The organism is Mesorhizobium sp. M0208 (assembly GCF_040322015.1).
Classification (GTDB): Bacteria; Pseudomonadota; Alphaproteobacteria; order Rhizobiales; family Rhizobiaceae; genus Mesorhizobium.
This window is the reverse complement of the sequence record NZ_JAMYSP010000043.1, coordinates 1-51420: the sequence shown is the minus strand read 5'-3', so window position 1 is coordinate 51420 and position 51420 is coordinate 1. Positions and strand designations below refer to the sequence as shown.

Sequence of the window (51420 nt, the reverse complement as noted above, 5' to 3'; positions counted from 1 at the left end):
GCCATCCACATACGGGTATCTGTGGACGACCGGGCGCGTCGCATCTCTTCTCAAAAGCGAGTTGATGATAGGCTACTATGTCTACAACCGAACGTCGCACAGTATGAGCAGCAAATCAAAGCCAAACACTCCCGATAAATGGGTCCGAATCCGGGTCATGGAGCCCATTGTAACGGTTCAAGTATTCCGGAGGGCGCAACTCGCAAGGGGAAAGCGCGAATACACCTATACAAAGCCCGAAATGCTCAAGAATCTGAAGCGGCTATTGAAAGAGAAGAAACGACTCAGCCTCACCGTGATCAATGCTTGTCCGTATACTGCGTCAGGACAGTGTTACGTCCGGCTTTTCGGCAGCTTGAAGGCGGTCTATGCGGCGGTCGGCTACGTACCGGATCGGCGGGGAGCTCTGCGAAAGTACTCGAACGAAGAGCTTCTAGACGGATTTCGGCGGCTGCGCGCCGCTCACGGGCACCTCACATTGTCGCTGATTAATGCGGACTCCGCTCTGCCCATATACCGTGTGTTCAAAAAGCGGTTTGGCTCGATGGCCGCGGCCTATACGCTGGCTGGCTTTCCAGGGCTGGAGTCGGAGCTAAAGCTGAGCGCGCTAGCGCGTATACGGCCCAGTGGACCGGAAAGGCTCCGACGCGACGTCTCAAATGCTCAGGGCAAAAAAGGCGCATGATAAGAACAGACCGAAGCTGCGGCTCTTCAATGAGGAGCCCCGACTCTGTTTGTCACGGAGCTGTCCCGCCGCTCCCACCTGATCTCGTCTAGCAGGCTTCTCTGATTGGGGTCATCGAGGTCAAGCTCCTCCTGATAATCGACCGGACCATGTCGCCCCGCGGGTCACGCGCTTCTCTTCGCGGTCGACGTTAGCCCGCCGCATGATGGGGTCAGTAGAGCGAGGCGTCTCAGTTCGTTGAACGTAAGCGCGAATTTCCCTGCACCTGTTGAGTGCTCTGATGCATGAGGTGTCCACCAAAATAGGTGGACACCTTGTGATGGAAGAAGATGAGCAGAAACTGCGGGTGAGGCTTGTCGGTCCGGACGGGCGACGCCAGTCAGCGGTCCGTCCACGAACTGCTGGCGCGAGCGGCATCGAAGCACACTTTGCTGCGGTGATCACTTTTCAGGCCGGCTTCCAACGCGGCAAAGCCACGCTTATAATCGCGGGTATTTATATATTTATCGTCTTGGGCCATAAATTTTCCGAAAGCGTCTTCGTTGTAAACTGTTTGAGAACAATTCAAATACGCGGCTTTCTGATACCCAGTTTCGTAAGCGATCGAACCGGCGTGGACGGTGGTTGAAACGAATGAGGTGATACAAATCGCCATTGCTGCAACGGACACGCTGCCCACGCAAAATGATTTCATGGTTGTTGCCCTCTCCCAAAACGCGAAGAACTTGCCAAAAATCTTGCCCTGAAACAAGACACCCATGGAATCGCCCTCAACGCAGTTCGCACGCGGTAGCCGCGTAGCCTTGGAATCGTCCCAACAGAGCCCGCCGTGCCGAAAGGTGCGGCGGGCTTTTGTTCGCTCCTAGCGGTACGCTCTCTCGGTCTGATTTTGAGCTATGAAATGCACGCTCGGCGACGAACCGGTTGGTTGACGAGATCAGCGACAGGGCTTCGTGAAACGGGCGATCTCGCGAAGGAAATTGCGCGAGGGAAGTGATCCGCGCCCTTCCTGTTTCGCAAAACTCGTGAAACACTATGGCGGCGTTCGTGACCAGCCCTCTCCGTGTGAAAACTTGCCACATCCTGATTGTCCTGATCCCAGCGCGCCTCCTCAGAAAGAAACCAAGCTTTGAGCTGGTGCGTGCGTGGAGCTGCAACATTGGAACGGCTAGGCCTGACACTGTCGAATGCATCACTCCGTCGCTTTTTCGTTTAGGGGCCGCTCATCGACTGGCAAATTAGCGAAACCAAGCGATCGAGCGCATCCTTGTGGAGCGCACCTGTAGGGCGCCACGCAAGGAAATCATCCACGCTCAGGCAGCCGCATTGATGGTAACATTGGTTGCCGCAACGCTCGCCACAGCCGAGGAAAGGAGCCGCCATAATATTCGCGCTCCTATTCGAAGGAATAGGTAAACCCTTGGCCTGAGGCGCCAACAGTGACCTTTGTCATCTTTTCACCAGCGAGCGACCGGTTCAGCACACCGCGGCTCAACTCCGGGAGGAGCGTGTTGGTCAGAATTGCGTCGATCATCCTGCCGCCCGATTCAATTTCCGTGCAGCGGGTCTTGACCAGATCCATGACACCGTCGCCGATTACCAATTCCGCGTCGTTGGTTGCACGCAGCCGGCGAGCAATCTTAGCAAATTGATGACGTGTGATCGCTTCGATCATCGAATCGGAAAGCGGAAAGTAAGGGATGGTCACCACCCGGCCGAGAAAGGCCGCTGGGAAGACCTTCAGCAACGGGCTGCGTAATGCGGTGTCCAGTTCATCGAGCCCTGCCCGTACCGCGCCATTCCTTGTGCGGTCCATGATGACTTCGGAGCCGACATTCGACGTGAGAAGGATCAGCGTGTTCTTGAAATCGATCCGTCTGCCTTCACTGTCGTCCATCATCCCTTTATCAAACACCTGGAAGAAGATTTCGTGCACGTCCGGATGCGCCTTCTCGACTTCGTCGAGAAGGATCACCGAATAGGGCTTGCGCCGCACCGCCTCGGTGAGAATTCCGCCCTTGCCGTAGCCGACATAGCCGGGGGGCGCGCCCTTCAAGGTAGAGACCGTATGCGCCTCCTGGAATTCCGACATGTTGATCGAGATCAGGTTCTGCTCTCCGCCGTAGAGCGTTTCGGCCAGTGCCAAAGCGGTTTCGGTCTTGCCGACGCCCGAGGGGCCGCAAAGCAGGAATACACCCACTGGCTTTTCCGGAGCGCCGAGACCGGCGCGGCTGGTCTGCACGCGCTTGGCGATCATCTCCATCGCATGATCCTGTCCGACAACGCGCTCGGACAGAGTGACCGCGAGCCGCAGCGCCTTCTCCGTCTGACTCGACAGCATCCGGCCCGTCGGGATGCCCGTCCAGTCCTGAACCACGGCCGCCACGGCGTTGCGGTCGACCGATGGCAGGATCAGCGGTGTTTCGCCTTGCGCCTCGGCCAGTTCGCTCATCAGTTCGCGCAGCCGAGCGAGATCGGCAGCCGGATCGGGAGGCGCAGGACCACCTGCCGCCGGAACCTTCGCCTCGGCATTGGACAGTTCGGTCTCAGGCACCTCCCCGCTCTTGGTCTCCGTGGCGGCCTCGTGCCCTTCCACGGCATCGAGCGGCACGCCGTCGCCGCGCAGCCTTGCACGCAATTCGAGTATCTCGGCCACCAGCGCCTTTTCGCGCTCCCAGCGCTGCTGCGCGGCTGCGAGCGTGCGTTCGGTCTCGGCAAGCCCAGCCTCGACCCGTGCCTGCCGCTCGGCCACTTCGATGCCGATTGCAGCCTCGCGGCCGATAATGCCGCGCTCGACCTCCAGCGCCTGGCGGCGGCGCATGATGTCCTCGACCTCGGCTGGCGTGGCGTGCTGCGATACCGCAACACGGGCGCAGGCAGTGTCGAGAAGGCTGACCGCCTTGTCCGGCAGCTGCCGCGCCGGGATGTAGCGATGTGACAGGCCGACCGCCGCGTCGATCGCCTCATCCAATATCTGAACCTTGTGGTGCTGTTCGAGGACGCCGGCCACGCCGCGCAACATGAGGATGGCCACCGATTCCGAAGGCTCGTCAATCTTTACCACCTGGAAGCGGCGGGTCAGTGCCGGGTCTTTCTCGATGTGCTGCTTGTATTCCGCCCAGGTCGTGGCCGCTATCGTGCGAAGCTCGCCGCGTGCCAGCGCCGGCTTGAGCAGATTGGCAGCGTCGCCGGTTCCGGCAGCACCACCGGCGCCGATCAGGGTGTGGGCTTCATCAATGAAGAGGATGACCGGCGATTCAGAGGATTGAACTTCGTCGATTACGGCCTTCAGCCGTTTTTCGAATTCACCCTTTACGCTAGCGCCTGCCTGCATCAATCCGACGTCGAGCATGCGCACGCTCACTCCCTGCAGTGGGGGCGGTACATCGCCTTTGGCGATGCGCAGAGCAAAACCCTCCACGACTGCAGTCTTGCCGACGCCCGCCTCGCCGGTCAGGATCGGATTGTTCTGCCGGCGTCGCATCAATATGTCGACAATCTGCCTGATCTCAGGATCGCGGCCGACGACCGGGTCGATCTTTCCATCGCGGGCGCGCTGGGTCAGGTCGGTGGCGTATTTGGCCAATGCCGAATCCCCGCCCGGAGTCCGCCGCGGGGCCTCTGTCGCGGTGACCGTTGGCGCAGCGCCGGCTTCGAGTGAGCCCTCCGTGACATCGGCGAAGCGCGTCACGACGGCGTCGGCGTCGATCTTGTCGAACTCGCCGCTGATCTTCGACAGCAGGCCTTCCAGCACCGGTGTCTTCAGGCAAGCAAGCAGAACATGTGCGCTGCGGACCTCCTCCACGCCGAATTCCAGTGTTGCCAGATTCCAGGCCTCCTGGATGGCGTGGAAGATATGGTCGGAAAACTCTTCGATCGAGGTTGCGCCATAGGGCAGCTTGTCCACCGCGCGCGTCATATCGGCCGTAAGTCGGCTCGCATCCAGTCCTGCATCGGAAATCATCATTTGCACATCCGAGCGGTCGGAGAGCACCAGCTGCTCGATGAAGTGGACGAGTTCGACGTAAGGATTGCCGCGCAGCTTGGCACTGTCAGCCGCTGCCTTGAAGGCGCGCAACCCTAGAGGGTTGAGCTTGCCGACCAGTTCCTTGCGCTTGAAGCTCTGCGATGACCGGCGCTGTTCCATCGAACGTGCTCCTGCACTCTGCAAGTCGATAACCTGCCACATAAGCAGCCGCTTGACAAAGTGCGGGATGAACAAAGGTTTCGATGCCCCGTTATGCGGGCTCCCATCATTCGTCGAAGATGCCGCATCGCGGCCGCAAACAACCACGAGCCTGACAGCCCAGGTGAGACGCATTCCCGATCCACGGCCCGGCAAACACGCCGGCGGATTCAACAATCAAGACAAGGCTGCATTAGCTTTTGTTAATTTTTTCCGCACTCGCTGAATTGTGGAAAAGCGCAACCGTGTGATAACGTAGGGACAGGTCGGCCTCAGGGCCGGTGACTGGGGGATCGGTGTGATCGACGTCGCACTCTGGCTTGCTCCGCTCGATGGTGAAAATCCGTCGGGAGAGGATTTGCGTAACGATCCAGCGTTTCACGAACTGGAGCGCCTGACAGAGCCTCAGGTCAAGGTTGTCCATGATGGCAACAACAAGCCGGTCTCGCAAAGCACCATTCCCGTCGACTGGCCAGCAGTACTCACCAAGGCCGAGGAATTGCGCGCGCGTGGCCGCGACCTGCGCCTGATTGTAATTGTCACACGCGCACTGGCCAACGAGCAGGGACTGGCCGGGTTGGCGCAGGGTCTGACGCTTATTGGGCGGACATTCGACCAGCATTGGGAAACCATGCACCCGTCGCTGCGGCCCAACACATCGCCTCGCGAAGCCGCCTTGCGCCGCATCAACGCGCTGCTCGATCTTCAAAATAGTCAGGACGGGCTGCTGGCCAACCTGCGGCAAATGACTTTCTTTGCGCCACGCTCGATCGGGCCGATCAGCGGACGCGACCTGGAACAAGCTGCGCTCGACGACCGCGTCATGCTGCAAGAAGCAGCGTCAGGGTTGAATGCGGCCGAAAAGGCAGCGCTTGTCAGTGCACACGGACAACTGTTGAACCGGGTCCGTGCCGGGTGCGCGGCACAGGCGGACCAAGCCAATGAGGAAATGCATTCGCTCATTACCAATGCGCGCGCAGCGGTCGCGGCACTGGAAGCCGTCGAGACAGCCCTCAATGCTCACCTTGAGGGCAGCGGCGGCACCACTATCCCGGAATTAAAACGGTTCCTGCAGCGTTTGCTGACAACCCTCGAGCGCAACTCGGCCGCCGGCGCGATGGCGAATGCAGTAAAGCCGTCCGCTTCGCCTGCAGAACCGGTAATGCCTGTCCGAAACGGTCATGGAGCCGATACTATGGCAAGTGTGGCCAGCTACGCTGACTCGAGCACCGGACTTCCCGACCGGATTACTTCGCGCGACGACGTGGTGAAATGCCTGGACCTCGTCGTCGCCTTTTATGACCGCACCGAACCGTCGAGCCCGATTCCCCACCTCGCCCGCCGTGTGCGCCGGATGGTGCATATGGATTTTGTTGAACTGATGGAAGATCTCGCCCCGTCGGGACTGAAGGAGTTCCGGCTGCTTGCCGGCGTTCCCGATGCCAGGAAGACGGCTCAGAAGGATGAAAGGTAGCAAGCAATGCCAGCCGAAAGCAAAGCCAAGGTCATCGAACGAAATCGCGCGCCGCGGGTGCAGATCGCCTATGACGTGGAAACCTATGGCAGTCCAACGACAATCGAGCTGCCGTTCGTCATGGCCGTCATGGCGGACCTTTCAGGCGCTTCGCAGACCAAGGAAGCGTCGAAGTCGATACTGGACCGCTCCTTTGTCGAGACCGATGCGAACCGTTTCCCGCGTTTCATGGAGGCACTTGGACCACGCGTGAAAGCCCGCGTGAAGAATACGCTGCCCCAGGCCGAAGGCGCCGAGCGGGACGAGGAGCTGGCGCTCGACCTTACCTTCACCAAGATGGGCGACTTCGCGCCGGACAAGATTGCCGAGCAGGTCCCACAGTTGGCCGAAATCCTCAAGATGCGCCGCCAGCTCGAGGAACTTCTCGGCTTCATGGATGGGCGTGTGGATGCCGAAAAGCGCATTGCGCAACTGCTGAACAATGAACCGCTTCTTGGCAAGATCGCCAGCCAGGCGCTGGCGGACGACAAGGCAGGGGAATGACCATGGCCGAACAGCAAAAAACCGCCGCCGTCGCCGAGGCGGAAACCATCGATCTTGGAGAATTCAGCGGGCTCCTCGAGAAGGATTTCAAGGTCAAGAAGGACGACAGCGAAAAGCTGCAGCAATTGGTGCGCAATCTCGCACTCGCAGCGCAGACGCGTTCCGATACAACGACGATCTCGTCGAATGCGATCAAATCGATCAAGTCGCTGATCGCCGGGATCGACAAGATGCTGTCGGAACAGGTCAACGAGATCCTGCACGCTCCGGAAGTGCGCGAAATGGAGGGCACATGGCGTGGCCTGTGGTATCTCGTGAACAATACCGAGACGGATCAGAAGCTGAAGATCCGGGTGATGAATATTTCCAAGGAGCAGCTGGCCGACACGCTTGAGGATTATGAGGGCCAGATGTGGGATCAGAGCCCGATCTTCAAGAAAGTCTACACGGACGAGTATTCGATGCTTGGCGGCGAGCCGATCGGCTGTGTGATCGGTGCCTACGAATTCTCCAACCACCCGCGCGACGTCGGTCTGCTGCGCAACATCTCCGGCATCTGCGCCTCAGCGCACACACCCTTTATCGCAGCTGCCTCGCCGCGCCTGTTCCGCATGGACAGCTGGCAGGAATTGCCGAACCCGCAGGACCTGCAGCAGATCGTCTCCAACCCCGCCTATGCCTCGTGGCAGTCGCTGCGCGAGAGCGAGGATGCACGCTACATCGGCCTGACCATGCCTCGCGTTTTGGCACGGCTGCCGTATGGCACCGATACCGTTCCGGTGAAGGGCTTCACCTTCGAGGAGGAGGTACATGGCGATCATAACAAATATGTTTGGATGAACGCCGCCTTCCCGATGGGCGTGAACATAAACCGCAGCCACAAGCTCTATGGCTGGGGCACGCAGATCCGCGGCGTCGAAAATGGCGGCACGGTCCTCAACCTGCCAGTGCACAGCTTCCCGACCGATGATGGCTCGATAGCGATGAAATGTCCGACGGAGGTTGCCATCGACGACCGGCGCGAGGCGGAGCTGGCCAAGCTCGGCCTGATGCCCATCCTGCATCGAAAGAACACCGATCTCGCCGCCTTTATTGGCGCCCATTCGCTGCAGGACGACGAGACAAGGGCGGGACGGCTGGTCGACCCCGATGCGCAGGCCAACGAGCGGCTGAGTGCCAACCTGCCCTACCTTTTTCCGGTCTCGCGCTTTGCCCACTACCTCAAGGCGATCGCGCGCGACAAGGTCGGTTCGTTCAAGGAGCGCTCCGACATGCAGATCTGGCTGACCGAATGGATCAACCGGTATGTGCTGGCCAACCCGGCCTTTGCCGACGACAAGGCGCGCGCCAAGCGCCCGCTCGCCGCCGCCGAGGTTCAGGTGGACAGCGTGGAAGGGCGCCCCGGCTACTACAATGCGCGCTTCTATCTGCGCCCGCATTATCAGCTGGAGGGTATCAATGCCTCGCTCCGACTGGTTTCGGAACTTCCGTCGGTGAAGACTTGATTTGCAGCAACAACATCTTGGTTTTTGAAAGCGGTGGAGAAAGACAATGCCCACAAATACGAAGATTGATGGCTTTCTAAAGGTTCCGGGCATCAAGGGTCCAAGCACGCGAGATGGCCATGAGGACGAAATCGAAATCCATGGCGTCGATTACAAGATGATCGCGCCCTATGATCCAAATTCGCTCTCGCGCCGCGGTCGTGTGTCTTTGGGTATGATCAAGTTCACCAAGCACTATGACAAGTCTTCGCCCTACCTGAAAAAGGCGCTGTTCGAGAACAAGGCGCTGGACGAAGTCGTGTTTTCGGCACGGCGGACCATTGATGGTGAGACCAAGGATTACCTGGTCGTCACACTCACCGACGCCTCGATCATGGAATACGACATGTCGCAGGCCGAGGATGAGGAAGACCTGATCGAGGAAGAGGTCAGCTTCGCATACAAGAAGATAAAGTTCGTCTACGACGACAACGACGAAATCGAAATGGATGTCTATGTCGGCAAGTGAGGCGCGGCGGCCCGGCGCGGACAAGTCGCTGGGTAGCGGCAGTTCGCGAGCAAAGCGCGAAGCGGTCCAGCCCTCTCTGTGGGACCGCCTCGTAAACGATCTGCCGGGCGTGACCTCCGAGATAGACGGACTGCGCCAGGCACTGCAGGACGAGCTTGGCGCGGAGCGGCTGGACAACCTAGTTGCGGCTAGTGCGCGGCTCATCGACGCCGACACGGAGTTGACGGCCGACCAGAAGCGGCGTCTGCATCGCCTGGCCTTTCAGAGCCAGCACCGCGCTGAAATCGAAAGCCGCGGCGTGGTGGTGTCGGCTCGTGTGCTCAAGGAGGCTGTGCGGCGCGATGTCGAGGCTTTGTTCAACACCGAACGCTTCGAGGCCATTCCGCTGCTTTCCGACCTTGAAACCGAGCAGGCTGCGGACAACCCGCCGTCGCTCGCCGATTTTCCGGAGGTGCGTCGCAGCGTCGTCAATTACGGCGTGCCTTCCTTCTCGGGCCGTTCCTCCCGCGACTTCGATCGCGAGGCCCTGGCGCGCGAGATCCGCTCGGTGCTTGCCACCTTCGAGCCGCGTCTCAAGGACAGTGCAACAAAGGTTACGGTAACCCTTGGCGACAAAACCGTGGGCCTGAAGATCGAAATAGATGCGGTGTTGATCATGACGCCGACGCCCGAACGCATGCGCCTGCGCACCACGATCAACCTCGATAACGGCTTGGCTCGGACCGAATTTAGGGAAGCCTGAGATGGATCGGGTCTTCGTAGAATATTACGAGGAGGAACTGACCCATATCCGTGCGCTCGCGGCAGAATTTGCCGACATGCATCCGGCGGTGGCACGCAACCTTTCACTCGATACGGTCCCCTGTCCGGACCCCTATGTCGAGCGGCTGCTTGACGGTGTTGCCTTCTTGGCCGCGCGGACCCGGCTCAAGGTTGATGCGGAACGCTCGCGCTTCTCGCGAGCCGTCCTTGATGTTCTCTATCCCGATCTTGTCACGCCGGCGCCGGCAACGGCCATGGTGGTCCTCAGACCCGGCCAGCAGGTCCAGACAATGATTGGGGGGCATGTCGTCAAGCGCAACACGCGGCTGGTTTCCAGCCTCCAGCCTGGCCTGTCGACGCGTTGCACGTTCACCACCGCCCAGGACATCACGCTGTGGCCGATAGCCATCACCTCGGTCGGGTATTTTCAGGATCGCAGCGCCTTGGCGGCAGCCGGCATCACGCGGATCGGCGGTGTCGATGGCGAGGCGGCGCTTCGCATCACGCTGGCCCGTACTGGAAAAGGCAAGCTCGACGAACTGTCGCTCGACCGGCTTGATCTCTACTTTGCCGCGCGCACCAAGGCACCACTGCTTTTCGATGCGATTTTCGGCGCCTGCTCAGCCGTTGGTGCACGACCGGGAGGCAAGACCAACCCAATATCGGCGTTGCCGCCACCCGAAATGGTCGGCATCAGCGACGACGAGGCTCTGATGCCTCGTACACGTCCGACCTTCGAAGGATATCGTCTTCTGCGCGAACATTTCATGATGCCGGAGCGCTTTCACTATGCTCGGGTTTCGGGGTTGCAGCCCATCGTGCGCAGATGCACAGCCGAGCTCGAGATCATCTTCATCTTCAGGCGTCCGGCGCCTGAACTTGCCGATCTGATGGCGGCCGATTTTGAACTTTTCGCAACGCCGATCATCAATCTGTTCGAACGCGAGTGCAACGTCGTCGAGCTCGATCCGCGCAAAACGCGGCAGGTGCTGCATGCCGACCGCACGCGAGCGCGGGACTTCGAAATCTATCGGGTTATCCGCGTCGAGGACGCCGACAGCGAGGGCAGCGACGCCACAATCCCGGAGCTCTTCAGCCTGGGACAGAACCGCGGCAGCGGCTGGGTTTATTCCACCGAACGGCGCCCACGCCGCCCGACGGAGGAGGAACGGCGCGATGGCCTCACCCGCACTTCATACACGGGCGATGACGTTTTCCTGGCGATTTCACGCCCAGCGGAAAGTCCACCGAACCGGCCGCTGAAGCGCGTCGACATCGTGGCGCTCTGCACCAACCGCGATCTGCCGATCCTTGACGACAACCCTACCTTGACGCTGGAAGCCGGCGATCCGGTCGAAACGATCCGGCTTCTCGGCGCATTGCGCCCGCCTCGCCCAGCCATCCCCGCAGCGCTGCCGGCGGGCGCGGCGGGTGAATCGCGAGCCGACAATCTCGCCTGGCGGCTTGTAGCGCAGCTCGCGCTCAACTTTCTAAGCCTTGCAAAGGAAGGTCGCGGCGTCGAGCCGCTGCATGCGCTGCTTGAGCTTTACGCCGACAGGGGAGACCCGAGCCTCGCCCGCAATGTGCACTCGATCGTGCGCATCGACTCCCGGTCGGTCATCGAGCGGCTGCAGATCGATGGGCCGATGTGCTTCGGACGAGGCACGGAGGTGACATTGCATGTCGATCAATCGGTCCTGGCGGGGCAAAGCACCTTGCTGCTTTCGGCCCTGCTGGCACGGCTGTTTGCCCGTCATGCCGGAATAAACGGCTTTGTGCGAACCCGCACATGGCTGCTGCAGAAGCGGGAGGATGTGCCATGGCCGATGACGCCCGGCAATCGCTACCTGATCTAGACAAGCCTGGCCGGTACGAAGAGCTGTCGGATGCGTTCGACTTCTTCGAGCTGTTGCGGCGACTCGAACGGAGAGGCGGGCTGTTCGGCTATTCCGGCCCGCCGGAGCGCGAACCCTCGCGGCTCGGGCAGCATGTCCGTCTCAGCTTTTCCGCCAAGGACTTGGCAGAATTCCGCGAAGCGACTGACAAAGCGCCCGCCCGGGTTACGGTCGCAAACATTGGTCTGATGGGACCTGAAGGTCCGATGCCCCTGCATTTGACGCGCTGGGTGCTCGATCGCCTGTCGCAACGCTGGTTCACAGGCGCCGATGCGCAGCAGACCAGCGACACAACCTTCATGGACTTCGTCAACATTCTTCAGAACCGGATGATCGCGCTGTATTACAGGGCTTGGGCGGATGCGCATCCGGCGGTTCAGGTCGAGCGCGCGGCAGGCGGGCGCGTTCGCGCCATGCTCGAAGCCATGGCGGGGATAGGGCTTCCCGGCACCCACAATCCCGAACTGGACGCCGTGAAGCTGCGCCAGGCAGCTTCGCTTGCCAATCAGGTCGACGGCCCCGAGCGGCTGACGCTGTTCCTGGCGGAGGCGTTCAAGGTGCCGGTCCAGATCAGGGAGTTCATCGCTGCCTGGATGACCATACCAGCCGCGCTCCAGACACGCCTAGGCAAAGCCTACATAGCGCTCGGCCGGGGAGCAACGATCGGTCCGCGTGTCTTCAACCGTCAAAGCAGGATCGAGCTCCGTGTCGGCCCACTGGGCTACGAGGAGTTCAAGGCGTTCCTGCCGGGCGGTCAGCGCCTCAAATTGTTCAAGCAGGCCGTTAGCGACATGGTCGGCGAATCGCTCGACGTCGATCTGCGCATCGTGCTGGCGCGCGATGCCGTTCCGCCGCCGCGTATTGGAACCGTCCAACTCGCCCGGACCGCGTGGCTTGCGCGGCCCGCTGAAAGGGGCGATGCTGACGACATGCGGCTGCGGACATTAGTCGGCTGGCGGCAGGAAGGGGCGGAGGTCGCGGCATGAGTCTGCTGCTGACGCTGGAGCAAGGGCCACGCACCCAGGCGGTACGGCAGACCCGGCTTGACGAGGGGGAACTGGTGATCGGCCGCAGCGCGGACGCCGGCTGGCAGATCGACGATCCCGACATGTTCGTTTCGCGCGCCCATTGCAGGATCACTGGTGGGCGCGACGGATATTTCGTCACTGATACGTCAAGCAGCGGATTGTTCATAGACGACTCCGACAGCCCGCTCGGTGCCGGCAAGTCGACGCGTCTTCGCAATGGCATGCGGCTGAGACTGGGCGATTACGTCGTGTATGTCGATCTGCAGACGCCGAGTGCCCAAGCCACAGCAGCAGCAGCCGCAGGGCCAGGTCCGGAGCGCTCCCCACCGGCGTCTCGGGCGCCGGTCAGCATCGGCCGTGACGATTTCTTTTCAGCCACCGTGGAAGAAGAGCCGCAGCGGCCACGTCCAGCCGGGCTGCCGAACCCGTTCGAGCAGCCGATCCCGGGTGCGTTCGAACGGGCCAATTCCAGACAGCGCAGCTCGCCTGCTTTCGATGACCCGTTCAGCCTCGATCCGATCGCAACACCCGTATCCAAAGGCACCGCAGGACCAGCCCGCGCGCCCAACCAGACAGACCCATTCGGCCTCGACTCGGGATCGTTCCCCAACGGCGCGACGGAGCCGGCTACGGCAAAGCTGCCGGAATTCAATGACGACTTCGGTTTTGGGCCAGCCGCGGCGCCCAGCCCGGGACGCGATGCGGGCTCGAACGGTCAGCGCGAGCGCGACGCCCAACCACTGCAAGCGGCCAATCCCTGGGACGTGCCCGTGCGAGCGGCAGATGCCCCTCCGCCAATGCGAGCAGGCCCAGCCGCCAGCCCCGCCCGCCAGCCGCCTGCGAGGCAGCACGCCGAAATGGCGCTTCGCACCGCATTCCTGCGCGGCATGGGGATCGCGGAAGCCGATTTTCCCGGGCGCGATGCCGTCGGCGAGATGGAGAAGTTCGGCCGCGAATATCGGCTTATGATGGAAGGATTGATGCAGCTGCTACGCAAGCGTGCCGAAGAAAAGGGAAATGCTCGCGTTGCGCAGACAATGGTCGGAGCCTCCGACGTCAATCCACTCAAGTTTCTGCCGACGGTCGACGACGCTATCGTGACGCTTATCGCCGAACGCAGCCCCGGATTTCTGGCCGGCGAAGCGGCTATCGCGGATGCGGTTCGCGACCTCGCACAACATCACGTACGCGCCTGGCGCGGCGTGCAGGCCGCCTTGCGGCGGATGGTCGACCGTTTTGAGCCGGCAGCCATCGAAGAAGAGCTGAAATCGAGTTCCGCGATCGGCACGCTGTTGTCGGGCGGGCGCGGCGCCAAGCTGTGGGAGCTTTATCAGAAACGCCATCGTGAAATCGCCGAGAGCGCGGAAAAGAGCTTTCTCGGCGAAATCGGCGCTGATTTTCGGGATGCATATGAGGAGGAGTAACACATGATCGATCGACGCGAATTTATCGTTGCCTTGGGTGCGACCGGGCTGCTTACGGCCTGTCAAAGCGCCGGGCCGCCAAAACCGTCGGTCATCACGGTCAAGCTGACAGGGGCGGCCGGCATGAACCCTGGACCAGGCGGCGGCGACCGGCCAGTGACGGTGCTGGCCATGCGGCTGCGCAGCACCGGTAAGTTCAATTCCGCCGACTACTTTGCCTTGCAGGGGGATGCCGGCTCGGCACTGGCAGGTGATCTCATCGGATCCGACCAGATTGCCGTCGCGCCTGGAAAAACCGCGACCAAGACCATTACGGTTGAACCGGATGCGACGGCCCTGGGCTTCGTTGCACTTATCCGTGAGCCTGGCGGGCGAAACTGGCGGACGACCAAATCGGTTTCGCCCGGATCAAACTTTGCGATCAATGTCACACTCGGCAGCGGCGGCATTTCCGCCTGACGGCCAAGGCAAGGGGAGCTCGATGCAGAGAGTAGCCGGATGAGCGATGCAAACAGGGTGCTGTGGTCCGAGGGCCTTTTTCTGCGGACCCAGCATTTCCAGCAGCAGGACCGTTTCTTCGAGGCGACTGTGCGCGGCGCGTTGCAGGCCGGCCAGCTGCACACGTTCGGCTTTCAGCAATTGACCCTGGATAAGGCATTGCTCGATGCCGGCCAGATCTCGATCCTGTCTGCACGAGGCATTTTCCCTGACGGTACCCCCTTCTCCATTCCGGATCTGATGGACGCGCCGCGTCCGCTGCCGGTCACCCCGGATACAGGCGCCGGCCCAGTGCTGGTCGCCCTGCCGCTCGAGCCGGACGGCGGCGTTGGCTTCGATCCCGCGCATGCGCCACCCAGCGGTGCGCGCTATCATGGACGGATCGTTTCGGTGCGCGATGCCGTCCAGGGCGGTTCAGACCCCGAAGAAATCGAAATCGCCCGACCGCAATCGCTGTTACTTGCACCCGGCAAATCGGTCGGCGGCTATACCGCCCTGCCGATAGCCGACATCAAGGGGGTTCGCGCCGATGGCGGCGTTTCGCTGGACGAGACATTCCTGCCACCGGCCCTGGTTACTGGTGCAGTGGCCTGGTACCGGCAATTGCTTCTGGAGGTCGTCACAGGCCTTGACCAGATCGCCGAGGCGCATGGCAAGATGGTCATGGGCGGGCCAGGGCGCAGTGTCGAAGACCTGTTGATGCTCAACCTCGCCAACGCGGCGCGTCCGCGCCTGGCCCATATGCTGGCGCAGGATGTTTTCCATCCGGCCGAACTCTATCTGGAACTGGCCGGGCTTGCCGGTTCGATGGCGACCTACGGCTCGAGCGCGCGGCGACTGGGCGAGCTGCCGGCTTACGATCACATGGCGCCCGGCCCACCGTTTTCGGCGCTGGCGGATGCATTGCGCTCACTGATCCTGAGCCTGCGCTACATCGAGCCGAAATCGCGCGCGCTGCCCGTCATGCGTCATTCGACCAATGTTTGGAAAATCCGCATCGACAATCCGAAGCTGCTGGTGGCCAGCCGGATCGTCATCCGGGTCGGTTCGGAACTGTCGGAGGACGCGCTACGCAAGATATTCGTCAACCAGGCGACCGTGGGCTCCGCGGATGAGTTCGAGGGCCTGTGGAAGTCCCGCCTGCCCGGCATCCCGCTGAAACCGCTTCATTCGCAACCGCGCGAGATTCCTTACGACGGCGATCGGCTGTGCCTTGAGCTCGACCAGAAAAGCGAGCACTGGGCATCGCTGCTCGGTGCCCCAGGCTTCGTCATTGGCGTTTCGGGTGTACTGCCGAGCGAACCGCAGGTGGACTGCTATTCGGTGAACAGGTGAAACCATGAGCCGGGATGATCCTTTCGGACTGTCGGAGGATCGCGAACGCACTCGCATCAGGCTGACCGGCACGCCGATGCCGCGGCCGATGGCGGCATCCTTGCCGGGCGGGCCGGTAAAACGCTCGCGCACCCACCCGAACGGCCTTGTCAACGCCTTCGCGCCCCTGCTCGAGTTTGCGCCGGAGCTTGAGAGCGCGCTGCCACCGGAGAATCCGGAAGTGTTACGAACCAGGCTGCTCGAAGAACTGGTTCGGGCACGCGACACGGCAATGGCGGCGGGGTCGTCGATGGAACGGGCCGATCAGGCAGCCTGGGTGGTGGCGGCCTTGCTCGACGATCTGGCACTGAACACGCCCTGGGGCGGGGCCAGCGCGTGGCCGCGTCAGCCGCTTGTGGTCATGTTGCGGGGCGATGTCGACGCCGGCACGCAGTTCTTTACACGGCTCGACGAACTGGAACGTCATCCGAACCGAGATCGCGAATTGCTCGAACTCCAGTATGACTGCCTGGCACTCGGTTTTCGCGGCAAGTATCGCGTGCCCGGCCGGTCGGGCGATCGCTCGCTCAATGCCGTTCGTGTGGCCGCGGCACGTTTCCTGCGCGATACCGACGCCGAGAATGCCCCGCTGTCACCAAACTGGAAGGGCGTCATCGCATCCGATGAGCCGCAGCGCTTCATCGTTCCGATCTGGGTGATGGCCCTGGCCGCAACGGTTATCGCCACCGCGACTTATGTCGGGCTCTCGATGGGACTCAGCAGCCAGGCGGTTGAGCTTTCAGCGCTGGTCCGCGCCTTGCCGCCGCCGACACGTGGCGACATCAGCCGCGTGTCGCCAACGGTCGATGTCCCGCCGCCGGAGACTGTGGATTTTGCACTGCTGCCCGAATTTGAGGCCGGGGCGCCGGGCAATCTCAGATCGGCTCTCAGCGGCACGGAGAGCGTTTCGCTGGCCAAGCTGGTCATCCAGGCATCCAACCCCGAACTGTTCCAGTCGTCGCGGCCAACACTGACGGAAGGATTCGAGCCGCTGATCGGCTCGATCGCCAAGGTGATCCTTGCGAATCGTGACCTGATCGGCAACATCACTGTGGTCGGACATACGGACGGGGTTCCTCTGCAAAGAACCAATCCGCTGTCGACCAACCAGCGACTGTCTGAGGCTCGCGCCCAGACCATTGCCGACATGCTGGTACAAAACGGAGTGCCGCAGGAACGCGTCCATTCCGAGGGCCGGGCAGCCACGGATCCAGTGGCCGACGACGGCACGCGCGAGGGCCGGGCCCTGAACCGGCGCGTTGAGGTGCTGGTCGAAAAGAGGCTGTGAGATGTTCATCCTGCGCTTCCTCTGGGCGGTCCTGACATCGCGCTGGCTGTGGACACTGATTGGCATCACGCTGCTTTCGTTGGTGATCTGGGTATTCGGGCCGATCGTCAGGGTCGGACCCTACGACCCTTTCGCCTCGGACAATGTGCGCATCGTCATCATCGCGCTGCTGGTCATCTTCTGGCTGATCTGGCTGATCGTTGCCCAGCGTCGGGCGATCCGTGCCAACCGGATGTTCGTCGCCGAAATCGCCGCGCCGGCGGTGGAGAAGCCACTCAGCCCCGGCGAAGAGAATGTCGCTGCCGTCGGTGCCAAGTTCGCCGAGGTCCTGGCCGAGTTGAAGCGCCGCAAACTGGGCGGTCGCAAGTTCCTGCGCGAGATGCCGTGGTACGTTATCGTCGGGCCGCCGGCCACCGGCAAGACCACAGCCTTGCGGCAGTCGGGGTTGAACTTTCCGATCGACCTGACCGACGACCTGCAAGGGGTCGGCGGCACGCGCAATTGCGACTGGTTCTTTTCGGAGAGCGCGGTTCTGATCGACACTGCAGGCCGTTATGTCCAACAGGAGAGCCAACCCGACGTCGACGCGGTGGAGTGGCTGGGCTTCCTCGACCTTTTGAAGAAGCACCGGGGCCGTCGCGCGCTCAACGGTGTGATCGTCGCGCTTTCGATCGATGTGCTTTCGGAGGGCGACGACGCCATCAAGGCGCATGGCCGCAAGATCCGGCGTCGGCTGGCCGAGCTCAACGATCGCCTCGAGATCCGCCTTCCGGTCTATCTGATGCTGACCAAAGCCGACCTGATCAAGGGATTTGAGGCTTTCTTCGGCGGTTTGTCGACGGCGGCGCGCGAGCAGGTCTGGGGGACCACGTTCGCACTCGACGCGCATGTGGATGCAAGGACCATCGAGCGGGAAATCGCGACGTTAGCAACCGAGCTCGAGCGGCGGCTGGTGCCCCGGCTGGAGGATGAGGACAAGCTTGCCGCCCGCGCCGAAATCTTCAGGTTTCCCGCCCAACTCGCCAGCCTGTCCGAGCCGATCCAGGTACTGGTCGAGGCGATGTTCGGGGAAAGCCGGTATGAGGAGGCCCCCTGGCTGCGTGGCCTTTATCTGACATCGGCGACCCAGGAAGGGGCGCCGATCGACCGGCTGACCGCAGCGCTGTCTGCCTCCTTCGGCCTTCCGCCGCGCCGGGCGTTGCCCGCGCCGCGTGTCGAAAAACGCAGCTTCTTCCTAAAGAATCTGCTTACCGAAGTCATCTTCAAGGAAGCCGGCCTCGGCACCTTCGATCCGCTGGCGCAACGCCGCCGCGCCTGGGTCTGGCGTGGCGCGGCTGCCGCATGTGCCGCAGCCGCCCTGCTGGTCAGCGGGCTGTTCACCTGGTCCTATTACGACAACCGCAACGCGATCGCGGCCCAGGCAAGCCAGTTCGAGGCGCTGCAGACGCCACTGACCTCGGCCGCGGCAAACCCGGCATCCGTAGAACAGCCTGCCATCGATGTCGCCCTCGGTGCCATGGATGAGGTCGCAAATGCCCGCACCCCACCGCCTGGCGCAGCACAGGATTTGCTGGGGCCATCAGCCTCGGCGGAACTGGTGCGAGCACAGACCGACACTTACGATCACGCTTTGCGCAATATTCTTGAGCCGCACATGGTGGCGCTGCTCGAGGCGACGATGTGGCGGCAGATCCGCGATCCGGACTTCATGCTTGGCGCGCTGAAGACCTATCGCATGATGACCGGCCTCTCCCAGATGGATCCGGATTTCGCCCAGAACTGGTGGGTAAACAGTCTGCCCGAATTCGCGGCCGCGGCCCCCTTCCCGACAGCTGACGCGGAAGAGCACCAGCTTGCCGCGATCCGTCGCATGGCGGTTGACGCCAGTTATATCACCCCGGACCAGGCACTGGTTGCAGAGGCATTAAAAACCGTCTGCACGATTTCCTTGCCGGCGCGTGCCTACAAGCAGTTGCTGGCCGACCCGGCGGTGGCTGCGCTCAAGGAATGGATCCCTGCAAACTTCGCCGGCCCAAACGGCGCCAAAGTCTTTGCGCGGCGTTCCGACAAGACGCTTCGGGTCGGCATTTCGGGAGCGTTCACCTATGCCGGCTTCCATGACGCCATTCTCGACCGGGTCGAGGATGTCGCCGCCCAGGCAGCACTCGACCGGGCGGTGTTCGCCGGCGGTTGCTCGGAGAATTCCGAAACCTCGGTGTCGGCGCTGTCAGAGGATATTCTGAAACTTTATTACGACGACTATATCGCGCAATGGGACAGCTTCCTGCGCGACATGAGGCTTGCGCCACTAACCGACCTAAACGTCGCCAGTGAAAACCTCAAGGATCTTTCAAGCGCCGACTCCGCGCTGAAGCGCCTGGTCACCGCGGTGGTCCAGGAGACCGAGCTTACGCGATCCGATGAAGCGCCGGCAAACGACAAAGCGGCGGCAGGTGGCTCGAAACTGCTTGGCAAGCTGGGCAAGCTTGGCAAGATCGTAAAAACCGGAGCAAAGCTTTTGCCGCGTGCGGGCTCCGCCGACGAAGTGGATCTTACCGGCAGTCTGGTGGCCGAGCATTTCAAGCCGCTCAAGGGTGCCATCGCCGAGGTCGAGGGCCAGCCGCCGGCGCTCGACGCCGCCATTGTCGCTCTCACCGCACTGTCCAACGTGCTGCAGACGGTAACGGCCAATCCCGATCCTCAGGACGCCATCAAGAAGCAGGGCGGCCTGGCAGAACTGACTGGAGCAGTTGCCAGGCAGGCGCAGATCCTGCCCGACCCAATCGACGATTGGTTGGGCGGCATTGCCGGCGATACCAGCGGCCTCACGCAGAAGGCGGTCACCTCGGAGCTCAACGCGATCTGGCGAGCCGACGTCCTGCCGTTCTGCCAGGCAGCACTCAACAACCGCTATCCTTTCAGCCCTGACAGCGCCGTAGACGTCAATGTTCGCGACTTCGCCCGCCTGTTCGGACCGGCAGGGCTGATCGACAACTTCATAAACGACCACCTGATCAGCTATGTCGACACGTCGGCGCAGCCATGGAAATGGCGCGCCGATTTCGGCCTCGATCCTTCGGCACTGGCCGCGTTAGAACAGGCAAGACGGATCCGCGATGATCTCTTTCCCGGCGGTACAGGCCCGCTGATGAGCTTCACGCTCGAACCGAAGGACCTGTCGCCCAATGTTGCGCGCGTGACGCTCAACCTCGACGGCCAGAACCTCGTCTACTATAACAATGCAACGAGGCCGCAGCCGATGACATGGCCCGGCAAGGACGGCACAGGGGTCATCTCGCTTGCCTTCCAGCCGATCGATGGCTCGCCCGAAATCTTGCTCAACGAGACCGGTAGCTGGGCGTGGCTGAGAATGTTGCGCAGCGGTCGCTTCACCGGCACCGCGCTGTCGGATGTCTACAGCCTGCGCCTGGGGACGAACGGCATGTACGCCGATTTCCAACTCAAGGCCGCCAGCGTCGAAAATCCCTATAACCTGCAGATGTTCAAGAAATTTTCATGTCCGCCGCAGATATGAGCACTGGATTTTTCGGCAAGATCCCGACGACGGGCGACTTTGTCGCGTGGAACTTGCCGCGGACCTTCATCGACCGCTGGGACCGCTGGATGTCGATGGAGTTGCTAGCGCGACCAGACGAGGGCGAACTTGACCCGCATGTCTGGCGCTTCACGGTGCCGGCTGGCATCTTCTGCGATCAGCCTTGCGCAGGCGCGTGGCGGATGAGCGAGGATCGCGTCGGGCGCAGATATCCATTCGTAGTCGCCGCCGTCGGACGCCCGCCCCGCATGGAAGACGAATGGTTCGATGCTGTGTCCGAGATCGCAGGTGACGCGGTGGCGCACTACTGGACGAGTGCCATGGTTGCCGAGCGGATCAACGCGGTTCAGCCGACGCCGGCCAACCACGCGGAGCCCAAGATCGTCTTCTGGTGCGACGGCTGGAACGTGCACGAATGCCATTTCAAAGACATTCATGATCTGGCCGACAACGCCCTGCCGGTTATGCGTACCGTGCCTCTGCCGGCCGAGGAAAGCTGATTATGGCCATTACCGTCTTCGCCGAGAACATGGGCTTCTTCCACAAGGGCAGCAATGGCAAGGGGATCGCGCCGGGCGATGTCTGTCTGTCGCCGCCGTCGCCGCCGGCGGGCCCGGTTCCGGTGCCCTATGTCAATATGCTGTCCTCTTCCGACCTGTCGAAGGGTACCAAAAGCGTCAAAATCGACGGCGAGCCGACGGCGATCGAGAATTCTTCGGAGATTTCGACCAGCACCGGCAACGAGCCGGCGACCCAAGGTCTCGGTGCAGGCGTCATCACCCACAAGATCAAAGGCAAGGGCGTTTTCAAATTGTGGTCGTTCACGGTCAAGGCGGAGGGCAAGGGGGTCGATCGCCACGGCGACATGATGGCTCAGAATACGGCAAGCGATATACCCAATTGCATCGACCAGACAGCGATCAATACCTTCAAGGCGCTGCTGAGACGCAAGGGTATCACACCCGGCCCCTGTCCGAGCAAGCCTTACGACGCGAAGGTCCACAGACCAGATAAGGATCCTTCCCCGGCCCAGAAGAAGGCGGTCCGCAACAAACCATGCTGGGAATGCAAGCGGGACGACGCGCGGGTAAAGCGCGCTCACTGGCGCACGACGCGACCGAGCGGTGGGGCGATTGTACGATACGAGGATCCTGTCCATGGGAAGGATATGGCGCGCGGTAAAGGCCATATGACCCATGACCATCAGCCGCCGCTGTGCGTGGCCTGGGCGCTTGGCGGATGCAATATGAAACTTGCGGATTTCAAGAAGTATTTCGAACGGGCAAGCAGGGTCAAGCCGCACTGCGAAGCGCATTTTCGCAGTCAGGGAAGCCAGGCGGAAGCCTATGCGACAAAGCTAGGTGCGCCATGATCGCGATCGCCAAGAGCTACGACGATATCCAGCAGCGCTACATCGCCGAACTGCGCGCGCTCCTGCCCGAAATCAATGCTTGGTGGAGCGGCATCGTTGCAGTCGAAAGCTTTGATGCCATCTCACTAATCTGGCCGACTGGAATTTCCGGGCACCCGCGCTTTCTGCATATCTTTCGCACGCACTATTTCGAGGTGGAGAATCTGAACCGAAAGAACGAGCACGAATTCGTGGAGGAAGCCGAGAAGTCGCTTGAGGAAAAGTGGGGTGTCGACGACCTCGGCGACAGCCCCCGCTATGTCGGCCATATAGACTTGCTGATCGACGACATCCCCAGCAAGGCCCCCGATCTGACCGAAGTGGTCAACGGCTTCGTTTTTGTGCCGATCGGGCTTGACCAGGACGAAGAGATCACCTGATGGCGCTTATCACCTATTTTGAAACCGACCGCGGCATTCGCCGCCTGCTGCGCCAGCCCGGCTACATCGAGCCCCGGGATGCGAAAATCGCGGCGCGCAAGCTCGCCCAGAGTTCGGGGCGGCATCAGGATCTTTTCGACGGGTACTTGGAAGACATCCAAATGGCCTACGAGATCGCGGCGCCCTGGTGGGCAGACACGGTCAAAGCACAACAACAGCAAGGATTGAACCGCGACGAGGCTATCCGCAAGGCGTTCAACAAGCGCGCCGCCGGCGCTGCCGCGCATGGCCACGTGGTGTGGATTGTACGCAATTACTGGCTCGATTGCTGCGACGCCAACAAGAGCTCTGGAGAGGTCATCTATCCCGAAACCCTGCTTCTGCAATGGTTGATCGACGCTAGGAAGAAGGAATTGGTGCGCCTGATCGCCTGTATGCCGTACTGGCCGATCGGCATGGATGAGAACAGAACCTGGTGCTGACCGATGAGCTTTGCCGTCTGGTTGGAGAATCGTACCCCTTTCGCTGTAGGGTCTTACACACTGCCTGATGCGGAAGGTCAGGAGGTTTTCCTGGGCATTTTTTCGGCGAGCTTCCAAGGCGCGGAGGAAACGACAGCCCTGGAACCGGCCCAGGAACAATTGCCGGTGACGCTCAGCGACGTCTTTTTCGGCGATCCTGCTCTTTCATCGACGCGCTACGAGGCTGACATCGCTATGCGCAAGCCCGGCGTGGACGTTATCGTCAACGGCACCGCATACGCGCCGAACGGGAAGCCGGTTCGAGAAATGCAAGCCGGACTGAAGTTCGGGCCATTGCAAAAGGTACTCAGTATCGTCGGCGACCGCATGTACGATGCCGGCAGCTATAGCGCGCCACATCCATTCACACGGATGCCTATCGTCTATGAACGCGCCTACGGCGGCACCACCGCCGATCTGAAGACCCATCCTCACAATCCGCTGGGAGTGGGTTTCGCCCTTGCCCGCTCGGCTGATCCAGCAGTCAAGACGCAGGCGCCAAACATAACCTACCCGGCCGAGCCATTCATGAGTCCCTCGGACAAGCCGCGGCCGGCCGGTTTCGGGGCGCTCGGGCGCGGGTGGCAGCCGCGCCTGCCGTTGGCAGGGACCTATGATCAGGCCTGGATCGACTCCCAGTGGCCCTTGCCACCGAAGGATTGCGATCCGCGCTACAATCTCGCGGCGCCGGCGGACCAGCAACTTCCCGATCTCAACGGCGGCGATCAGGTCACTCTGATAGGACTCACTCCCGGCGGCCGGTGGAAATTTAAGCTCCCAAGCGTGGTCGCGCCCATCCGCCTGATCTTCGATGACCGCGTCGAAGACCAAGTTTTCAAAGTGGATACGATCATCATCGAGCCCGACATATTTAGGGTCACGATGAAGGCGCGGGTGGCTATGACGACGCGGCGCAACCGGCCTGCGCTGCGCGAACTTGTCTTCGGGCACGTCACGCCGGCGCTGATTGCGGCGAAACGAAAGGGTAAGGACTATTTTGCGCTGCGCGGGACTGACGGAACCATTAGCGAACGCCCGGCGTGGCTCCCATGAATCGGCCATTGTATATCGTCGGCGGTGGCGCGGTGACGCCCGCCGGCCTGAACCGGCGGCAAACGCTCGCCGCGATCCGCGCCGGGCTCTCCGCCTATGAAGAGTACCTGCTGGCCGAGCCTATGGGTGCATCGCAGATCGTCTCGCGCATTCCCACTCACTGGTCACTGAAAACCACCGATTGGGACTGGCTGGTCAACATGGCGGCGCGCGCCATCATGGACGCGCTCGCATCGACGGCGGCGGATCCGCGAACGACCGTGCTGATCCTGGTGCTACCGGAGCAGTTCAGGAACCATGCGGCCTTCGAAGAAGAATACCCTTCTGGCTTCCTGAATGCCGTCGTGCGCTCATGCGGCGGACCATTCCATGAGGCATCGCGGGCGCTCGATGGCGGCGCCGCCGCAAGCATTGGCGTGCTTCAGAAAATGCCGGAGATACTTGCCCATCCGGGCGTCGAGCGCGTCTTGCTCGGCGGCGTCGACAGTCTGGTCAACGACAAGGATATCGCTCGGCTCGCCGAGGCGGGACGGCTGAAGGGCTCTGACAATTCTCAAGGGCTTGTTCCCGGAGAGGCGGCAGCCTTTGTTTGCTTGCAATCGAGACCAGATTCGAAGTCATCGTGTCTCGCCGCCATCCATGGCGCCGGCTTTGCTCAGGAAGCCGATAGTGTTCTGACGGAGCGATACAGCCAGGGCAAGGCGCTGCTTGGTGCGCTTCAGGGTGCCTTGAATGGGACCGACAGTGGTCCGCAAGAAACTGACATCGTCTTTGTCGTCAGCAATGGCAATGGGGAGCGCTATAGCGGGTGGGAAGCAAATATAGCAAGATCTCGCTTCTATCGTACACGGCGTGAGATCTTGCCGATTGCCTATCCGGCGATGACCGTCGGCGAGGTGGGAGCGGCCGGTGGGGCGCTGGCGCTACTTGTGGCGTCCGACAGTTTCACCGCCGGCTACGCGCCCGGTCCGGTAGCTATGTGCGAAGTTGCGTCCGAAGCCGGATTGCGCGCCACGGCGCTGGTCAGCCAGGTAAAGTCCAGCTGAATTACATCCAGGCGGGGAAGCGCTGCGTGCGCCGCCAGTCGGCCAATGGGAGGTCACGGTTGTCCAAAGAGGCTCGGATGGCCGCGAGCCGCAGCCGACGCATGGAGCGGAATGCGACGTGTTTGCCCGGTCCCCGCCCATCGTCCCACCATGCACTCGCGCGTTCGGCCATTGGAAGCGGCGAGTCCTCGATCTTGGCGAATGGCTTTCCAAGCGGCGAGGTATCGACTGTGAAGACGTCGGTATCATTGAAATCGACCTCGAACAGATCGCGCCAAGCGAGGCCCGCGGCATAAGCGGATTGGGGCTCGCGCATGCGTTCGATCAGCCAGGGGACGATTGATCTGTCGCCAAGCATTCCTATGGTGGCTAGAGCCGGTAGTCGCAACGAAGGTTCGTTTAGACATTTCTGAAGCCAGGCCTTTGCGGGAGTTCCCGCCGAGGCGAGTAGCCGGATTTCGATCACCTCACCTTGGGGAACACTACGCGAGGCAAGCAATTCATCAAGAACAGGCAGGGCCATACGGTCCGCGCCGAGGAGACAAGCGGCGATCGAGGCCGCCAACCGTTCCGGCAGCTGATCGGCGGCGAGACGCTCAGCTACCGCCGGGAGCAGATCGCGGCGGCGCAACGCGCCAGCCAACCGCAATGCTCGTATACGGATCTCAGCCTGGCTATTTGCGACTAAATCGCCGAGGCTCGGGCCGGCATCGGCGCGATGGTGCCAGAGCGCCGAAAGCCCGATGCATTTTAGCATCGTTTCCCTGGAATCGACCCACTTGGCGACAAAAGGACGGAGTTTCTCGCGCGGTGTCCGGGCGATGGCGCCTGATATACCCTTGATGCCGGTTTCGCCGAGTGCGGCGGCGGCCTCGATCACTGCGGCAAGCGGCTTTTCCAGTCCCCAATGGAGCGCCAGGCACGCCATGACAAAGAGCTCTGGGGCTTCAGAATAATCGGAGAAACGCGCCTTCGCCGCCGCCCACGCAGCCTCGCCCGACGCGAACAGGCCTTCAAGATTGGCGTCCAGCCGCTGGTCGATGCGGCCGATGTCGATTTCGCCCAGTAGCGGTCCATCGATCTCGCGGCGCCGCCGTGACCAGAGGAAAGCGGCGTCCTCCGCGTGCTGGTCAACGATGGCGGGGATCGTCGCAAGGCGCTGCATCGGCTTGACCTAATTCAGGTGAACGGCCGCCCCTCGTATACGGTTCGTACCGGTCGCGTGGCTGTTGAGCTGTGTGCCGCGAATGGAGACGCGCCCGTTCTTCTCCAAAATGATGGACGCCAAGCCACATCTGAACTCAATGCGATCGCGAGCATTCAATATCACCGTCTCACCGTCGCGCAACACTTCGACGGGATGCGGATTGGGACGCGGATCAACTATCCGTCCGACCACAAGCGGCCGGGCGGGGTCACCCGCTTCGAACAGCAGCGCCACTTCCGAGCCGACAGCGGAAGCGTCGAGAGCGGCGAGGCTGCGGGCCTTGAGCGCCGTGTCGCTGGGATTGCCGACGAAAACGACGAGCGGCGAGCCATCATCGAAGCCGATCAGCAACCCAATTATCACCCCATCAACACGCTCCACAACGTCCATCGCTCGGCCCTCAATTGTTGTGAACACTGCTGCCTTTGATTTTGGTCTTGCCGTCGGCCTTCACGTCGATGTCGCCGCTGCCGTCGAGCCTTATGTCCTTGCCCTTGACGCTAATAGTGCCGTCCTTTTTGAGGATGATGCTGGCATCGCCGCATTTCAGCGTGATCTCGTCAGCCGCCTCGACGTAAAGCTTCTTGCCGAACTTCATCACGCCGTCTTCGCCGACAATGACACTGCTCGCCTTGGCGACTTTTAGCGAGTAGGCCCCGCCGACCTCGATCCCCTCGTCCGCTGCAATCTTGGCCAGCCGCGCCTTGCCGACCTGCGAGGAATGGGCGCCGCCAACAGTAAAGCTCTGGTCGGCGGCGACGTCAACCGTCTGCGCGGCGCCGATCTGCCATTTGTCTGCCGAGCCAATCGTGTGGCTCTGCGCCGCGCCTACAGTAACCGATCGTGTCGCACCGATCGTATTCGTTTGCGGTCCGCCGACGCTTCGTGTCTCGGAGGCACCGACCGTATCGACGCGCGCCGCCCCAACCGTGATCGTCTGGACAATCGCTACGGTCTGCGAATGGTTGGCGTCAATGTTTTCCGTAGAGTTCGCGCCGATGTGGATCGTCTCGTTCGATCCGACTGTCAGCGATCGATTCACCCCAACTGTCTCGGTGTCGTTCGACCCGATGTTAGTTGTCTGGTCGACGCCGACCTTGACAGTTTTGTTGTTGCCTACGTCCTCGTCGAGATTGTGCCCGACAGAGTGCTTGGCGTCGTGGTCGATGCGGTCGGACTGATCGTGCTGCACCAACTTGTTGCGGTCGTGCTTAATCAGAAGGTGATGGTCCTTCTGCGCCTGGAAGTTGACCAGTTCGGAGCCTGCCTTGTCCTCGAACATCAGTTCGTTGTAGCCGCCACCACCTTTCGACGAATCGGATTTCCAGCCGGATTGCGTGGCGTTGCCGGGCAGTCCATAAGGCGGCATCTGCGCGGCGTTGTAGACCCTGCCGGTTATGATCGGCAGGTCAGGATCGCCTTCGATGAAGTCGACGATGACCTCCTGGCCGATACGCGGAATCTGGATAAAACCCCAGCCGCTGCCGGCCCAGGTCTGCGAAACCCGCACGAAGCACGAACTGTTCTGGTCCTTCTTGCCCAGCCGGTCCCAATGGAACTGGACCTTCACGCGCGCATATTTGTCGGTGAATATCTCCTCGCCGGACGGACCGACCACAGTCGCCGTCTGAGGGCCGCGCATGATCGGCCGTGTCGTGACCCGTGGCGGACGATAGGGCAATGCCGTGGGTGCCACGCCAAGGATCACCTTGAAGTTCTCGCTCTCGACATCCGCATGGGCTCTGTAGCCGGGGTCGAACAGCCTGTATTCGGCGCTCACCACCAGATACTCTTGGTTCTGGTCCTCGCGCGGAAAGCCGTCCAGCTTGAAGGTGCAGCCTGAATACAGGCCGCGCACGGTTCCAACCGCGGCGATGCGCTGGTGCACCGCCTGGATTTCCTCGCGCCGGATTGCCGCCAGGCTGTCGCCGCGGCCCACTTCGAGATGCGCGCCGGGCTGACGGTAATTTTCACCCGCAGCCAGCTTGTGATTGAACGGCTGGGCCGATTTGGCCATCAGGTCGGCGCCCGGCTTTTTGAAATCATAGTCGGTATGGACATAGGCGCCCGGCCGCACCGAACTGCCCGGGATCCATTCCGTGATATATTCGACATCCCGCCGGGAGCCCTGCCCTTCAAAGTGATAAGGCACTTTTTCATAGCCCGGCGCCGGCTTCAGCTTGCTCATCGAATCGGCAAGCACAAGCGTGTGCTTGCCCTCGCCATGCTCGAAGAAATACAGGATGCCCTCGTGCTCGAGGAGTCGCTGCACGAAATCGAGATCGGTCTCGTCATACTGCACGCAGTATTCGCGCGGCGGATAAGAGCCTTGCAGGCGCTTCTCGTATTTTGCGGTGCTGTATTTTGAAAATACTTCTTCGACGATTTCGACGACGCTCATGTTTTGGAAAATGCGGCAGTCGGTCGTAGTTCCGAGAAACCAGAGCCATGGTCTGACGACCGTTTCGTAATAGGCCAGTTGGTCCTCGATCCGGGTAAGTCTAAACTCGGACACCAGGCCGCTGAACCACCGTTTTGGATCGGATTCACCTTCGATCGAGACGGCCCCACCCAGCATCTTCAGCGGATCGATGTCGTGGTCGGTACTTACGAACCCAACGGTGTAGCCAAAACAACGGCTTATCTCATCGCGCCCGACAAGGTGCGTGAAGGTCAACAGCTCGGCGCCAATCGGCGTCTCCACAACCGTGGCACGTTCATTCGGCATTGGTCGTGCCCCTCCTGGACCCGGCCGCCAGTGGATTTGAAGGTCCTGCTATACTGTCCTGCTATACTAACGACGGCAGGTTCAGGAACTCAAAGCCAAACAATTCTCACTGGGTTGCTGGTCCGTGTCGAGCGTACCACATGTTGTTGCGAGGGCCAAAGCGGCATGCATAGCTGGGCGAAGCAGCAAGATCGAGGGTTCGCCCGCTGCCTTGCGCCAATGTGATGCGAAATTGGATTAGCCACGTTAAAAACATGGAGTATCGTGCCGACAAGGCCGCCAGCGATCACACAGGCGATTGTGCATGTTAATCAGTCTGCAGATCAGCAATGTCGATGCCCTGCCCGCTGGCGTATCCCCCGGCTACAGATCGCGTGATCGCACCTTCAAAATCGGACGCGAAAATTGCGACTGGATCTTACCCGACCCGGACAAGTTCATTTCCGGCCGGCATTGCCAAATTCGATACGAGGCAGGCGCGTTTTGGCTGCATGACATCTCGCGCAATGGCACTTTCATCAACGGATCGAGCCAACGCATCACCGGTCCACACCGGCTGGCGCACGGCGACAGGCTCCTGGTCGGCCGCTACGTCATCTTTGTATCGATTGACGAGCGCGCCTCGCCGACCCATCCGCAAGGCGACGAAGGTTCGACACAACGACACATGCCTATCGCGGCCGATCGGCCGCTTGACTCTGGAGGCGAGCCCTTCTTGAATTCGGCACAGCGATGGCTTGGGCAACGAGCACCGTCGCCGCCCGCGTCGGTCCCGTCGACGAGAGACGAGGTGCTGCGGGAAATCGCGATTGGAGCGGGTATTTCCCCGGAACTGCTGCAGTCGCGGGACCCGCATGAAGTTGCGGCCGAAATTGGCTCGGTCCTGCGGGTGGTGGTCGAGCAACTGGCCATGCTGCTGAAGGCACGTGCGGCCGCCAAAACGCTGGCCAAGAGCACGCACCGGACAATGATAAGCTCCGCCGACAACAACCCGCTTAAGTTCGTGCCGGGGATCGACGACATCCTCGAAATCATGTTTGCACGGCGCAGATCCGGCTATCTCGATGCAAGGCACAGCGTCGAAGATGCGTTCCGCGATCTCAAGACGCACGAATTTGCGACTTATGCCGCCATGCAAGCTGCGCTGTCGCGACTGCTTGACGACCTGTCGCCGGAAGCGATCGGCAAAAAGCTTCCACCGACATCGTTCACCTCCAAGAAGGCCCAAGCATGGGACGCTTTTGTCGCGACATGGCGGACCATGGAGGAAGCCCATGAAAACGGCATGCTGGATATATTCTTGGCCTATTTCGGCGAGGCGTATGCCAAAGCTGACAAGCACAAATAGACCGGCCCAATAGACTGCGCCGTTCTAGCTGACGAAGAAAAGCGCATCGGCGCACCGCATCATGTTCCAATCGACAACATCTGAGATTACGATCACATACGACCGTTCGCCAGGCGGGTAAGCCTGATTGACCTGGGGGTCTGCGGCAGATGTCATATCGCGGCGACATCGTTTCTTGTAGCAAAGACTGCTGCGGACCAAGGGCTCGCTGGCCGGCCCCTTGCTTGCCCTATCCGGCCAGGAAAGATCTGGCGCCTCTCGAACGCGAGCGCGGACATTGCATCGCGGCGGCACATCGGCAATGAGCTCGAAGGACGATCCTTTCGGCCCGGTCGGCAAGACCGTCATCCGCACCAATCCAGGGCGCGGGCAGAATGCCAAACCAGCCGCAAACGAACCGATTGCCAAGTCGGTCAGGCCCTTGGACGTCAAGGAATCGACAGTTTTCGATCCTGACATAGGTCGGCATATGCCGCCGGACTGGACATCCGGAACCATTTTTTATCAGGGAGCGTCGTCCGGTGCAGCGGCCAAAGCCGAGACAGCCGAGTCAAGGCCGATCATTCAGCAGGAGGTGCTGCTCGAAGCCGCCGACACGGTCAAATATTCGACAGCAAATCCGATCCTCGCGGCGTCAGCACCATTGCTTGTCCTGTTCGGGCATCTCAGGCTTGTGCCGGTTGAAAGACAGGCGGCGCCACTGGCCGAGCATATCGCCGAAGCGATCGAGAGGTTCGACCGGACGCTGGAGAAGTCGGGCGTTGCCGAAGAGGATGCGCGGATCGCGAAGTTCGCCCTTTGCGAAACTGCCGACGATCTTGTTGGCAACCTGCCCTGGACCGGCAAGGACACCTGGGCACAGCGCAGTATGTTGTCGCGGTTTTTTCACCTCGAAGCCACGGGCGCCGGCTTTTTCGAAGCGCTAAACAAGGTGCTGGCCAATCCGGAGCCACACTTAGACCTGCTGGAGCTGATGCATGTCTGCCTGTCCCTGGGATTTGAGGGCCAGTATCGGGGCCTGGCGCGCGACGATATCAGTCTCGAACGTGTGCGGCGCGACGTCTACGAGACGCTTCGCTACTTCAGGGCCCGCGCCGGAGAGGACATCTCCCCCCGCTGGCAAAGCATGGCGGCGACGATGGTGCCGTCTTCGACCCGCCTGCCGCTCTGGGGCGTTGCCGCCGCGGCATCAGCCCTGCTGACGGCCGCGTTCTTCACGTTGCGCGCGTTCGTGACCGATGAAGGCGATGCTGCAGCCAGACAGTTGCTGGCGCTCAATCCCTCGACACCCGTGACGATCGAGCGCGCCAGTGTGGTACCCCCACTTGCCGAACCGGCGACAGTTGCCTCGCCTGCCGTAACCGAGCAGATCGACCGCATCCGCTCGGCACTGTCCACGCAAGTCGAGCGCGGCGGGATGACCATCGGCACAAAAGGCGACTTCATCGTAGTGGAGATCAACAATCAATTGTTGTTTCAGCCGGGCAAGACCGAAGTGAAGCCTGAGTCTCAGTCACTGGCCGAACAGATTGCCGCAGCCCTTGAGCACGAGCCGGGGCCAATCAGGATCGTTGGCCACACGGACAACGTGAAGCCACGGAAATCGAGCGCGTTCAAATCCAACTTTGACCTTTCGGTCGCCCGCGCGAAGGCTGTTGGAACAATGATCGCCGCGAAACTTAGCGATCCCGCGCGAGTGACCGCTGATGGCAAGGGCGCAGATGAGCCAATTGCCGACAATGCGACGTCCGAGGGCCGCGCCAAGAACCGCCGTGTCGACGTGATGATCCCCAAGGAGGAAACGCTGTGAAGACCGCCGGTGGGAAACGCCAGTGATGCGTTGGCTGCCGCGGATATTCAGCACGGCCGCGTTGGCCGGTTTCGCGGCAGCGATCTGGTTTGCTGGACCTTTGATCCGCTTCGCCGATATCCGGCCGCTGGGACCTGTTTGGTTGCGCGCGACAATCATCGGCACGATCGTAGCGACCGCGGCCCTCGTTTACGGAGTGCGCGTCTGGCAGGTGAGAAAGGCGCAAAAAGCGCTCGAGATCGTCATTGCTCGCGGCGACGGGGGCAATGACGATTCACCGGTGCTCGAGGCGCGCATGAGTGAGGCCATCGGAACACTCAAACGCTCGAGCGGCAAGCGCAATTTCCTCTACGATATTCCATGGTACATCGTCATTGGCCCGCCGGGCGCCGGCAAGACGACGGCACTGGTCAATTCGGGTCTGAATTTTCCGCTTGCCGGTTCAGGAGACGCCCAGCCGGTGGCCGGTGTTGGCGGCACCCGCTCCTGCGATTGGTGGTTCACTGAAGCGGCTGTGCTGATCGACACGGCAGGACGTTACACCACGCAGGATTCCAGTGCTGGAAGCGACAGCAAGAGCTGGCTTGCGTTTTTGTCATTGCTCAAGAAATTCCGCACAAGGCAACCGATCAACGGGGTCATCCTGGCCATCAGCCTTGCCGACCTCATCAGCCTCGATGACCAGCAGCTAGATGCCCAAGTCGTTGAAATACGCAGTCGCCTGAGGGAGATCCACCAGACGCTTAAAATCCAGTTTCCGGTGTACCTGCTGTTCACCAAGGCCGATCTTGTTTCCGGCTTCATGGAATACTTCAGCAGTTTCGAGGAGCCGCGCAGGCGCAAGGTCTGGGGCGCGACATTCCAGACCACAGACCGCAACAAGAACATGGCCGGTGAGGCTCCGGCCGAATTCGATGCGCTGGCGAACCGCTTGGCGGACGAGATGGCTGACCGCCTGCAGGAAGAGCTTGATCCGGTCTCGCGCATATCGATCTTTGGCTTTCCGGCCCAGTTTTACGCGCTCAAGGGGCGAATTGCCAATTTCGTGACCAGCCTGTTCGATCCGGTGCGCAGCCAGGTGAACGTCAGTTTGCGTGGGATCTACTTCTCGTCGGGGACGCAGGAGGGAACGCCCATCGATCAGGTCTTGGGCGCAATCGGCCGCAGTTTCGGCAACAATTCCCGCCCCCACCTGTCCGGGACCGGCAAGAGCTTCTTTTTGCACGATCTCCTGACCGATGTCATTTTGGCTGAATCCGGATGGGTTTCCTATGACCGAGCGACCGAGAGGCGGGCAGCGGCCCTCAGATATGGCGGCTTTGGCATCATAGCCTTGATCACTGCAGCGGCCCTTGGCGCGCTCGGGATGAGCTTCATGGCCAACCGCTCGCTGATCGCGTCTACGACGCAGGCGACGAGCCAATATCGCGAGACAGCGGACGCCCTGCTCAAAAGCACGACGGTCGCGGATGTCGACCTTGAAAACGTCATCGGGCCACTCGACCAATTGCGCAACATGCCGGCCGGTTTCGAAAGCAGTGACTCACCGATCCCGATCGACGAAACGTTCGGCCTGAGCCAGCGGGAAAGGCTTAGTTCTGCATCGACAACGGCCTATCGGCAAGCACTGGAACGAATGTTGCGGTCGCGTCTGCTTGTTCAGGCTGAGCGGACGGTCCAGGCGACGATGGCTGAGCCCGCCACGCTTTACGAACCGCTCAAGATCTACCTGATGCTCGGCGGCAAGGCACCCAAGGTCGATGACGCACTGATCATCTCTTGGATGAAGCAGGATTGGGAAAAGAACCGGTATCCAGGCGAGAGCAACCGGGAAGGACGCGCGCAGCTCGAAAAGCACCTACGCGCCATGCTCGCGTTGGACGATGCCTATGATCCAGTTTTCGAACTCAACCAGCCGCTTGTGGAAGCCGCCCAGCGCTCGCTCGGGCGCATGAGCCTTGCGGATCGCGCATCAGCATTGATCAAGTCGGCGGTGTATGCGGCTGCGCTGGACGATTTTGCCGTCTCCCAAAAAGCTGGACCGGAAGCGCAGCTTGTGTTCGAGCGCGTCGATGGCGGCGATCTGTCGAAGCTTCGTATACCCGGTCTCTACACCCAAGCCGGATTCAACAACTTTTTTCTCGGACAGCTTTCGCGCATTGCCCAGACACTCGTCGACGACCAGTGGGTTCTGGGCGGTGGCGGCGAGCAAGGCGACATCGATCAGGCGTTGCTCAAACTCGGCCCCGAACTTCTCGATCGCTACGGCAGGGAGTTCGCAGCCGCGTGGAACAGCGTTCTCGATGGTTTGAAATTCAAGGCCATGCTGAACGACAAGCCGCACTATGTCGCGCTTTCCGCCGTAGCCTCACCAAGCTCGCCGATCGAACAGCTTTTTACCGCGATGGCCGAGGAAACAACCCTGGCGCGCGACTCTGTCTCCGGCGCCGACTCGGGCACTGGGATGCAGGTCGGCACCGTCCTGCGCCAGTCCCAGGACGCCGCAGACATGGCCAAGGGCCTGGCTCGCATCGGCATCCAAATTGGCTCCGCAAAATCGCAAAGCCGTGCCGGTACGGGGTCCGAGAAATTTCATAGCCAGAACCCTGGGGCAAACATCGAAGCGCAGTTCAGGTCCTTCCAGGCTCTGGTAAGCGGTCCTTTCGGACACCGACCGATCGATGCGCTGACCCAGAATTTTCGCGACATCCACCAGAGCCTGCGACTGGCAACCGAGGTCCCTTCGCAGACGGAACGTGTCAACGCCAACCTGCAGCTGCAGATAGCCACCCTTCGCGCCAATGCATCGCGTCTGCCCAAGCAACTCGGCAGAATGGTCAACGCAACTGCAGACGAATTTGAGGGCAACGCGGCTGAAATTTCGTTGACGAATCTGAATGAGATGCTCGACCAGGCCGTCACGCAGCCCTGCGAGAAGGCGGTCAACGGCCGCTACCCCTTCGCCGGCGATGGTACCGAGGATATTGCGATGGCGGACTTCGCCAAATTGTTCTCTCCGGGCGGCCTGATGGACCGGTTCTTCGCACAAAACCTTGCTTCCTTGATCGACATGAGCGGCCAGGACTGGAGCTGGAAACAGGATGCACGCTTTGGGCGCGACCTGTCGAAGTCGACGCTGAAAAACTTTCAGCTGGCTGCGGAAATCCGCGGCGCATTTTTCCCGTCGGGCGGGTCAATGCCGTCAGTCAACCTGACCTTTACCCCGTTCTCGCTGAATGGAGATGCAGATGCTGCGGTGCTCGACGTCGATGGCCAGATCGTCCAGAGCAACCAGGCGGCTAACACGCCAAGCACTGTGTCCTGGCCGACCGGTGCGGCCTCGACATCCGCCAGTCTGAGGCTGACGCCGGAAATGCCGGGCCGCGAATCCGTTATCAGCTTCGAAGGGCCGTGGTCGCTGAAGCGGTTGCTGGACAAGGCGACGATCACCAGAAAAGACGGCACTGTTGAGGCGCGCTTCGTAATCGGCGGACGCGACGTCAGCTATACGATCCAGACCGGCTCCGGACCCAGCCCCTTCTTCCTTCCCGCACTTTCTGCTTTCAGCTGTCCGAAGGCGTTTTGAGAAGGATTTGACCTCGCCGAAGGCAAGTAAGATCGCGAAACCAAGCTAGGGTGAGGATCGATATTTTGAAAATACCGACGCTCCTGTTTTAACGACGGGGTCGGCAATTTGCGCTGGGTGGCACGTCGCTCGCTCGGATCCTGAAAGATGCCGGGTCCTGACAGTGGCATCTAGGTCGTCGTCTGGAGCACCGATCAAGGCGAGATCGCACGGCGTCATTCCGGCGTTACCTGACTGGCTGCCTGGTTGGTTGTGGGATAAGAGCTGGAACACTTCGGCACCGGCACGTTGTGACAGGCGGGGAGATCGCAGGATGCGCAGTTGATCAGGCGACGGAGCGCTGTCGCGCCCTCAAATCATCACTTGAGCTCTTTGTCGGGGTGACCCGCCACGAAGGTCACGCGCTCAAAGCTAGATTTCGATATTTTAATATTCGAGCCTGTGGCAAAGTGGCGCCAGCGAGCGCCTTAGAGTGCGCTGCAGAGGACGCTTCGAGAAGCGCTTGGTGGCAAGTTGAGCGATGTCGCCCTTTCCTTTGAAAGCTTCGGCGTAAGCCACAATGGCTGTGTCCGTGAGCACAATGAAGACAACTATCTGGTCGAGCCACGAACCGGCCTGTGGGTGGTGGCCGACGGTATGGGTGGGCATGAAGCCGGAGAGGTCGCTTCAGCCAGCATTGTCGACCATCTGGCCACGATCGGCATTGCCAGTTCCGCCCCGGATCTTCGTGCGCGCTTCGAGGACAGGCTGAGCCGCGCCAACGCCGAGATCCGCAGGATCTCCGAGTCCCGCGGCATAACCATCGGCTCCACCGTTGCCGCCCTGCTGGCGATGGATGGGCGATTTGCTTGCCTATGGGCGGGCGACAGCCGGGTCTATCTGATCCGCAACGGATCCATCTCGCAGATCTCGAAGGACCACACCGAAGTTCAGGAACTTCTCGACCGTGGCATGATCAGCGCGGCCGAGGCGCTCACCTGGCCGCGCCGCAATGTCATCACGCATGCGGTAGGCGTCAGCGACGAAATCGTCATCGATTTCCAGCAAGGGGAAATCATGCCGGGAGACATCTTTGTGTTGTGCACCGATGGGCTGACGGCGCATCTGACCGACGCCGAGATCGGCGCCGCAGTTGTGACTGCAACACCTCAGGCGGCCTGTGAGGCTCTGCTGAAAACGGTGCTGGAGCGAGGCGGGACAGACAATGTCACGATTGTGCTGGTAAAATTCGCAAGCAGAAGCAACGGACACCCCCCCTACCCTGATCTGTCCAGAGCGGAGGGTTGAGGCTGATGAGCGCCGACGACAAGACGCGAATATCGCCGCAGCTGGCCAACACCGCCGTCGGCACGCAGCTCAGCGGCATCTACGAACTTGACGAGCGGATCGCATTCGGCGGCATGGGCGAGGTCTACCGCGGCCACAACATTCAGACTGGCGACCATGTCGCGATCAAGATCGTCCTGCCCGAATTTGCCCGCGACCCGACGATCTTGTCCTTGTTCCGCAAGGAAGCGTCGATCCTCAATCACCTCTCGCACGATGCGGTCGTGCGTTATCACGTCTTCACGATCGATCCAGGGATCGGTCGTCCCTACCTTGCGATGGAATTCGTCGACGGCGAGTCCCTATACGACATCATGCGACGTGGCCCTATGCCGACTGAGCAGGTGCGCAAGCTCTGCCATCGCCTCACGTCGGGTCTGAGCGCCGTGCATCAGGCAGGAGCAATACACCGCGACCTCTCTCCGGACAACATCATCTTGCCCGGAGGTCAGGTCGATCGCGCCAAGATCATCGATTTCGGAATCGCGCGATCGGCGACCGTCGGCGGGGAGACCCTGATCGGCGGAAAATTCGCGGGAAAGTACAACTACGTTTCCCCCGAACAGCTTGGGCTGTACAGCGGCGATGTCAGCGAGCAGTCCGACATCTACAGCCTGGGGCTGGTGTTGGTTGCCGCCCTGCGCGGGAAGCCGATCGACATGAGCGGATCCCAATTCGAGATCATCGAAAAGCGTCGGACCGTGCCTGACCTGTCCGACATCGATGACGATTTTCGTGACATTGTCGAAGCCATGCTGCAGCCGGATCCGCGAGACCGCCCGGTGAGCATGGCGGAAATTGCCAGGATGACGCGTGACGAGGACGAAGGGACAACGCCGCCGACGTTCATCCCAAACCGCGACAGGCCGGGTTTGCCACGAGCGGGGCAAACCCTTGCGCCCGACCCGAAGGCCTCGTCCCCGCCATCCGATGTCTTGGGCCATAGCGGGCCTTTGGCAGGCTCGGGTGGGCAGCGCTTTGTCCCGCATGTCCGACCAGCGCTGCTGTCCGAACCTCGGGCCTCACCGGTCGCTGCGCCGCCACGTGCCCTCGTTGGTGCTGTTCGCGGAACATCTACAAAAGGCCGAGGCATCGCCATCTCTGCCTTCGCGACATTGGCTCTCGCCTCAGTTGCCGGCCTCTATTTTAGCGGCTTTATAACGCCCACCGCACCGAGCGCTGTCAAAACCTCGCTTTCCGCGCCAGAGCCACCGCAACTTGCACCACAAGCAACAACGCCTTTCCCGGATGCATCAATTCCTGAGGCAGAGGCGTCAAAGCCGCTGGCGACGGACAATGATGCGCACGCGCCTGAGCCGCCACAGGCAGTTCCAGCCCCAAAGCCGGAAACGGAAGCTACATTAGCGCCAACTGAAAATCAGGCGGAGGCCGCCGCGGCCAGAACGCAGCCGCCGGCAGCGTCGCCCAAGATGCTCCCGCAAATGCAGGAAAAGTCGAAGCCGTCGGCAAGCGCGGCGCAACTGCCGGCCGAAACCGCAACGCCATCATTTCAGCCCGATACGCCCTCGCCGCCTGCCACGATTGCTCCGGCTCTCCCGCTGGTCGACAAGGCTCCGGCGCCGCGCGCCGCGCAGCCAGACGCCGCACCGAGCCAAAAGCCTGAACAGCAGGCAAGCCCGCAGGCGGGGGCGAAACCGGCCGTGCCAGCTCCCGAACCGGCTGCGGGCCAGGCAGGTGCGACGAGCCCAAAGGAGCAGCAGGCCGTCCTGCCGCCGCCCAAACACCAGGCGAGCGTGCCGGCGAAGACGATACCAGCACCGCCCGTTCCCGAGCCGGCTGCACGCCAGGCGGATACGACGAGGGCAAAGGAGCAGCAGCCCGACCAACCGGCGGCCGGAGAACCAGATCCGGCCATGGTCGCCCTGAACTTGCCCAAGCCGGAAGTTGCCCCAGTAATCGACGAGATAGCGCAACGTGTGTCGTGGGTTCGCGACTTCAGCGGCGGCGACTGTTTCTACGCCGCCGTAACCTCGATAACCGATAAGACCGCTGCGATCGAAGGATTTGGAACCGCGGTCCAGCCATTTGAGCAGATGCTGGCTGATTTCCAGGCAAAGTTCCACGTTGAGCCGGACATCAACGTGCGCCTTATTGAGCCGAGCCAGTGCGAAGTCACCAACTTTCTGCGTTTTCTGGGGCAGACTGCTGGCGAGAAGCCGCAGCTTGTTCTCGATCGAACATCGGTGTCGAACGGTACGCCGATCAGCGGTACGCTGGTAACGCGTGGCGGGCTCATTTCCAGCGTGCTGCTGATCGACCACAAAGGCATGATGTTCAACCTCGATGACCGCATGGTCGTTCACTCGGACAAGGCTACCTTCAGCATCCCGATCGGTCTCGGCGCCGCCGACAGGGCTGCAGGCAAGGCCGTGCCGCAGATCATCATGGTGATCACCGGGCCCCAGGACATCCAGGCGGCTGCGATCTCCACGCCAGTGCCAGCCTCACGGCTGTTGCCCAAAATTCTCGAGGAAATTGAGGCCAACGGTTCCAAGTTTTCGGCCAGTGCCAAGTATTTCCGACTCGGCGGCTAGCATGGGCGTCCGATGGAACTGCTTAGCTCGCGTTCGCCCCGCTCGTCTTCCGACCTGCCCGTAAAGCAGCGTGGTCGGCTTCGAACCTTGCTTGCCTCGATGAGCCGGATGAGGCTTGCGGTCGTTTCGGCCGCCGCGTTGCTAGCCGTGCTCTCGTGCAACGAAGCGCGCGCCGAATTCACGGTGTGCAATCAGACGCTCGACGTCGTCAACCTCGCTGTCGGCCAGGAGGTGGACAATGCCGACCAGACCGACGGCTGGTGGACCATCGGCGCAAATCAGTGCGTGAACGTCATCCGCGAAGAACTGACGAACCGCTACATCTACCTCTACGCCACCGACGTTTTCGGCCACGCGATCCTGACCGGATCGACCGAAATGTGCATTGAGCGGCGACGTTTCTCGATACGCGGCATCGACGAATGCTGGCAGCGCGGCCATATTGCCGCGCGATTTGTCGAAGTCGATACGCTTGAACAGGTGCGGTGGACGTTTTTCCTGACCGGAAGCAGTCCGTGACGCACGCTATCGACACCAGCTTCAAGGAAAAGAAGCAAGCACGCGCTGCCCTTCGCCGGCGCACCTTTTGGCGCAGGCTTCTTGCCGGCCTCGCCACGGTTTTCCTGTGTTCGATTGCAGCCGGCTTCTATCTCACCGCGGACTACTGGTCATTTGGCGACGAAGACGAGGAGCTGCATGCGGTCGAAGGAGCCGACGATGTGCCGGCCGATGCCTCTGTTTATGTGCCTGCCATTATCGGCCTGGCGGGAGACCCGATGTGGATCACGCTCGCACCCGATTCCGGCGCCGCAACGAAAGGCCGCGTCGTTCCGCGTCCGGCCGAACTCGACCAGGCCGGGGTTTCGTCACAGATCGAGATTTTGTCCGACGTCATGCTTAGCGCCAGCGAGAAATTCATGACGACCATACCGTCGACGCAGGAGGATTTCGCATTCTTCCAGGCGCAACGAAAGACGGCCCCCGCAGCCTCCAGCGATCTGCAGAACGATCTTCAGCCATCTCCTGCCGCGGATGAACCCGCCCCTGCCGCCGATCAACTGGCCGAAGCCGATGACCCGGAGGCCGGCTGGGGTGAAACAATCGATGCAGGCGATGCAGCTCTTCCCGCGTTCCACAAGACCCAGATCGAAAACAACACCAGCGTCGCAACTGTCACGAACGAATTTCAGCGGTTCGAGGCTACGGAAGACACGTTCGTGAAGATCCTCAACGATCGCAGTCTGGATAGCGTTGCGCTCGATGCACATTTCTCCGCCGACGACGCCAAGCAGGCAGGCGAGGCGCTGAAGGCGCTCTTCGGCCGGGACGGCCTGGAACCGGGCTATGTCGTGGCCATGCGTGGATACCGACCCAACCGCGAGACGACAACGATGTCCCTCATGCAGGTGTCGATCTACGCCAAGAACGTCTTTGTCGGTACGCTGACGCGCAATGCCGCGGGCGTGTTCGTTTCGGGCGTTGATCCTTGGGTACGGGAAGATCTTTTCAACTACTCGGGCGCGCCGGCGGAAGGCGCCCACAAACGGCAGTATCGTCTGCTCGACGCGATCTACTCGACAGCGGCACGCAACAGCGTTCCGACCGGCGTGATCGGCGAAGCCATCATGTATCTGTCGAGAGGACAGGATCTGGACGCCTTCGCAAGCGAGGACCAGCGTCTTGTGCTGATCTATTCGCAGACGCCGCGCGGCAAGGACGAAGGCGCTGGGCGGGTGCTGTATGTGGGTGTCCAGGGCACGACAAAAACTCTCGACTGTTTCGTTTTCCAGCAGAGCGATGGCCAGTTTGCATGCGTGACAGGCGACGATCAGGTCCGCTCGCTGACGGTCACCAACGGCATGGTCACACCGGTCAACGGGGTGTTGACCTCGACCTTCGGGCCCCGCAAGCACCCAATTCTGGGCACCGTTCGCATCCACAAGGGCGTCGACTGGGCGGCGCCGGTCGGCACGCCGATCGCAGCCGCCTTCGATGGCGAAATCAGCTTCCAGGGCGATGGGGGCGGCTATGGCAATCTGGTCAAGATTTCCCACGGAAACGGGCGCGAGACGCGCTATGCGCATATGCAGAAATTCGCAATCGTGGGCGGCGTCGGCACCAAGGTGAAGGCAGGTGACATCATCGGCTACATCGGCACCACCGGACTGTCGACCGGACCGCACCTGCATTTCGAACTCTACCAGAATGGCGCGGCGATCGACCCGCTGGGCACAGTTACTGCGGTCGCTTCGGACTTTTCCGCCGTGGAAACGCTCACCGACCGCATCGTCCACGTCGAAAGTGGCGGCAGTGCCCGTGCCAAGAACCCGAATTCTTCAGCGACCGGTGCCGGCCAATTCATCACCAAGACCTGGATCCGTATGATGAATACATACCGCCCTGAACTTGCACGCACGCTCTCGACCGCCGACCTGCTTGCCCTGCGTTACGACGCCACGATCTCGCGCGAGATGGTTCGCAATCTGGCGCGAGAGGGCGAAGCCTATCTTCGGGCGCGCGGCCACCAGATCACAGCCGGCCGGCTCTATCTGTGCCATTTCCTCGGCATGGAAGGGGCGCATCAGGTGCTGTCGGCGTCGGGTTCGGCGCAACTGAGCGCCGTGCTCGGATCAGCCGTCATTCAGGCCAATCCCTTTCTCACCGGCAAGACCGCCAGCTATGTCGTGGACTGGGCCGAAAGGAAGATGGGTCGAAAGCTCAGCCCAGCAACGACCGCGAGCCAGCAGACGACGACCACCACTGAAATCCGGCAGACATCGCCCGAGTTCGCAAAGTACAAACACGTGATCATGGCGATGCTGAGCTCCGTGCAGAACGCGCTTTGAGCCATCGCAGGCGTTCGTAAGAAAGGGTTCAAACGACTGCCCTGCTCGCGGCAAAGCCGTTGTGGCTCGAAACTGCCGCACAGTTTTCGGCGGCGTGCGCTACTCGGTCTTTATGCGCATTTCCACACGGCGATTGACAGCATCGTATGGGTTGGGGCTGCGCGGATGCGCTTCGCCCAGGCCGATCGGATTAATCCGAGCCGCCTCAATGCCGCTTGATGTCAGGAAGGACGTCACAGATTGCGCTCGTCGCTGTGAGAGCCGCTCATTGTAGTTCGCCGGACCGGAAGCGTCAGTGTAGCCTTCGACGACGAAATGGAAACTGCTAAGCCGGTTGTCCTTCAGGGCCTTGGCAAACTCCGCGAGCTCGGCGCGCGCGGTTGCGTCGAGTTCGGCCGAATCGAGTCCGAAATTGATCAGCATGTCGAGACTGGATTTGCCGGCGGGTCCCTCGTTTGGCTTACTCTTGCTCTTGCACTGCTCCTCGGTGCCGACACAAATTCCGCGCGACTTGCCAAGATCGGCCGCGCCGGCAAAAAACTTGACGATGTCTTCTGATTTCTGGACAGGGTCGGCGCAAACATGCGTTGAGAAAACCATGACCGCCAACACCAAAGGTGAACTGGCCCACCGCATAGCGGTTACTCCTGTTGAGCATCCGATATTATCAAGCGTGAACATACCAAATTCCGAAGCAATTGTCTGCGGGAAGCACCGAGCCGCGACTGTATCGCCGTTATCACTCCGCTGCGAGTAGAGACTTGACCAGCGCCGCGCTGCGGGCTTGAGTGCTGACAGGCTCTCGATGAAAGCGTGGCGTCATGGCCAACGGGCTCCGATTCAAAACGGCACGAGATCTTTTCCTAGCTTGTCCCGCCGCTGCCCGAGACATGCGAACCCTTCCAACCGAACAGCATTCGATCGAGTTTTGCCGCGATCTCCTTGCAGGGCGCGTTCCCGAAGAGGCAATCACCTTTTGTGCCTACCTGCTGCCGGATCGGGCTGCGGTCTGGTGGGCTCATGAATGCCTTGGGCATTTGAGCGAGCTGCTCGATGAAACCGATCAACAACTGCTCGCACTCGTCAGCAACTGGGTCAGCGAACCGGGCAGCGCCCACCATCGTGCCGCGCTGGGCCAGGCAGCGGCAGTGCCCCCTACAACCCCGGGCGCCTGGATTGCCTTGGCTGCCGGATGGCGTGACAATGGCCTTGGTGCTTGCCGATCCGTCGGCCGCACAGCAGTACCACCCGCCTCGCCGCCGTTTCCTGCCGCCCATGCCGTCAATGCCGGAGTTCTGGCAGGGCTGGCGCGTGTTGCACTCGCGGACCGTTTTGCCATTCTATCTGCCTTTGTCGAAATGGGTCTACAGATGGCCGACCCCTCAGTGCCCTAAGGTCATCTTGCCCGGAACTTAGGAGAGATCAACAAACGATTTCCTGTGGAATGGGAGGTCGGAAATATTCCGTGTTTCTTTAAGCGGGTGATCGGATAACTGGCTCGCGCGATGACGACCTTGTGCCCCCTAGGCTCCACAAAGGCCTGTGGGCACAGCGTTGTTATGTACCCTGGCGACGTCCTCGATCAGTTCGGTTAAGGTGCGGACCCGTAAGTCGGACCTATCCCCTATGTTTCCCACATCTTTGGTCACCATCCCCGGCGAAGACATGGAGACCGCCCCGCTCACCTTAATGTTGACGGTAAAGGTTCTTCTAGGCGTCTTCTCCAATTCTCGCTTCCTGTAGATCTGGAAACGAATCGACGGGGTTAAAGCTTTGACCTGCCGGCGTGGCGCGGTGTCTATGTCGATAGCCACCTCGCCTGCCACGTCAGCCTTGGCCGCCTCCAGCGATGCAATCACGACGTCGTTTAGCCAAGCCTTTGCTTGCTCGCTGAAGTCCGCCATGGGGGCATCTCGCTTCCCCATCTCCGCGCCGCCGACGGGCTCCTCCTGCTGACGGCGAGCTTTCTTCCCGCGCTCAAGGGCTTCTTTAAACTTTGCCATCCCTGTTGCTCCGATTTGTCATCAGACCACCCCCGTCAGATCGGCTATGGCGCCCTCCCATTTCACTAGAACGCGCACAGTCGGGGTACGTTGCGTTGGGGAGCCTTTGGGTTCGCCACTGTCCTCATCTGGCACGCTCAGAAACCTGACAACGGAATGGTGATTCTTGCCGGCGGCGCGCCGTAAACGGTGTGATTAAGGGCGTTTACGTTGAAGATTGCGATGCTGGTCATTCGCCACCTCAGGCCGATCCGTCGATTTACAGAGCGCCGCTGCCGGCAGGCTCCCCAGCTTCGAACCACAGTCGGTAGCTCTCCCGCATGGCTCGAGCACCAGCCTTCGAGGGGCCAACAATGGCGAGACGTTCCAGTTGCGCGAGCGGGTGTCGCGCGGCCATTTTCGGTCGCAGACGCTCGAGCGTAGCCCGCGGTTCAACATCCGCCACATAGAAATAAGCCTCCTTAGAGGCTGTTTCGAAATTCGCTCTGGCGAGTCATATGGTGGTGGTTTCGAGAACCGGAGCAGCGGACATTTGGGTCCGTGAGAACCGGAAGCGCAGATTGGTCCCATGGCCCGTTTGACCACGAATTTTCAAACCGAAGGCCCAGATCTTACTTGCAGCCGCCTTGCGCCCACTTGGCTAGCGCCACCTTGAAGCGCGTCCCGAGGGGATGTTGCAGACGCAGCACGGACACATCGTTGGCGGCGAAATTCTTCGCCTGTTCGCACAGCCGAACCTCATCCCACTCGTGGCAGCCATTGCAGTGCTTGCCCTGCCACACCGCTTTATCGAGCCCTTCCACGGGAGCAAAGAGAGGCTTGCCCATGATCAGCTCGGCGATACTCTTGCCGTCGATCTTTGGATCTCCAAAATCGACAGGTCGGTCGAAAAAGATCGGATCGTCCGAAGCCAGTTTCGGAATTTTCTGCCGCAGGACATTAAGCGCAAGCTGTGCCTCATCGTCGCCTGACGAATTTGCGGTAGCGTTGCGCCCATCCGAACCGTCTTCCGCATGTTGCGGAGCGGTCGCTTCGCCGACGATCAGCGGCGCGTTGAGATCGACCCTGTGCAAAACGACCTCGGTGGTCAGCGAGACATTGATCCACGGGCGCTGCTTGCCGGCCGTTGCTTTGAAGACATCGGCGGTGACCATGTTCATCGCGTCGGTGATGGAGACGTTCGAAGCCCCGATATGGGCAAGCAACGCGGACGTGAACGGCGAATGCTCGCTCGATCCGTCATAGGCAACCTGATTGGGACTGGTGGAAAAGGCGACCAGTGTACCCGCACCGCCATTCTCGATCGGGATTTCGGCAAGCCCGCTTCTCGCTCCCTTGACGCCTGCGGCCTTTGCCAAGACTTCAGCCAGGGGATTGTCGCGACAGGCGTCGAGGAAAATCAGTCTTATGCTGGTCTCGCGCGACATTTGCCGCAAAACGAACTCGACAGGCACCGCCTCGAAATCCAGCGAAGTCTCGTCTTCCAATGCTGCATCAACCGGAAGGAGATAGTTGCTGCCCGAAACCTGCAAACCATGGCCGGCGTAAAAGAAAAGCGCAATGTCGGCGCCGCGAACCTGCTTTGCGAACTGCGCAATCGTCGTCTGGGTCTGCAATTTGGTCAGATCGAAACCGGAGACGACTTCAAAGTCCAACTTCGAAAGGCGGTTGGCAACAGCCTGCGCGTCCCGGACCGGGTTGGTCAGCGCCGGCGCATGCTGGTACTGGGAGTTGCCAAGGACCAGAGCAACACGGCGTTCCGCATTGGCCGCCGTCAATGTCAATAATAGCGAGAGCGTCGCCAGCCCGATCGCGCGCGGGGCACTGCCAAAACAGGCAATCAGATGGAAGCCCCACCGGAACAAGAGGTCCTTCCTCAGTTGACGAGTTTGGTGGCGGAAAACTCGATCCGCCGATTGAGCGCCTTGTTCTTCGGCGTATCGTTAGCCGCGACAGGCCGCTCCTCGCCATACCCGGTTGCCGTGATCTGCGTTCGTGCAATACCCGCGGCGACGATGGCATCGGCAACGGCCTGGGCTCTGCGCTCCGACAGCAGCTTGTTGGAGGCAGGCGAACCATCGGAATCGGTATAGCCAGAAACTTCTACCTTCAGGCCTGGGCACTTGCCGACCACGCCAACCACCTCCGCCAACAGCGGGCGGCTTTGGTTGTCGAGCCGCGCGCTCGCCGACCGAAAGTAGATGGCCCCAGTGCGGGAGAGCACCGCGAACCGGTTAAGGCACTCTTCTTCGCTGAAATTCGCTTTCGCGGCATCGGTGGCGACGGGCCCGACGTCGGCAGTACTTGCCGCGACTGTCTGCACGGCCGCGGGCTTACTGTCGCCAGCGTTGAACACAAAATCGAACGATACCGAAGCGGTCGGAACAATGTTGGTCACATTGGCGGCTTGCTGCAGCTTGTCGACATTCGGCAGCAGTCCGAAGTCCTCGACATGCACGGCAACAGGCGCCTCCGAAGCGACGGAGACCATGCTGTCGCTGATCATGGTTACGACGACATTGGCCTCAAGATCCTTGTCGACGCCGTGCAGGTTGAGGCGAAATGGCAGCACTGCCTTCACCCTTCGCTTGGTCGCCAGGTCTGCAAATGCGGCAGGGTCCACTTTTGCTGTCAGTTCGGCGGACGGATATTTGAATGTCTCAAAGAAAAGGAACCGCATGCGGACATTGCGAAGGTCGACACCAGTGTCGACGGAGTTAAGGTCAAAAGTGATCTTGGCCTCACCCGTCGAAGAAAGAGTGCCGGCTATGTTCCTGATCTTGTTGGTTTCGACGATCGTATTCTTCTTGACCGACTGGTAGGTGAGCACGGAGGCGGTCGGGTCGAGTGTCCAGTTCGTCTGTGCATTGGCGCTTTCCAGCCCAGGTAACAGCAGCACCGATACGGCAACGATCAGGCCAAGGGTGTTTAGGGCGAAGCAGCTTCTCGAGCCCGTTTTCCACCAGTCTCCGACGACTTCGAACATTGGACCCCCCACAGGACAACAGCCTTCCGCGTTGCAACCGCGAACTGTGCCGTGCCAAGGAGCATAGAACAATTGTCGAGGCTTGGCGAGCATCGGCGAATCGACCGCAAGGTGTAAATTCCGCTCAGGTCCCCGGGCTGCGGAAGTCCGGCAAAATGGTGATGGACGAACACTTGCTACCCAGCAGTCTTGTTGGCGGATATTGGAGCTGACTGAAGAACCCGCTATAGCACCTGCCCCGTCTTTGAAGGCCGGTCACGGTGGACCAGCCCAAGTGAGGGAAAAGCCCGCCTGCTCCATCCTGCTTCTGCCGCGGACACCTACTCCCCAGCCCGTCGTCGACGCTATTCTGTCAGTCTCCATCTCCATTCCGCGCTGAAGATGGCTTCCCTTGGCAGGTCATCAAAGCACTATCCCAATGGCTGAACTGTCCGGCGAATTGGGAGCTCCACGTTTGTAACCAAATGGCGTGCTCCGCGTTCTCTTCAACGGCGTTCGACTATGCGCTCGCGATGCAGCCGTGTGATTTCAGGGTTTCTGGATGGTCAACCGGGACAGGAGCCGGCATGAAGGAAGCTTCGACTGCCTGATCGTAGGTGGCGGGCCAGCGGGCCTAGCAGCTGCGACTTATCTTGGAAGATTCCGAAGGCGAGTAATTGTCGTCGACGCAGGTGAAAGCCGTGCAAAGCGGATTTCCTTGACGCGCAACTGCCCAGGCTTCCCGGACGGTATCACCGGCGCTGACCTACTTGACCGCCTCGAGCTGCAGGCTGCTCGATACTGCGCGAGCTTGGTCCAAGACAGGATCGTATCCATTCGCAAAACGAAGGCTGGGTTTTTGGCGGGCGCTTCATCTCCCATTCGTGCCCGCTCGGTGCTCATTGCTACCGGCGTTGTTGATATCCTGCCAGATTTTCCTGGCGTTACCGACATGATCCAAGCTGGCGTCTTGCGATTGTGCCCTATCTGCGACGGCTATGAAGCCATCGACAAACGGGTGGCCGTCATCGGACCGATCGAACACGCAATGAAAAAGGCGTTGTTCATGCGCACCTTCACACGGGATCTCACTTTGCTGATTACCGATCCATCCGAGCCCTCCCCCGACAAGCGTACCAAGCTCAAGAGGGCCGGTATCGAGATCGGCGTATGCAGACCCAATGCCGTTTGCGCCACGCGCCGGGAGGCGGTCGTGGAACTCATCGACGGCGGAACGCTGTCGTTTGACACCATCTACCCTGCGATGGGCTCGACCATCCGCTCGAGGCTCGCGGTCGACCTTGGTGCATGCTGTGACAAAGCGGGCAATCTCGTCGTAGATTCGCGCCAGCGCACCGCAGTCACCGGCCTTTATGCAGCCGGAGATGTGGTCAATGAGATCAATCAGCTTGCCGTAGCATTCGGTCACGCAGCGGTCGCTGCAACCGACATGCACAACTATCTTGCAAATGGCGACGGCGAATATTGGTCCAGGCCGAACACGGCCCACGGTGACACCAAGCGCACGGTGCCAGGCGCCGACGCCGAAAACAAAGCATGAGGAACGAAGAGGCACGGCGACCGTTCGTGATCATTGAGTTTCATCATGTATCTTTTTCAAATCCTGCTACCTCGCGCGGACAATTCCGGCAGACCGTTCCCCAAACAGGAATTCGACCGGCTCAAAGAAGAACTGGCCCAGCAGTTCGCCGGCGTCACAGCCTTTTTGCAGGCACCTGCGGAAGGGTTGTGGCGGCAAGGCGGCGAGTGCAGCTATGATGAGATCGTCATCTTCGAGGTGATGACGGAGGAGATTGATCTGCAAGCCTGGCGAACACGCCGTGCTGACCTTGAGCGACGCTTTCGTCAGGACGAGGTGATCATCCGTTACTCATCGATGGGCGTCGTGTAAGATGCGTAGAGGTTCGGTTCCAGCGGCGGGCAGGTTCGACGCAGGTTGACCAGAGTGGCAAAGGCGCGGCGCTCGAAGTCCGTTACACGATGCACATCAGCTCGCGGCGATCAGCAACTCTTTTTAAGTTCGGGTCTGTGACGGAATCTCTGTAGTAAGGCTCACGTCGTCCGGGCGCTGCTGCGAGCAAAGGCCGAGAGAACCATCAAGGCTCTCTGGGACGCGGTCGGCGCGGTCGTCGACCTCTTCACCCCAGCCGAATGTGCCAACTACTTCAAAGCCGCAGGATATGAACCGGATTAACAGGACGTGCTCTGGGTTTGTGCCAACGCGTACTTCAACGGCTCTGCACCGACGACACGTCGACCCCTCGCCCTTGGATGGCGACGTCTCGCATCTCGCATTTTGAGGGGCAAAAGCACGAGGGCGAGCTCCTCGAAGCTAGACCCCGAAACGGACAGCCCGGCAGCACCACGGTGGAACGTTTCAGAGCCGCCGTGATTCCGATTTATGGCCTGCCCACGGAGATCATCGTGCCCATGGTTCGTAAACCGCGCCATGGAGCCTGTCGGCGATTTGTTCGCTTCAGAATTCGGCGACCCGCCAACGGGCGTTATTTTGAGTTTAGCTTTGCCCCGAGAAGGCCTGTTCAGTCTCAATTGCATCGTGTAGCGGGACTTAAAATCGCGAAGCTGCGCGTTCATGCAACCTCCGCTTTCTCTTCGCGTTTAGCCCCGTTCAATCCTGGCGAGCGAGAAAATGCCGGCGTTCATTCCGATTACAATTTACCTGAATTGCAGGCCAATGGTGGTTGCATCAATATCCGACGCTGCGAAAGCACTTGAACAACCATGGCCATACGTGGCCAAGCCGCGGCGGCTCGAAGCCGTCCGAATGATCAGGGAATGCTTGGCCGGTCATTGCAACCAACAAGCTGCGATCGATGCCTTCAAGGCGGCCGCAATCGAACAGGGACTTTTTACGCAAAGGCCTTCGAGCGTAGGCCTAACGAAATTAGATGCGGTTGTTAGAGACGTGGTGTGAGCTCATACCGCTCTCCGCATCTGGACCGCAGGCAGGCTTCGCCGACATCACTATGCCGACGCCCCCCACGGCGTCGACGTTCCCTGGAGAATGCGGCAGCGCTCGACGGCGGTGTTCTTCCAAATAATGCGGGTCAAAGCCGGGAGACCTGCCCATAGCTTGGAATTGCTTCCGCCAGCTCTGCGAAAAGATGCACTCCCACGGAATACGATGGGCCGCAATGATTCCGACCGGGGCACAAACAGTCCTCGAGCTGCCCCCCTAACTGCAAGTCCGGCGAGCCCGCTCGCGTCCATCCCGGTTTGCAACGGCCAGACTTCTTGCCGACTACCACAGTGCGCATACGTTAGATCAGCCATTCTCCGCTTATAAGCTTACTGCTGCTGCGCATCTCGTTGCGCTTGGCAGCCGCCGGCGGGACTTGAGCGACCGCTTCGTGCAGGACTCAGCTTGCCATGATGGCTTTTGAGTAGCGCTCAGGCGTCAGAAACTCCCCCGTGCTTGGTTTCTTGATCAGCCGCCGCCGCTTCCATTTCGAGCCGCGCCAAATGGGCCTTAATTTCCTCAGGCTCGGCGTGCTCCAGCCCGACGACATTGTTCCTCGTTTCCTTCAATGCAACGATAATTTCATCGAGCTTGGCATGGATGGCAGCAGTGTCGCGATAACCCTGGATCAGAACAACGCCGGTAATCACAATCGCAGCTACTGAAAGCGCATAGGTGATTACGCTTGTTAGGCCGAAAGGGACCATCGCAGTGCAGGCTATCATGGCCACGATGATCAGATAAAAGCCTGGCGGCCGGGACAGAAAATCAGCAATTACAAAGAGAAATCGGTTCATGTGAATCCCCAACCAAATGATGAAATGCGCTCCACGATGCGCGTGACGAGATCACCAGGAAAGCCGGAGATTACGCATCGGAAGCAAAGCAAGCATTGTTCAACAAGGCGG

Annotated in this window: 41 protein-coding genes and 1 pseudogene; 32 read left to right on the top strand and 10 right to left on the bottom strand. The window is 60.8% G+C overall.

From position 1 onward, the window contains the following. A partial coding sequence (locus tag NKJ17_RS29035) for a recombinase family protein (protein WP_352691169.1) occupies window positions 1-685 on the top strand: 685 nt, incomplete at its 5' end. Between the two features lie 379 nt (window positions 686-1064). On the opposite strand, the gene NKJ17_RS29030 is transcribed toward NKJ17_RS29035, so the two are convergent. After that, window positions 1065-1445 (bottom strand): hypothetical protein, encoded by a 381-nt coding sequence (locus tag NKJ17_RS29030; RefSeq protein WP_352479406.1) that lies wholly within the window; start codon window positions 1443-1445, stop codon window positions 1065-1067. Between the two features lie 636 nt (window positions 1446-2081). After that, window positions 2082-4832: a type VI secretion system ATPase TssH gene (gene tssH, locus NKJ17_RS29025; protein ID WP_352691166.1), complete on the bottom strand. Its 2751-nt coding sequence runs from the start codon at window positions 4830-4832 to the stop codon at window positions 2082-2084. 337 nt (window positions 4833-5169) lie between these two features. Here tssH and tssA point away from each other — a divergent pair, with 337 nt between their 5' ends. Genes tssA through NKJ17_RS28935 form a run of 18 tightly spaced genes read left to right on the top strand, consistent with a single transcriptional unit; the run spans window position 5170 to window position 25137 of the window. Continuing rightward, window positions 5170-6345, top strand: a complete 1176-nt coding sequence (gene tssA / locus NKJ17_RS29020; protein ID WP_352691164.1) for a type VI secretion system protein TssA — start codon at window positions 5170-5172, stop codon at window positions 6343-6345. Between the two features lie 6 nt (window positions 6346-6351). After that, window positions 6352-6888 (top strand): type VI secretion system contractile sheath small subunit, encoded by a 537-nt coding sequence (gene tssB / locus NKJ17_RS29015; RefSeq protein ID WP_352508039.1) that lies wholly within the window; start codon window positions 6352-6354, stop codon window positions 6886-6888. A 2-nt stretch (window positions 6889-6890) separates the two neighbouring features. After that, entirely contained in the window at window positions 6891-8393 is a 1503-nt protein-coding gene (tssC, locus tag NKJ17_RS29010; RefSeq protein ID WP_023720342.1) for a type VI secretion system contractile sheath large subunit, read from the top strand. A gap of 46 nt (window positions 8394-8439) precedes the next feature. Next, a complete protein-coding gene (locus tag NKJ17_RS29005; protein ID WP_352691162.1) occupies window positions 8440-8901 on the top strand; it encodes an Hcp family type VI secretion system effector in 462 nt (153 codons plus the stop codon). Beyond that, window positions 8888-9643 carry a type VI secretion system baseplate subunit TssE gene (gene tssE, locus NKJ17_RS29000; protein WP_352508053.1) on the top strand — a complete coding sequence of 252 codons (756 nt, stop codon included), beginning with the start codon at window positions 8888-8890 and terminating at the stop codon, window positions 9641-9643. Before NKJ17_RS29005 ends, tssE begins: the two co-directional genes overlap by 14 nt. A gap of 1 nt (window position 9644) precedes the next feature. Further along, window positions 9645-11519, top strand: coding sequence for a type VI secretion system baseplate subunit TssF (gene tssF / locus NKJ17_RS28995; protein WP_352691161.1), 1875 nt, complete (start codon window positions 9645-9647; stop codon window positions 11517-11519). Further along, entirely contained in the window at window positions 11483-12544 is a 1062-nt protein-coding gene (gene tssG / locus NKJ17_RS28990) for a type VI secretion system baseplate subunit TssG (RefSeq protein ID WP_352691160.1), read from the top strand. The genes tssF and tssG overlap by 37 nt, the downstream gene beginning before the upstream one ends. After that, window positions 12541-14010 carry a type VI secretion system-associated FHA domain protein TagH gene (gene tagH, locus NKJ17_RS28985; RefSeq protein WP_352691159.1) on the top strand — a complete coding sequence of 490 codons (1470 nt, stop codon included), beginning with the start codon at window positions 12541-12543 and terminating at the stop codon, window positions 14008-14010. The genes tssG and tagH (NKJ17_RS28985) overlap by 4 nt, the downstream gene beginning before the upstream one ends. A gap of 3 nt (window positions 14011-14013) precedes the next feature. Next, window positions 14014-14469, top strand: coding sequence for a type VI secretion system lipoprotein TssJ (tssJ, locus tag NKJ17_RS28980; protein WP_352648180.1), 456 nt, complete (start codon window positions 14014-14016; stop codon window positions 14467-14469). A 39-nt stretch (window positions 14470-14508) separates the two neighbouring features. After that, on the top strand, window positions 14509-15843 hold the full coding sequence (gene tssK, locus NKJ17_RS28975; protein WP_352691157.1) for a type VI secretion system baseplate subunit TssK: 1335 nt from the start codon (window positions 14509-14511) through the stop codon (window positions 15841-15843). Between the two features lie 4 nt (window positions 15844-15847). After that, window positions 15848-17170, top strand: a complete 1323-nt coding sequence (gene icmH, locus NKJ17_RS28970) for a type IVB secretion system protein IcmH/DotU (RefSeq protein ID WP_352691155.1) — start codon at window positions 15848-15850, stop codon at window positions 17168-17170. Window position 17171: 1 nt separating this feature from the next. Beyond that, window positions 17172-20705 carry a type VI secretion system membrane subunit TssM gene (gene tssM, locus NKJ17_RS28965; RefSeq protein ID WP_352691153.1) on the top strand — a complete coding sequence of 1178 codons (3534 nt, stop codon included), beginning with the start codon at window positions 17172-17174 and terminating at the stop codon, window positions 20703-20705. Further along, a complete protein-coding gene (tagF, locus tag NKJ17_RS28960) occupies window positions 20687-21226 on the top strand; it encodes a type VI secretion system-associated protein TagF (RefSeq protein WP_352508031.1) in 540 nt (179 codons plus the stop codon). The genes tssM (NKJ17_RS28965) and tagF overlap by 19 nt, the downstream gene beginning before the upstream one ends. A 2-nt stretch (window positions 21227-21228) precedes the next feature. Further along, the gene (locus NKJ17_RS28955; RefSeq protein WP_352479422.1) at window positions 21229-22098 is read left to right on the top strand and encodes a DUF4150 domain-containing protein; all 870 of its coding nucleotides are present in this window, start codon (window positions 21229-21231) and stop codon (window positions 22096-22098) included. After that, window positions 22095-22517: a hypothetical protein gene (locus tag NKJ17_RS28950; protein ID WP_352508030.1), complete on the top strand. Its 423-nt coding sequence runs from the start codon at window positions 22095-22097 to the stop codon at window positions 22515-22517. The genes NKJ17_RS28955 and NKJ17_RS28950 overlap by 4 nt, the downstream gene beginning before the upstream one ends. After that, entirely contained in the window at window positions 22517-22999 is a 483-nt protein-coding gene (locus tag NKJ17_RS28945) for a hypothetical protein (RefSeq protein WP_352479424.1), read from the top strand. Before NKJ17_RS28950 ends, NKJ17_RS28945 begins: the two co-directional genes overlap by 1 nt. Window positions 23000-23002: 3 nt before the next feature. After that, window positions 23003-24091 carry a DUF2169 family type VI secretion system accessory protein gene (locus tag NKJ17_RS28940; protein ID WP_352508029.1) on the top strand — a complete coding sequence of 363 codons (1089 nt, stop codon included), beginning with the start codon at window positions 23003-23005 and terminating at the stop codon, window positions 24089-24091. Then, entirely contained in the window at window positions 24088-25137 is a 1050-nt protein-coding gene (locus NKJ17_RS28935) for a hypothetical protein (protein WP_352508028.1), read from the top strand. Before NKJ17_RS28940 ends, NKJ17_RS28935 begins: the two co-directional genes overlap by 4 nt. A 1-nt stretch (window position 25138) precedes the next feature. Here NKJ17_RS28935 and NKJ17_RS28930 read toward each other — a convergent pair whose 3' ends face one another. From NKJ17_RS28930 to NKJ17_RS28920, 3 genes are read right to left on the bottom strand one after another with little or no spacing between them, the layout of a single operon-like run. Then, on the bottom strand, window positions 25139-26302 hold the full coding sequence (locus NKJ17_RS28930) for a hypothetical protein (protein ID WP_352508027.1): 1164 nt from the start codon (window positions 26300-26302) through the stop codon (window positions 25139-25141). Window positions 26303-26311: 9 nt separating this feature from the next. Beyond that, a complete protein-coding gene (locus NKJ17_RS28925; RefSeq protein WP_352479429.1) occupies window positions 26312-26734 on the bottom strand; it encodes a DUF6484 domain-containing protein in 423 nt (140 codons plus the stop codon). Window positions 26735-26744: 10 nt separating this feature from the next. Next, window positions 26745-29072, bottom strand: a complete 2328-nt coding sequence (locus tag NKJ17_RS28920) for a type VI secretion system Vgr family protein (protein WP_352508026.1) — start codon at window positions 29070-29072, stop codon at window positions 26745-26747. A gap of 304 nt (window positions 29073-29376) precedes the next feature. Here NKJ17_RS28920 and tagH (NKJ17_RS28915) point away from each other — a divergent pair, with 304 nt between their 5' ends. From tagH (NKJ17_RS28915) to NKJ17_RS28885, 7 genes are all read left to right on the top strand, one after another. After that, entirely contained in the window at window positions 29377-30420 is a 1044-nt protein-coding gene (tagH, locus tag NKJ17_RS28915; RefSeq protein ID WP_352508025.1) for a type VI secretion system-associated FHA domain protein TagH, read from the top strand. A gap of 301 nt (window positions 30421-30721) precedes the next feature. After that, window positions 30722-32230, top strand: coding sequence for a type VI secretion system protein TssL, long form (tssL, locus tag NKJ17_RS28910; RefSeq protein ID WP_352691149.1), 1509 nt, complete (start codon window positions 30722-30724; stop codon window positions 32228-32230). Window positions 32231-32255: 25 nt separating this feature from the next. After that, window positions 32256-35816, top strand: coding sequence for a type VI secretion system membrane subunit TssM (gene tssM, locus NKJ17_RS28905; RefSeq protein ID WP_352691171.1), 3561 nt, complete (start codon window positions 32256-32258; stop codon window positions 35814-35816). Window positions 35817-36329: 513 nt separating this feature from the next. Beyond that, a complete protein-coding gene (locus NKJ17_RS28900) occupies window positions 36330-37103 on the top strand; it encodes a PP2C family protein-serine/threonine phosphatase (RefSeq protein WP_352479434.1) in 774 nt (257 codons plus the stop codon). 5 nt (window positions 37104-37108) lie between these two features. After that, complete coding sequence (locus NKJ17_RS28895; protein ID WP_352691147.1) at window positions 37109-39697, top strand: serine/threonine-protein kinase; 2589 nt, start codon at window positions 37109-37111, stop codon at window positions 39695-39697. Window positions 39698-39709: 12 nt separating this feature from the next. Beyond that, window positions 39710-40216 carry a DUF1036 domain-containing protein gene (locus NKJ17_RS28890; protein ID WP_352508022.1) on the top strand — a complete coding sequence of 169 codons (507 nt, stop codon included), beginning with the start codon at window positions 39710-39712 and terminating at the stop codon, window positions 40214-40216. Beyond that, window positions 40213-42543 carry a M23 family metallopeptidase gene (locus NKJ17_RS28885; protein ID WP_352691145.1) on the top strand — a complete coding sequence of 777 codons (2331 nt, stop codon included), beginning with the start codon at window positions 40213-40215 and terminating at the stop codon, window positions 42541-42543. The genes NKJ17_RS28890 and NKJ17_RS28885 overlap by 4 nt, the downstream gene beginning before the upstream one ends. A gap of 99 nt (window positions 42544-42642) precedes the next feature. Here the strand turns inward: NKJ17_RS28885 and NKJ17_RS28880 are convergent, their stop codons facing one another. Beyond that, complete coding sequence (locus NKJ17_RS28880) at window positions 42643-43179, bottom strand: OmpA family protein (RefSeq protein ID WP_352479445.1); 537 nt, start codon at window positions 43177-43179, stop codon at window positions 42643-42645. Between the two features lie 185 nt (window positions 43180-43364). Here NKJ17_RS28880 and NKJ17_RS28875 point away from each other — a divergent pair, with 185 nt between their 5' ends. Continuing rightward, on the top strand, window positions 43365-43937 hold the full coding sequence (locus NKJ17_RS28875) for a DUF6931 family protein (protein ID WP_352508020.1): 573 nt from the start codon (window positions 43365-43367) through the stop codon (window positions 43935-43937). A 129-nt stretch (window positions 43938-44066) separates the two neighbouring features. On the opposite strand, the gene NKJ17_RS28870 is transcribed toward NKJ17_RS28875, so the two are convergent. The 3 genes from NKJ17_RS28870 to NKJ17_RS28860 form a co-directional block, all read right to left on the bottom strand. Next, window positions 44067-44546 carry a hypothetical protein gene (locus NKJ17_RS28870; protein ID WP_352691143.1) on the bottom strand — a complete coding sequence of 160 codons (480 nt, stop codon included), beginning with the start codon at window positions 44544-44546 and terminating at the stop codon, window positions 44067-44069. A 611-nt stretch (window positions 44547-45157) separates the two neighbouring features. Then, complete coding sequence (locus NKJ17_RS28865; protein ID WP_352479438.1) at window positions 45158-46411, bottom strand: caspase family protein; 1254 nt, start codon at window positions 46409-46411, stop codon at window positions 45158-45160. Between the two features lie 11 nt (window positions 46412-46422). After that, window positions 46423-47532, bottom strand: coding sequence for an OmpA family protein (locus tag NKJ17_RS28860; protein ID WP_352508017.1), 1110 nt, complete (start codon window positions 47530-47532; stop codon window positions 46423-46425). Window positions 47533-48073: 541 nt separating this feature from the next. Here NKJ17_RS28860 and NKJ17_RS28855 point away from each other — a divergent pair. The 5 genes and pseudogenes from NKJ17_RS28855 to NKJ17_RS28835 all read left to right on the top strand — a co-directional run bounded on the left by NKJ17_RS28855 (window position 48074) and on the right by NKJ17_RS28835 (window position 50467). Beyond that, the gene (locus NKJ17_RS28855) at window positions 48074-49072 is read left to right on the top strand and encodes an NAD(P)/FAD-dependent oxidoreductase (protein WP_352508016.1); all 999 of its coding nucleotides are present in this window, start codon (window positions 48074-48076) and stop codon (window positions 49070-49072) included. A gap of 33 nt (window positions 49073-49105) precedes the next feature. Next, complete coding sequence (locus NKJ17_RS28850; RefSeq protein WP_352508015.1) at window positions 49106-49423, top strand: hypothetical protein; 318 nt, start codon at window positions 49106-49108, stop codon at window positions 49421-49423. A 168-nt stretch (window positions 49424-49591) separates the two neighbouring features. Beyond that, window positions 49592-49726, top strand: a pseudogene (locus NKJ17_RS28845) (IS630 family transposase); the annotation flags it as partial. A 173-nt stretch (window positions 49727-49899) separates the two neighbouring features. Then, window positions 49900-50268: a hypothetical protein gene (locus NKJ17_RS28840; RefSeq protein ID WP_352508055.1), complete on the top strand. Its 369-nt coding sequence runs from the start codon at window positions 49900-49902 to the stop codon at window positions 50266-50268. Further along, window positions 50183-50467: a DUF982 domain-containing protein gene (locus NKJ17_RS28835; protein WP_352508014.1), complete on the top strand. Its 285-nt coding sequence runs from the start codon at window positions 50183-50185 to the stop codon at window positions 50465-50467. Before NKJ17_RS28840 ends, NKJ17_RS28835 begins: the two co-directional genes overlap by 86 nt. 476 nt (window positions 50468-50943) lie before the next feature. Here the strand turns inward: NKJ17_RS28835 and NKJ17_RS28830 are convergent, their stop codons facing one another. Next, a complete protein-coding gene (locus NKJ17_RS28830; protein ID WP_352508013.1) occupies window positions 50944-51309 on the bottom strand; it encodes a low affinity iron permease family protein in 366 nt (121 codons plus the stop codon). Window positions 51310-51420 lie beyond the last annotated feature (111 nt).

Coding starts and splice junctions, on each gene's coding strand:
- NKJ17_RS29030 (WP_352479406.1), bottom strand. CDS start 1,445: ATGGGTGTCTTGTTTCAGGGCAAGATTTTTGGCAAGTTCTTCGCGTTT.
- tssH (WP_352691166.1), bottom strand. CDS start 4,832: ATGGAACAGCGCCGGTCATCGCAGAGCTTCAAGCGCAAGGAACTGGTC.
- tssB (WP_352508039.1), top strand. CDS start 6,352: ATGCCAGCCGAAAGCAAAGCCAAGGTCATCGAACGAAATCGCGCGCCG.
- tssC (WP_023720342.1), top strand. CDS start 6,891: ATGGCCGAACAGCAAAAAACCGCCGCCGTCGCCGAGGCGGAAACCATC.
- NKJ17_RS29005 (WP_352691162.1), top strand. CDS start 8,440: ATGCCCACAAATACGAAGATTGATGGCTTTCTAAAGGTTCCGGGCATC.
- tssE (WP_352508053.1), top strand. CDS start 8,888: ATGTCGGCAAGTGAGGCGCGGCGGCCCGGCGCGGACAAGTCGCTGGGT.
- tssF (WP_352691161.1), top strand. CDS start 9,645: ATGGATCGGGTCTTCGTAGAATATTACGAGGAGGAACTGACCCATATC.
- tssG (WP_352691160.1), top strand. CDS start 11,483: ATGGCCGATGACGCCCGGCAATCGCTACCTGATCTAGACAAGCCTGGC.
- tagH (WP_352691159.1), top strand. CDS start 12,541: ATGAGTCTGCTGCTGACGCTGGAGCAAGGGCCACGCACCCAGGCGGTA.
- tssJ (WP_352648180.1), top strand. CDS start 14,014: ATGATCGATCGACGCGAATTTATCGTTGCCTTGGGTGCGACCGGGCTG.
- tssK (WP_352691157.1), top strand. CDS start 14,509: ATGAGCGATGCAAACAGGGTGCTGTGGTCCGAGGGCCTTTTTCTGCGG.
- icmH (WP_352691155.1), top strand. CDS start 15,848: ATGAGCCGGGATGATCCTTTCGGACTGTCGGAGGATCGCGAACGCACT.
- tssM (WP_352691153.1), top strand. CDS start 17,172: ATGTTCATCCTGCGCTTCCTCTGGGCGGTCCTGACATCGCGCTGGCTG.
- tagF (WP_352508031.1), top strand. CDS start 20,687: ATGTCCGCCGCAGATATGAGCACTGGATTTTTCGGCAAGATCCCGACG.
- NKJ17_RS28955 (WP_352479422.1), top strand. CDS start 21,229: ATGGCCATTACCGTCTTCGCCGAGAACATGGGCTTCTTCCACAAGGGC.
- NKJ17_RS28950 (WP_352508030.1), top strand. CDS start 22,095: ATGATCGCGATCGCCAAGAGCTACGACGATATCCAGCAGCGCTACATC.
- NKJ17_RS28945 (WP_352479424.1), top strand. CDS start 22,517: ATGGCGCTTATCACCTATTTTGAAACCGACCGCGGCATTCGCCGCCTG.
- NKJ17_RS28940 (WP_352508029.1), top strand. CDS start 23,003: ATGAGCTTTGCCGTCTGGTTGGAGAATCGTACCCCTTTCGCTGTAGGG.
- NKJ17_RS28935 (WP_352508028.1), top strand. CDS start 24,088: ATGAATCGGCCATTGTATATCGTCGGCGGTGGCGCGGTGACGCCCGCC.
- NKJ17_RS28930 (WP_352508027.1), bottom strand. CDS start 26,302: ATGCAGCGCCTTGCGACGATCCCCGCCATCGTTGACCAGCACGCGGAG.
- NKJ17_RS28925 (WP_352479429.1), bottom strand. CDS start 26,734: ATGGACGTTGTGGAGCGTGTTGATGGGGTGATAATTGGGTTGCTGATC.
- NKJ17_RS28920 (WP_352508026.1), bottom strand. CDS start 29,072: ATGCCGAATGAACGTGCCACGGTTGTGGAGACGCCGATTGGCGCCGAG.
- tagH (WP_352508025.1), top strand. CDS start 29,377: ATGTTAATCAGTCTGCAGATCAGCAATGTCGATGCCCTGCCCGCTGGC.
- tssL (WP_352691149.1), top strand. CDS start 30,722: ATGAGCTCGAAGGACGATCCTTTCGGCCCGGTCGGCAAGACCGTCATC.
- tssM (WP_352691171.1), top strand. CDS start 32,256: ATGCGTTGGCTGCCGCGGATATTCAGCACGGCCGCGTTGGCCGGTTTC.
- NKJ17_RS28895 (WP_352691147.1), top strand. CDS start 37,109: ATGAGCGCCGACGACAAGACGCGAATATCGCCGCAGCTGGCCAACACC.
- NKJ17_RS28890 (WP_352508022.1), top strand. CDS start 39,710: ATGGAACTGCTTAGCTCGCGTTCGCCCCGCTCGTCTTCCGACCTGCCC.
- NKJ17_RS28880 (WP_352479445.1), bottom strand. CDS start 43,179: ATGCGGTGGGCCAGTTCACCTTTGGTGTTGGCGGTCATGGTTTTCTCA.
- NKJ17_RS28875 (WP_352508020.1), top strand. CDS start 43,365: ATGGCCAACGGGCTCCGATTCAAAACGGCACGAGATCTTTTCCTAGCT.
- NKJ17_RS28870 (WP_352691143.1), bottom strand. CDS start 44,546: ATGGCAAAGTTTAAAGAAGCCCTTGAGCGCGGGAAGAAAGCTCGCCGT.
- NKJ17_RS28860 (WP_352508017.1), bottom strand. CDS start 47,532: ATGTTCGAAGTCGTCGGAGACTGGTGGAAAACGGGCTCGAGAAGCTGC.
- NKJ17_RS28855 (WP_352508016.1), top strand. CDS start 48,074: ATGGTCAACCGGGACAGGAGCCGGCATGAAGGAAGCTTCGACTGCCTG.
- NKJ17_RS28835 (WP_352508014.1), top strand. CDS start 50,183: ATGCCGGCGTTCATTCCGATTACAATTTACCTGAATTGCAGGCCAATG.
- NKJ17_RS28830 (WP_352508013.1), bottom strand. CDS start 51,309: ATGAACCGATTTCTCTTTGTAATTGCTGATTTTCTGTCCCGGCCGCCA.